At 45.1% G+C, this 57671-nt stretch carries 53 protein-coding genes and 1 tRNA gene (2 of these 54 cut by a window edge); 30 read left to right on the forward strand and 24 right to left on the reverse strand.

What is annotated here, in order from left to right; translation table 11 throughout:
* Positions 1 to 170, reverse strand: partial view of an alpha/beta fold hydrolase gene (locus R7F64_RS15555; RefSeq protein ID WP_017819953.1) — the start only. Its footprint begins 598 nt before the window's first position; the window shows 170 of its 768 coding nt (coding positions 1-170); it begins with the start codon at positions 168 to 170; the stop codon falls past the left edge of the window.
* A gap of 92 nt (positions 171 to 262) precedes the next feature.
* Here R7F64_RS15555 and seqA point away from each other — a divergent pair, with 92 nt between their 5' ends.
* Together seqA and pgm are read left to right on the forward strand one after the other, a co-directional pair.
* Positions 263 to 805, forward strand: coding sequence for a replication initiation negative regulator SeqA (seqA, locus tag R7F64_RS15560; RefSeq protein WP_005382149.1), 543 nt, complete (start codon positions 263 to 265; stop codon positions 803 to 805).
* A 92-nt stretch (positions 806 to 897) separates the two neighbouring features.
* A complete protein-coding gene (gene pgm, locus R7F64_RS15565) occupies positions 898 to 2544 on the forward strand; it encodes a phosphoglucomutase (alpha-D-glucose-1,6-bisphosphate-dependent) (protein ID WP_065274259.1) in 1647 nt (548 codons plus the stop codon).
* 61 nt (positions 2545 to 2605) lie between these two features.
* Here pgm and R7F64_RS15570 read toward each other — a convergent pair whose 3' ends face one another.
* Positions 2606 to 3379, reverse strand: a complete 774-nt coding sequence (locus R7F64_RS15570) for a DUF1853 family protein (protein WP_213915115.1) — start codon at positions 3377 to 3379, stop codon at positions 2606 to 2608.
* A 232-nt stretch (positions 3380 to 3611) separates the two neighbouring features.
* Here R7F64_RS15570 and R7F64_RS15575 point away from each other — a divergent pair, with 232 nt between their 5' ends.
* A complete protein-coding gene (locus R7F64_RS15575; protein WP_025766984.1) occupies positions 3612 to 4370 on the forward strand; it encodes a Nif3-like dinuclear metal center hexameric protein in 759 nt (252 codons plus the stop codon).
* A 92-nt stretch (positions 4371 to 4462) separates the two neighbouring features.
* Here R7F64_RS15575 and R7F64_RS15580 read toward each other — a convergent pair whose 3' ends face one another.
* The gene (locus tag R7F64_RS15580) at positions 4463 to 5752 is read right to left on the reverse strand and encodes a citrate synthase (RefSeq protein WP_005382163.1); all 1290 of its coding nucleotides are present in this window, start codon (positions 5750 to 5752) and stop codon (positions 4463 to 4465) included.
* Positions 5753 to 6148: 396 nt separating this feature from the next.
* Between R7F64_RS15580 and sdhC the strand changes: the two genes are divergently transcribed.
* The 8 genes from sdhC (at position 6149) to sucD (ending at position 15858) form a co-directional block, all read left to right on the forward strand.
* Positions 6149 to 6541: a succinate dehydrogenase cytochrome b556 subunit gene (sdhC, locus tag R7F64_RS15585; protein WP_017634811.1), complete on the forward strand. Its 393-nt coding sequence runs from the start codon at positions 6149 to 6151 to the stop codon at positions 6539 to 6541.
* Entirely contained in the window at positions 6535 to 6879 is a 345-nt protein-coding gene (gene sdhD / locus R7F64_RS15590) for a succinate dehydrogenase, hydrophobic membrane anchor protein (RefSeq protein ID WP_005382169.1), read from the forward strand. The genes sdhC and sdhD overlap by 7 nt, the downstream gene beginning before the upstream one ends.
* Positions 6880 to 8646 carry a succinate dehydrogenase flavoprotein subunit gene (sdhA, locus tag R7F64_RS15595; RefSeq protein WP_318057852.1) on the forward strand — a complete coding sequence of 589 codons (1767 nt, stop codon included), beginning with the start codon at positions 6880 to 6882 and terminating at the stop codon, positions 8644 to 8646.
* A 15-nt stretch (positions 8647 to 8661) separates the two neighbouring features.
* A complete protein-coding gene (locus tag R7F64_RS15600) occupies positions 8662 to 9372 on the forward strand; it encodes a succinate dehydrogenase iron-sulfur subunit (protein ID WP_005382174.1) in 711 nt (236 codons plus the stop codon).
* A 171-nt stretch (positions 9373 to 9543) separates the two neighbouring features.
* Positions 9544 to 12369 carry a 2-oxoglutarate dehydrogenase E1 component gene (sucA, locus tag R7F64_RS15605; protein WP_005382176.1) on the forward strand — a complete coding sequence of 942 codons (2826 nt, stop codon included), beginning with the start codon at positions 9544 to 9546 and terminating at the stop codon, positions 12367 to 12369.
* 28 nt (positions 12370 to 12397) lie between these two features.
* A complete protein-coding gene (odhB, locus tag R7F64_RS15610; RefSeq protein WP_005382177.1) occupies positions 12398 to 13606 on the forward strand; it encodes a 2-oxoglutarate dehydrogenase complex dihydrolipoyllysine-residue succinyltransferase in 1209 nt (402 codons plus the stop codon).
* A 213-nt stretch (positions 13607 to 13819) separates the two neighbouring features.
* Positions 13820 to 14986, forward strand: a complete 1167-nt coding sequence (sucC, locus tag R7F64_RS15615; protein ID WP_318071879.1) for an ADP-forming succinate--CoA ligase subunit beta — start codon at positions 13820 to 13822, stop codon at positions 14984 to 14986.
* Positions 14986 to 15858, forward strand: coding sequence for a succinate--CoA ligase subunit alpha (sucD, locus tag R7F64_RS15620; RefSeq protein WP_005382181.1), 873 nt, complete (start codon positions 14986 to 14988; stop codon positions 15856 to 15858). The genes sucC and sucD overlap by 1 nt, the downstream gene beginning before the upstream one ends.
* A 119-nt stretch (positions 15859 to 15977) precedes the next feature.
* Here the strand turns inward: sucD and znuB are convergent, their stop codons facing one another.
* Positions 15978 to 16763, reverse strand: coding sequence for a zinc ABC transporter permease subunit ZnuB (znuB, locus tag R7F64_RS15625; RefSeq protein ID WP_005382183.1), 786 nt, complete (start codon positions 16761 to 16763; stop codon positions 15978 to 15980).
* Positions 16756 to 17544 (reverse strand): zinc ABC transporter ATP-binding protein ZnuC, encoded by a 789-nt coding sequence (gene znuC / locus R7F64_RS15630; RefSeq protein WP_005382185.1) that lies wholly within the window; start codon positions 17542 to 17544, stop codon positions 16756 to 16758. Before znuC ends, znuB begins: the two co-directional genes overlap by 8 nt.
* A gap of 78 nt (positions 17545 to 17622) precedes the next feature.
* Between znuC and znuA the strand changes: the two genes are divergently transcribed.
* The 5 genes from znuA to R7F64_RS15655 all read left to right on the forward strand — a co-directional run bounded on the left by znuA (position 17623) and on the right by R7F64_RS15655 (position 25653).
* Positions 17623 to 18510, forward strand: a complete 888-nt coding sequence (gene znuA / locus R7F64_RS15635; protein WP_025766983.1) for a zinc ABC transporter substrate-binding protein ZnuA — start codon at positions 17623 to 17625, stop codon at positions 18508 to 18510.
* A 202-nt stretch (positions 18511 to 18712) separates the two neighbouring features.
* The gene (locus R7F64_RS15640) at positions 18713 to 22090 is read left to right on the forward strand and encodes an AraC family transcriptional regulator (RefSeq protein WP_025766982.1); all 3378 of its coding nucleotides are present in this window, start codon (positions 18713 to 18715) and stop codon (positions 22088 to 22090) included.
* Between the two features lie 832 nt (positions 22091 to 22922).
* Positions 22923 to 23150 carry a FeoA family protein gene (locus tag R7F64_RS15645; RefSeq protein WP_005382190.1) on the forward strand — a complete coding sequence of 76 codons (228 nt, stop codon included), beginning with the start codon at positions 22923 to 22925 and terminating at the stop codon, positions 23148 to 23150.
* Positions 23150 to 25426 (forward strand): Fe(2+) transporter permease subunit FeoB, encoded by a 2277-nt coding sequence (gene feoB / locus R7F64_RS15650; RefSeq protein ID WP_025766981.1) that lies wholly within the window; start codon positions 23150 to 23152, stop codon positions 25424 to 25426. Before R7F64_RS15645 ends, feoB begins: the two co-directional genes overlap by 1 nt.
* On the forward strand, positions 25423 to 25653 hold the full coding sequence (locus R7F64_RS15655; RefSeq protein WP_005382192.1) for a FeoC-like transcriptional regulator: 231 nt from the start codon (positions 25423 to 25425) through the stop codon (positions 25651 to 25653). The genes feoB and R7F64_RS15655 overlap by 4 nt, the downstream gene beginning before the upstream one ends.
* A gap of 108 nt (positions 25654 to 25761) precedes the next feature.
* Here the strand turns inward: R7F64_RS15655 and R7F64_RS15660 are convergent, their stop codons facing one another.
* From R7F64_RS15660 to argS, 3 genes are all read right to left on the reverse strand, one after another.
* Positions 25762 to 26283: a YqhA family protein gene (locus R7F64_RS15660; RefSeq protein ID WP_005382193.1), complete on the reverse strand. Its 522-nt coding sequence runs from the start codon at positions 26281 to 26283 to the stop codon at positions 25762 to 25764.
* 150 nt (positions 26284 to 26433) lie between these two features.
* Entirely contained in the window at positions 26434 to 26862 is a 429-nt protein-coding gene (locus tag R7F64_RS15665) for an HIT family protein (protein ID WP_005382194.1), read from the reverse strand.
* Positions 26863 to 26986: 124 nt separating this feature from the next.
* Positions 26987 to 28720 (reverse strand): arginine--tRNA ligase, encoded by a 1734-nt coding sequence (argS, locus tag R7F64_RS15670; protein WP_054576704.1) that lies wholly within the window; start codon positions 28718 to 28720, stop codon positions 26987 to 26989.
* 220 nt (positions 28721 to 28940) lie between these two features.
* On the opposite strand from argS, the gene R7F64_RS15675 reads away from it, so the two are divergent.
* Positions 28941 to 29537 carry a VOC family protein gene (locus tag R7F64_RS15675; RefSeq protein WP_167415073.1) on the forward strand — a complete coding sequence of 199 codons (597 nt, stop codon included), beginning with the start codon at positions 28941 to 28943 and terminating at the stop codon, positions 29535 to 29537.
* A gap of 72 nt (positions 29538 to 29609) precedes the next feature.
* On the opposite strand, the gene R7F64_RS15680 is transcribed toward R7F64_RS15675, so the two are convergent.
* The 3 genes from R7F64_RS15680 to purU all read right to left on the reverse strand — a co-directional run bounded on the left by R7F64_RS15680 (position 29610) and on the right by purU (position 32642).
* Positions 29610 to 29978: a hypothetical protein gene (locus tag R7F64_RS15680; RefSeq protein ID WP_005382200.1), complete on the reverse strand. Its 369-nt coding sequence runs from the start codon at positions 29976 to 29978 to the stop codon at positions 29610 to 29612.
* Positions 29979 to 29982: 4 nt separating this feature from the next.
* Positions 29983 to 31602: a S1 family peptidase gene (locus R7F64_RS15685; RefSeq protein WP_005382202.1), complete on the reverse strand. Its 1620-nt coding sequence runs from the start codon at positions 31600 to 31602 to the stop codon at positions 29983 to 29985.
* Positions 31603 to 31808: 206 nt separating this feature from the next.
* Positions 31809 to 32642: a formyltetrahydrofolate deformylase gene (gene purU, locus R7F64_RS15690; protein WP_005382206.1), complete on the reverse strand. Its 834-nt coding sequence runs from the start codon at positions 32640 to 32642 to the stop codon at positions 31809 to 31811.
* A 218-nt stretch (positions 32643 to 32860) separates the two neighbouring features.
* On the opposite strand from purU, the gene R7F64_RS15695 reads away from it, so the two are divergent.
* The 7 genes from R7F64_RS15695 to rnd all read left to right on the forward strand — a co-directional run bounded on the left by R7F64_RS15695 (position 32861) and on the right by rnd (position 40353).
* The gene (locus R7F64_RS15695; RefSeq protein WP_005382210.1) at positions 32861 to 34801 is read left to right on the forward strand and encodes an ATP-dependent DNA helicase; all 1941 of its coding nucleotides are present in this window, start codon (positions 32861 to 32863) and stop codon (positions 34799 to 34801) included.
* Between the two features lie 29 nt (positions 34802 to 34830).
* Complete coding sequence (gene tsaB / locus R7F64_RS15700; RefSeq protein WP_017819943.1) at positions 34831 to 35532, forward strand: tRNA (adenosine(37)-N6)-threonylcarbamoyltransferase complex dimerization subunit type 1 TsaB; 702 nt, start codon at positions 34831 to 34833, stop codon at positions 35530 to 35532.
* Positions 35533 to 35592: 60 nt separating this feature from the next.
* A complete protein-coding gene (locus tag R7F64_RS15705) occupies positions 35593 to 35898 on the forward strand; it encodes a hypothetical protein (protein ID WP_017819942.1) in 306 nt (101 codons plus the stop codon).
* A gap of 41 nt (positions 35899 to 35939) precedes the next feature.
* Positions 35940 to 36497: a Slp family lipoprotein gene (locus R7F64_RS15710; RefSeq protein ID WP_005382214.1), complete on the forward strand. Its 558-nt coding sequence runs from the start codon at positions 35940 to 35942 to the stop codon at positions 36495 to 36497.
* Positions 36498 to 36503: 6 nt separating this feature from the next.
* Positions 36504 to 37358 carry an alpha/beta fold hydrolase gene (locus R7F64_RS15715; protein WP_005382215.1) on the forward strand — a complete coding sequence of 285 codons (855 nt, stop codon included), beginning with the start codon at positions 36504 to 36506 and terminating at the stop codon, positions 37356 to 37358.
* Between the two features lie 106 nt (positions 37359 to 37464).
* Positions 37465 to 39156 carry a long-chain-fatty-acid--CoA ligase FadD gene (gene fadD, locus R7F64_RS15720; RefSeq protein WP_005382216.1) on the forward strand — a complete coding sequence of 564 codons (1692 nt, stop codon included), beginning with the start codon at positions 37465 to 37467 and terminating at the stop codon, positions 39154 to 39156.
* A gap of 78 nt (positions 39157 to 39234) precedes the next feature.
* Positions 39235 to 40353 (forward strand): ribonuclease D, encoded by a 1119-nt coding sequence (gene rnd, locus R7F64_RS15725; protein ID WP_031777213.1) that lies wholly within the window; start codon positions 39235 to 39237, stop codon positions 40351 to 40353.
* 77 nt (positions 40354 to 40430) lie between these two features.
* Here the strand turns inward: rnd and minE are convergent, their stop codons facing one another.
* Genes minE through minC form a run of 3 tightly spaced genes read right to left on the reverse strand, consistent with a single transcriptional unit; the run spans position 40431 to position 42189 of the window.
* Complete coding sequence (gene minE, locus R7F64_RS15730; protein WP_005388332.1) at positions 40431 to 40694, reverse strand: cell division topological specificity factor MinE; 264 nt, start codon at positions 40692 to 40694, stop codon at positions 40431 to 40433.
* Positions 40695 to 40696: 2 nt separating this feature from the next.
* Complete coding sequence (minD, locus tag R7F64_RS15735) at positions 40697 to 41509, reverse strand: septum site-determining protein MinD (RefSeq protein WP_005388331.1); 813 nt, start codon at positions 41507 to 41509, stop codon at positions 40697 to 40699.
* A gap of 17 nt (positions 41510 to 41526) precedes the next feature.
* Positions 41527 to 42189 (reverse strand): septum site-determining protein MinC, encoded by a 663-nt coding sequence (minC, locus tag R7F64_RS15740; protein ID WP_005382304.1) that lies wholly within the window; start codon positions 42187 to 42189, stop codon positions 41527 to 41529.
* 197 nt (positions 42190 to 42386) lie between these two features.
* Between minC and R7F64_RS15745 the strand changes: the two genes are divergently transcribed.
* From R7F64_RS15745 to R7F64_RS15760, 4 genes are all read left to right on the forward strand, one after another.
* Positions 42387 to 42668 (forward strand): YcgL domain-containing protein, encoded by a 282-nt coding sequence (locus R7F64_RS15745; RefSeq protein ID WP_005382303.1) that lies wholly within the window; start codon positions 42387 to 42389, stop codon positions 42666 to 42668.
* Between the two features lie 48 nt (positions 42669 to 42716).
* Positions 42717 to 43688 carry a lytic transglycosylase domain-containing protein gene (locus R7F64_RS15750; RefSeq protein ID WP_005388330.1) on the forward strand — a complete coding sequence of 324 codons (972 nt, stop codon included), beginning with the start codon at positions 42717 to 42719 and terminating at the stop codon, positions 43686 to 43688.
* An 87-nt stretch (positions 43689 to 43775) separates the two neighbouring features.
* Positions 43776 to 44720 (forward strand): LysR family transcriptional regulator, encoded by a 945-nt coding sequence (locus R7F64_RS15755; RefSeq protein WP_017634801.1) that lies wholly within the window; start codon positions 43776 to 43778, stop codon positions 44718 to 44720.
* Positions 44721 to 44977: 257 nt separating this feature from the next.
* Entirely contained in the window at positions 44978 to 46177 is a 1200-nt protein-coding gene (locus R7F64_RS15760; protein WP_318071880.1) for a NupC/NupG family nucleoside CNT transporter, read from the forward strand.
* A 68-nt stretch (positions 46178 to 46245) separates the two neighbouring features.
* Here R7F64_RS15760 and folD read toward each other — a convergent pair whose 3' ends face one another.
* Positions 46246 to 47106, reverse strand: coding sequence for a bifunctional methylenetetrahydrofolate dehydrogenase/methenyltetrahydrofolate cyclohydrolase FolD (gene folD / locus R7F64_RS15765; protein ID WP_005382297.1), 861 nt, complete (start codon positions 47104 to 47106; stop codon positions 46246 to 46248).
* A 203-nt stretch (positions 47107 to 47309) separates the two neighbouring features.
* Here folD and R7F64_RS15770 point away from each other — a divergent pair.
* Both R7F64_RS15770 and R7F64_RS15775 read left to right on the forward strand, forming a co-directional pair.
* A tRNA-Arg gene (locus R7F64_RS15770) sits at positions 47310 to 47386 on the forward strand.
* A gap of 163 nt (positions 47387 to 47549) precedes the next feature.
* Positions 47550 to 49241: a class I SAM-dependent methyltransferase gene (locus R7F64_RS15775; RefSeq protein ID WP_005382296.1), complete on the forward strand. Its 1692-nt coding sequence runs from the start codon at positions 47550 to 47552 to the stop codon at positions 49239 to 49241.
* A 94-nt stretch (positions 49242 to 49335) separates the two neighbouring features.
* Here the strand turns inward: R7F64_RS15775 and R7F64_RS15780 are convergent, their stop codons facing one another.
* The 9 genes in view from R7F64_RS15780 to R7F64_RS15820 are tightly spaced (at most 20 nt apart) and all read right to left on the reverse strand, a layout consistent with a single transcriptional unit that may run on beyond the window.
* On the reverse strand, positions 49336 to 50559 hold the full coding sequence (locus tag R7F64_RS15780) for a beta-ketoacyl-ACP synthase (protein ID WP_042523982.1): 1224 nt from the start codon (positions 50557 to 50559) through the stop codon (positions 49336 to 49338).
* On the reverse strand, positions 50556 to 51281 hold the full coding sequence (gene fabG / locus R7F64_RS15785; RefSeq protein WP_005388326.1) for a 3-oxoacyl-ACP reductase FabG: 726 nt from the start codon (positions 51279 to 51281) through the stop codon (positions 50556 to 50558). Before fabG ends, R7F64_RS15780 begins: the two co-directional genes overlap by 4 nt.
* Positions 51278 to 51742 (reverse strand): hotdog family protein, encoded by a 465-nt coding sequence (locus tag R7F64_RS15790; protein ID WP_054578012.1) that lies wholly within the window; start codon positions 51740 to 51742, stop codon positions 51278 to 51280. The genes fabG and R7F64_RS15790 overlap by 4 nt, the downstream gene beginning before the upstream one ends.
* Positions 51735 to 52922: a beta-ketoacyl-[acyl-carrier-protein] synthase family protein gene (locus R7F64_RS15795; RefSeq protein ID WP_318071881.1), complete on the reverse strand. Its 1188-nt coding sequence runs from the start codon at positions 52920 to 52922 to the stop codon at positions 51735 to 51737. Before R7F64_RS15795 ends, R7F64_RS15790 begins: the two co-directional genes overlap by 8 nt.
* Before the next feature lie 20 nt (positions 52923 to 52942).
* Complete coding sequence (locus R7F64_RS15800) at positions 52943 to 53554, reverse strand: DUF3261 domain-containing protein (RefSeq protein WP_318071882.1); 612 nt, start codon at positions 53552 to 53554, stop codon at positions 52943 to 52945.
* A complete protein-coding gene (locus R7F64_RS15805; RefSeq protein ID WP_054578009.1) occupies positions 53551 to 55893 on the reverse strand; it encodes an MMPL family transporter in 2343 nt (780 codons plus the stop codon). Before R7F64_RS15805 ends, R7F64_RS15800 begins: the two co-directional genes overlap by 4 nt.
* Positions 55865 to 56485 (reverse strand): LolA family protein, encoded by a 621-nt coding sequence (locus R7F64_RS15810; RefSeq protein ID WP_054578008.1) that lies wholly within the window; start codon positions 56483 to 56485, stop codon positions 55865 to 55867. Before R7F64_RS15810 ends, R7F64_RS15805 begins: the two co-directional genes overlap by 29 nt.
* Positions 56485 to 56931, reverse strand: coding sequence for an acyl-CoA thioesterase (locus R7F64_RS15815; RefSeq protein ID WP_054578007.1), 447 nt, complete (start codon positions 56929 to 56931; stop codon positions 56485 to 56487). The genes R7F64_RS15810 and R7F64_RS15815 overlap by 1 nt, the downstream gene beginning before the upstream one ends.
* A protein-coding gene (locus R7F64_RS15820; RefSeq protein ID WP_047102876.1) for an HAL/PAL/TAL family ammonia-lyase crosses the window boundary here: on the reverse strand, positions 56931 to 57671 show its 3' end. The gene runs 813 nt beyond the window's last position; the window shows 741 of its 1554 coding nt (coding positions 814-1554); the start codon falls outside the window, past its right edge — the gene reads right to left on this strand; its stop codon occupies positions 56931 to 56933. Before R7F64_RS15820 ends, R7F64_RS15815 begins: the two co-directional genes overlap by 1 nt.

Raw genomic sequence — 57671 nt, forward strand, 5'->3', positions numbered from 1 at the left:
TCGGAGTGGAAAGAGAGGCCGTGATTTCTCAGATCAATACTGATCACCGTGTGATCTTTAATAAGATCGCGGGCGAGTAGACCCAGATTACTTAAACTACCAAACAATCCGTGAATCAAAACAACTGTTTGGCCTTGGCCTTCCTGCTTATAGTTGAGTAATGCTGACATTTTATCTTATTCGTGATGGGTTTAACGTGGAGTATCCGCGTGGATCTCGTTATAATCCCCCAGAGTTTAAACATTGAGAATGTGAAAAGCGAATGAAAACAATTGAGGTTGATGAGGATCTATACCGTTATATAGCTAGTCAAACTAAGCATATCGGTGAAAGCGCCTCGGATATTTTGCGACGCCTTTTAAACCTTGATGGTCAGTTGCAGGAAGCTAAAGCCGCGCCTGTAGTAGAGAAGCCACAAGGGATTGTAGTAAGTAAAGATGCGGGTAAAACGGAATCTGTTGATGTAGTGAAAGAAATGCGTTCGCTGCTTATTTCTGATGAGTTTGCCGGTCTAAAAAAAGCGATTGATCGCTTTATGTTGGTATTATCGACCTTACATAAATTGAATCCAGAAGGTTTCGCCCAGGCTACGAATGTAAAAGGACGCAAACGCGTGTACTTTGCAGATAATGAAGAAACCTTGCTAGCAAACGGTAATACGACCAAGCCAAAAGCCATTCCTGGCACACCGTTTTGGGTTATCACGAATAACAATACAAGTCGTAAAAGACAGATGGTTGAACAAGTTATGGCACACATGGGGTTCCAACCTGACTTAATAGAAAAAGTAACAGGTTCAATCTAAGAAACCTGATAGAAGCCTCATAATGCGTCGCAGTGAGCGGATATTATGAGGCTTTTTTAATTTTATTTGTATTGAAAGAAAGGATGTCAAACATGGCTATGCACCCTCGTGCTGGGCAAAAAGCGCAGCAGGAAGATCTTCACAATATCCCAGCACTCGTCGCTAACTACTTCTTACTTCAACCAGACGCGGCAAACGCAGAACACAAAGTTCAATTTGGTACTTCTGGCCACCGCGGTACTGCAGACAAGCACACTTTTAACGAAAACCACATTTTAGCGATCGCTCAAGCGGTAGCAGAAGTTCGTGCTGAGCAAGGCACAACTGGCCCGTTGTTTGTGGGTAAAGACACGCATGCGCTATCTGAGCCTGCTTTCTCAAGTGTGATTGAAGTACTGATTGCAAACGGTGTGAAAGTGATTGTCCAACAAGACAACGGTTACACGCCAACACCGGGTATTTCACACGCGATTCTGACTTACAACATCAAACACGATGAAAAAGCAGACGGTATCGTTATTACCCCATCACATAACCCACCACAAGACGGCGGTATCAAATACAATCCGACACATGGTGGTCCTGCAGAAGCTGAGTTGACTCAAGCTATCGAAGATCGTGCGAACGAATTGATTGCTGGAGGTTTACAAGGTGTTAAACGCCTACCACTAGCAGAAGCAAAAGCATCGGATCTGTTTGTAGAGATGGACTTGGTGAAGCCATACATCGATGACCTGGTGAACGTTATTGATATGGAAGCAATCCAAAAAGCGAACCTGAAGATTGGTGTAGATCCATTGGGTGGCAGCGGTATCGATTACTGGCGTCAAATTGGTCAGGCATACAACCTAGACCTAACGCTAGTAAGTGAATCGATCGATCCTTCTTTCCAATTCATGTCGCTAGATAAAGACGGCGTTGTGCGTATGGACTGTTCTTCTCCTTACGCAATGGCGGGTCTATTGGCACTGAAAGACGAATACGATTTAGCATTTGGTAACGATCCTGACTACGACCGTCACGGTATCGTTACGCCAAAAGGTTTGATGAACCCGAACCACTTCTTAGCCGTTTGTATTGACTACTTGTACCGTCATCGTGACGCGTGGGGTAAAGATGTCGCTGTTGGTAAAACACTAGTTTCAAGTGCGCTGATTGACCGTGTTGTTGCGGATCTAGGTCGTGAGCTATGTGAAGTGCCTGTTGGTTTCAAATGGTTTGTAGACGGTCTGTACACTGGTAAGTTTGGTTTCGGTGGCGAAGAAAGTGCTGGTGCGTCTTTCCTTCGTAAAGATGGCACGCCTTGGTCAACAGACAAAGATGGCATCTTGCTATGCCTTCTAGCAGCAGAGATCACTGCGGTAACGGGTAAGAACCCACAAGATTACTATGAAGAGCTAGCGGCGAAGCACGGTGAGTCGAAGTACAACCGTATTCAAGCTGTAGCAAATGGCCCACAAAAAGACGTATTGAAGAAGTTGTCACCAGAAATGGTTGCGGCTGAAACTCTAGCAGGTGATGAGATCACTGCTCGTCTAACGCATGCACCAGGCAATGGTGCTGCGATTGGTGGCCTTAAAGTAACGACAGCTAACGGTTGGTTCGCTGCTCGTCCATCAGGCACAGAGGACATCTACAAGATTTACTGTGAAAGCTTCAAAGGTGAAGAGCACCTAAAACAAATCGAAGCAGAAGCACAAGAGATCGTTAATCAAGTGTTTGCAGCCGCTGGTTTGTAAAACATCCAATGGTCAATGTATCTAGCAAAGGGTTGATGTGAAAACATCAACCCTTTCATGTTTAAGTGCCCCGAACAGCTTTATCTCCGGGCCATGAATCTGGTACCACAAACCAGAATTGACCGTCTTCCGTTTGTGCGTGTATGAATCGATCTAAAGGCTTTTCAATAGGTTGAGAGAAATCGTCTGTACCGGTCGCCCAGCATGGTTTATGTAAATGATAAAGGGGTTTACTAATTAAATCCCATTGACTTTGATAGCACCAGTAACCACTAATCTGACTTGGATTTAATTCATAACCCAAGCACTCCTTAGGAGTTGGCTCTGGAGTAAATGGATTAATATAGAGTCGTCCTTGCATCATTAGGCGCTCTTCTGGAGAGTCGTTTAAAGGAATTATTTTTTGAAATTCCGGGCGATCGCTCATTTTCAGTTGATGCGTGAGCATTCTATCCAATTTCGCATGTAACTGGTCGTGAGCATTCGGGCCATACCAAATGCCGTTGTAAAGAAGATAAAACTTAATCGCCACTTCCCAATGTTCTATCTGATTTGATTCTGTATTCCTCAACACCAAATCGACAGCACCAATGGTCTTACCTTCAGCGTCGTTTAACTGAATTTCTTCGGCAATAATCTGATATCGTTCTGAATTAGAAAGAGCCGCAGTGCATAGGTGCTGATATAAAAAACCCAGTCTCGGATTACCATTGTATTGTTCTGAGCTATTCAAAGGTTTGACCGAGACATCTTCTAAGGTTGCAAACGGAGGGCGTAACTTGAAAAGCGGAGGTGAAGTGGCGATCCATTGGTAAAAGCGTTGCAGTTGGTTCATCCGTATCCCTAAATGTATGGTGAGGCGACAAGCTTTGTTATTGTAACTAAATTTGCTTTTGAGGGTAGGGTGGCTAGCATCGATATTAGGGTTCGAGATACACTTTAAATACCTAAATGATATCAAGGTGCCAGATGTCAAAACGTTGTTGTATCAACTAGGTTGCACACTCTCGGTCTGATTTCATCGAGAGGTTATTTAGGTTTACATGCGCTAGAAATTGGAAGTAATAATGAATAACTTAAAGCTAGAACAGATTCTTAATGACAAACTGTCACCGCAGTTAATTAAAGATTACGCACCAAACGGGTTACAGGTAGAAGGGACGCCAGCCGTAAAGCGTATTATCACTGGCGTAACCGCCTCTCAAGCCTTAATCGATAAAGCGATTGAGCTTAATGCAGACGCATTGCTTGTTCATCATGGCTATTTTTGGAAAGGTGAGCCTGAGCCAATTCGTGGCATGAAAGGTAAACGAATTCGTAGCCTGATCAAAAATGATATCAACTTATATGGTTATCACCTTCCTCTAGATATTCATCCAGAGCTAGGCAACAACGCTGAATTAGCTCGCTTACTTGAAATCGAAGTAGAAGGTGGGCTTGAAGGGCACCCTCAGTCAGTTGCTATGTTTGGGCGCTTGAAAAAGCCGATGTCTGGTGTTGAATTTGCGAGTAAGATCAACCAAGTTCTTGAAAGAGAGCCTCTGCATATCGCTCCAGAGAATACTGATAAGATGATTGAGACAGTCGGCTGGTGTACTGGTGGAGGGCAGGATTTCATTGAACTTGCTGTACAGCACGGGCTGGATGCATTTATCTCTGGAGAAATTTCAGAGCGCACCACTTATACTGCTCGTGAAATGGACATTCATTACTTTGCTGCAGGTCATCATGCTACTGAGCGTTATGGTGTTCAGGCCTTAGGCAAATGGCTAGCGGATGAATATGGCCTACATGTGGAGTTTATCGATATTGATAATCCGGTTTAGCGTTCTCCATTAATAACGTTAAACGCAAAAAAGAAAAAAGGGTTGAGACGAAAATCTCAACCCTTTTGTTTGTCTATCTTCGTACTAAAAGATCATTCACGTTCGTGAAGTGGAGAAAACTCACGTTGTGTTTCGCCAGTGTATAGCTGACGAGGACGACCGATGCGGTTCAGTGGATCGCTGTGCATTTCGTTCCAGTGAGCAATCCAGCCGATGGTACGAGAAATCGCGAAGATAACCGTAAACATAGAAACTGGAATACCAATCGCTTTAAGAATGATACCTGAGTAGAAGTCTACGTTCGGGTACAGCTTCTTAGACACGAAGTACTCATCAGAAAGTGCAATGCGCTCAAGTTCCATTGCAACGTCTAGCAGAGGGTCTTGAATGTTTAGCTCTTTGAGAACTTCATGACACGTTTCGCGCATTACTGTCGCACGTGGGTCGTAGTTCTTGTAAACGCGGTGACCAAAGCCCATTAAGCGGAATGGGTCATCTTTGTCTTTCGCGCGGTCTACATATTCAGGGATGTTATCGACGCTGCCAATCTCTTCTAGCATTCTCAAGCAGGCTTCGTTTGCACCACCGTGAGCAGGTCCCCAAAGGGATGCAATACCAGCGGCAATACATGCAAATGGGTTCGCACCAGAAGAGCCAGCTAGGCGTACAGTTGATGTCGACGCATTCTGTTCGTGATCCGCGTGTAGAGTGAAAATCTTATCCATCGCACGGGCAACCACAGGATTTACTTCATACTCTTCGCAAGGGTTTGCGAACATCATATGCAAGAAGTTCTCAGCGTAGCTAAGGTCGTTACGAGGGTAAATAAATGGCTGACCGATAGAGTATTTGTAACACATCGCCGCCAGTGTTGGCATTTTTGACAGCAGACGGTACGCTGCAATTTCGCGGTGTTCGTCGTTGTTAATGTCAAGAGAGTCGTGATAGAAGGCTGCAAGTGCTCCAACTACACCACACATTACCGCCATTGGGTGAGCATCGCGTCTGAAGCCATGGAAAAAGCTTGCGATTTGCTCGTGTACCATTGTGTGACGAGTAACGGTCGTTTTGAATTGCTCGTATTGTTCTCGGGTAGGGGCTTCACCATAAAGAAGGATGTAACATACTTCTAAGTAATCTGCGTTATTGGCTAATTGATCAATCGGGAAACCGCGGTGCAAAAGAATACCTTTGCCGCCATCGATGTACGTGATTGATGATTCACAAGATGCAGTGGCAAGAAAACCTGGGTCAAAAGTAAAGTAACCATTGGCTCCCAGCTTACGAACGTCAATTACAGGTGTACCTAGCGTACCGTCCATAATTGGCAGTTCGATTGGCGCTTGACCTTCAACATGAAGGGTCGCTTTCTTATCCGCCATAACAATCTCCTTTGTTTATTATTTAATCCGTCCAGGATGTTTATGTGCCATTTTTGTACTGTTGTTAAAGCTTAAAGTCAATTTTTCTCCATCTTTGTGTGCACTTGTTATGATTTTTCTCATGAAAATCGTTAAAAATCTGTTCTATGTAGCATAATTTGTTACACCAATTGTATTAGAATGTTGCTCGCCGTATATTGGCAAAGAAAATTTTAGTTAAATCCTTATAAATTCGGGGCTAGAAACAAAGAGTGAGGTTTGTTGCTGGATTCCGTTTGTTAACAACTTGTTTACAATTATCTGAGTGGTTACTCGCGATATTTGTTAAATAGATGTTAACTTTTGTACGTTTGGAAGCTGAAATTGGTTATAACAATAAATGCTCAATGGAGCTGAGTGAGCAAGCCCGTGAAAGAAAGAAAGTCAAGACCTGTTAATTTAGATTTACAGACCATCCACTTTCCTATCACAGCAATCGCATCCATCCTACACCGTGTGTCTGGGGTAATTACGTTTGTTGCGGTGGGTATATTACTGTGGTTACTATCCATTTCTCTGTCATCCCCAATGGGTTTTATGGAAGCCGCTGACATCGTCGATAGCTTCTTCGTAAAATTCATCCTGTGGGGAATTCTTACTGCACTTGCCTACCACATCGCAGGTGGTATCCGTCACTTATTGATGGATCTAGGTCACTTTGAAGAACTAGATTCAGGCACGATGAGCGCTAAAGTCGCGTTTGGTGCAACAGCAGTATTATCATTATTGGCGGGGATCTTGGTATGGTAAAACACGTATCTTCATTTGGTCGTAATGGTGTACACGATTTCCTACTAATTCGTGCAACTGCAATCATTATGACGCTATACACGATTTATCTGATTAGCTTCTGTGCATTTTCAGATATCTCTTACGCATCTTGGACCCAATTCTTTGGTGGTACCTTCACTAAAGTATTCACCATGTTGGCACTTGTCTCGATCCTGATTCACGCTTGGGTTGGTTTGTGGCAAGTATTAACTGATTACATTAAGTGCGCGAAACTACGTGGCGCACTACAACTTGGTGTTATTGCCGTGCTATTCGGCTATGTCTTCTCTGGTCTATTTATTCTGTGGGGTGCGTAAGTGTCTATTCCAGTTCGTGAGTTTGATGCCGTAGTAATCGGCGCTGGTGGTGCAGGTATGCGCGCTGCACTACAAATTTCAGAACAAGGCCTATCATGTGCTTTGTTGTCAAAAGTATTTCCAACACGTTCTCATACTGTGTCTGCACAGGGTGGCATTACTGTTGCTCTGGGTAACTCGCACAAAGACGATTGGCAATGGCACATGTACGATACCGTTAAAGGTTCCGACTACATCGGTGACCAGAACGCGATTGAATACATGTGTAAAAATGGTCCTGAGTCAGTTATCGAGCTTGAAAAAATGGGTCTGCCATTCTCTCGTTTCGATAACGGTACCATCTACCAACGTCCATTCGGTGGTCAATCTAAAGAGTTTGGTGGTGAGCAAGCTGCTCGTACAGCCGCAGCTGCAGACCGTACTGGCCACGCACTTCTTCACACGCTTTACCAGCAAAACGTAAAACACAAAACAACCATCTTCTCGGAGTGGTACGCTTTGGATCTTGTGAAAAACCAAGACGGCGCAATCATGGGTTGTACTGCGATTTGTATGGAAACGGGTGAAATCTGTTACTTCAAATCGAAAGCAACCATTCTAGCTACAGGTGGTGCAGGTCGTATTTACGCATCGACCACTAACGCGCACATCAACACGGGTGATGGCGTTGGTATGGCACTTCGCGCAGGCGTTCCAATGCAAGACATGGAAATGTGGCAGTTCCACCCAACAGGTATTGCTGGCGCGGGTGTTCTAGTGACGGAAGGTTGTCGTGGTGAAGGTGGTTACCTTCTAAATAAAGATGGTGAACGCTTCATGGAGCGCTACGCACCAAACGCGAAAGACCTCGCTGGTCGTGACGTGGTTGCTCGTTCAATGATGATTGAAATCCGTGAAGGCCGCGGCTGTGATGGTCCTTGGGGTCCACATATCAAGTTGAAACTTGATCACCTTGGTAAAGAAGTACTTGAATCACGTCTACCAGGTATCTGTGAACTGTCTCGTACATTTGCACACGTTGACCCTGTGAAAGAGCCAATTCCAGTAATTCCAACTTGTCACTACATGATGGGTGGTGTACCTACTCAAGTCTCTGGCCAAGCAATTAAGCAGAAGGCCGACGGTAGCGAGATGGAAGTACAAGGCCTTTACGCATGTGGTGAGATTGCTTCTGTATCGGTACACGGTGCTAACCGTCTGGGCGGCAACTCATTACTAGACTTGGTCGTATTTGGTCGTGCTACTGGCTTGCACCTTGGCGAAACGCTAGCAGCGCAAGCAGAAGCTCGTCCTGCAACAGAATCTGATATTGAAGCGTCTCTATCGCGTACTATGCGTTGGGAAAACAGCACTGGTGGTGAAGATCCAGTTCAGATTCGTAAAGACCTACAAGCATGCATGCAAAACAGCTTCTCGGTATTCCGTGAAGGCGATGCGATGGCAACCGGTCTAGAAGAGTTGAAAGTGATTCGCGAACGTTTGAAAGATGCGCATCTAGCGGACAAGTCTTCAGAGTTCAACACGCAGCGTATTGAGTGTCTAGAACTTGATAACCTGATGGAAACCGCGTTTTCAACTGCCGTTGCAGCAAACTACCGTACAGAGAGTCGTGGCGCACATGCTCGTTTCGATTTCCCTGAGCGTGATGATGAGAACTGGCTATGCCACTCTATCTACAATCCGGAAACAGAAGCGATGACTAAGCGTGATGTGAACATGACGCCAACGCATCGTGAAGCTTTCCCGCCGAAAGTACGTACATACTAAAGGGAGGATACGACTATGAAATTAAACTTCTCTTTATACCGTTACAATCCGGATGTGGATACCAAGCCTTACATGAAAGAGTATACCCTTGAGGTAGACGAAGGCTCAGACATGATGGTGCTTGATGCATTGATTCTGCTAAAAGAGCAAGATCCAAGCATCGCGTTCCGTCGCTCATGCCGTGAAGGGGTATGTGGTTCTGATGGTTTGAATATGAATGGTAAAAACGGCCTAGCGTGTATCACACCGTTATCTGCTCTACAAGGCGATAAGATAGTTATTCGTCCACTACCAGGGTTACCTGTCGTGCGCGATCTTATCGTTGACATGACGCAGTTCTATGATAACTATGCGAAAGTTAAACCATTCTTGATTGATGATGGTGCATTACCACCATCACGTGAGAACCTACAATCGCCTGATGATCGTGCGCATTTAGATGGATTGTACGAATGTATCATGTGTGCATGTTGTACAACGTCTTGCCCATCATTCTGGTGGAACCCTGATAAATTCATCGGCCCAGCTGGTCTTCTCGCAGCGTACCGTTGGCTAATTGATAGCCGCGATACGGCAACAGATGAACGTTTGTCTGATCTTGATGATGCATTTAGCGTTTTTCGTTGCCATGGCATCATGAATTGTGTAAGTGTTTGTCCTAAGGGATTAAATCCGACGAAAGCCATCGGTCACATTAAGTCGATGTTGGTTAATCGTTCGGTTTAATTTACTCGCTCTTAGGAATGTCGCAGTGTTGCGGATCACCCGATATGACCGCTTCACTGCTTCAGTAATATTCGAGTAAAGAATACAAAAATTGCCGACCGTATTTTTAGTCGGCTCTTATAGCTCGGCAAAGACCGAAGCAAACGTGAAAACTACTGGTTAAGGGAAAATATGCACAACGGCGTGATGAAGGCATGGCTCGAGTCTTCACACTTGGCTGGCGCCAATGCAACGTATGTAGAGGACCTCTACGAACTGTATCTAAGTGATCCCGATCTGGTAAGTGAGGAGTGGAAACGTGTTTTTGAAGGCTTGCCTAAGCCATCAGAAGAAGTGGCAGAACAACCACATTCACGTGTCCGTGACTACTTCCGACGACTCGCTAGAGAAACAAAGCATTACAATGTCCAAGTTAGTGACCCAGATGTCGATGCAAAACAAGTAAAAGTTCTACAGCTAATCAACGCATACCGTTTCCGCGGGCATGAAGCTGCAGAATTAGACCCACTAGGTCTATGGCAACGCCCAACAGTGGCGGAGTTAGACCCTGCTTTTCATAATCTTACCGAAGATGACTTCGAAGAAACTTTCAACGTAGGTTCTTTTGCTGTTGGGCAAGAAACCATGAAGTTGAAAGATATCTATGAAGCCCTCAACAAAACTTATTGCGGTTCCATCGGTGCTGAATACATGCACATGACTGACACAGAGCAAAAGCGTTGGATTCAGCAACGCCTTGAGTCTGTCGTAGGCCAGCCATCATTCAACAAAGATGAGAAGCGCACATTCCTAGAAGAGCTAACAGCCGCTGAAGGTTTGGAGCGTTACCTCGGGGCGAAATTCCCAGGTGCAAAACGTTTCTCTTTAGAAGGTGGTGATGCGCTGATTCCGATGACGAAAGAGTTGATCCGTCATGCGGGTACAAGTGGAATGCGTGAAGTGGTTATCGGTATGGCTCACCGCGGTCGTTTGAACATGCTGGTGAACGTACTTGGTAAGAAACCTCAAGACCTGTTTGATGAGTTCGCCGGTAAACACGACGAAACTTGGGGTACGGGTGATGTGAAATATCACCAAGGTTTCTCTGCTGATTTTGCGACTCCTGGCGGTGATGTTCACTTAGCACTTGCATTTAACCCGTCGCACCTAGAAATCGTAAACCCAGTAGTCATGGGCTCAGTTCGAGCACGTCAAGATCGCTTGGGTGATAATCAAGGTAGCAAAGTGCTTCCTATCACCATCCACGGTGATTCTGCAATCGCTGGTCAGGGTGTGGTTGCCGAAACGTTCAACATGTCTCTTGCTCGTGGGTTCCAAGTTGGTGGTACGGTACGTATCGTCATCAACAACCAAGTAGGCTTTACGACGTCTAATCCTCGTGACACGCGTTCTACGATGTACTGTACCGATATCGCGAAGATGGTGCAGGCGCCAATTTTCCATGTAAATGCAGATGACCCAGAAGCAGTTGCTTTTGTTACTCGCATTGCATTGGATTACCGTAACGAGTTCAAGCGCGATGTCGTGATCGATCTTGTATGTTACCGTCGCCACGGCCACAATGAGGCGGATGAGCCAAATGCGACTCAGCCTTTGATGTACCAGAAAATCAAAAAGCATCCTACACCACGCAAATTGTATGCAGATGTTCTGATCGATAAAAATGAATCAGATATCGAGACAGCGACTCAGTTAGTCAATGAGTATCGCGATGCATTAGATCGCGGTGAAGTGGTTGTTAAAGAATGGCGTCCAATGGCGTTGCACTCTGTAGACTGGTCCCCTTACTTAGGGCACGAATGGGATATGGAGTGGGATTCAAAATACGACAAGACACGCCTTATTGAGCTAGGCAATCGTCTGTGTCAGTACCCAGAAAGCCATAAACTGCAAAGCCGTGTTAATAAGCTATACAACGATCGTCTAGCAATGATGACCGGTGAAAAAGCCATTGACTGGGGTATGGCTGAAACATTGGCGTATGCTACATTGGTTGACGATGGCAAGCGTATTCGTCTTTCTGGTCAGGACTCGGGTCGTGGTACTTTCTTCCACCGTCACTCGGTTCTTCATAACCAAACCGATGCAAGCACTTACATTCCATTAGCGAATATTCATGACAACCAAGGGCCATTCCAAGTCTTTGACTCAGTATTGTCAGAAGAAGCTGTGTTGGCGTTTGAATACGGTTACGCAACAGCCGAACCAGGTGGTTTAACTATCTGGGAAGCACAGTTTGGTGATTTTGCCAACGGTGCACAAGTTGTTATCGACCAGTTTATCTCGTCAGGCGAGCAAAAGTGGGCGCGTTTGTGCGGTCTTACTATGCTTCTACCTCATGGTTATGAAGGTCAAGGCCCTGAGCACTCATCTGCACGTTTAGAGCGTTACCTTCAGCTTTGTGCTGAGCAAAATATGCAGGTTGTGGTTCCTTCAACACCGGCTCAGGTGTACCACATGATTCGTCGTCAGGTTGTACGCCCAATGCGTCGACCTCTCATTGTTATGTCGCCGAAATCTTTGCTGCGCCACCCTCTATGTACTTCAACGATTGAAGACTTGGCGGATGGTACATTCCAATCTGCAATTCCAGAAGTAGATGATTTAGAACCAAGCAAAGTGAAACGTGTCGTGTTCTGTGCTGGTAAGGTTTACTTTGACCTACTAGAGCAGCGCCGTAACAACGAGCAAGACGATGTTGCTATCGTGCGTATTGAACAGCTTTACCCATTCCCAATGGAAGAAGTACAAGCAGCAATTGCTCAATACACTAACGTTGAAGACTTCGTGTGGTGTCAGGAAGAACCTCAGAACCAAGGTGCTTGGTACTGTAGCCAACATAACTTCCGTGCCGCTATTCCTGCAGGTGCAAATCTTAAATACGCAGGTCGCCCAGCTTCTGCTTCGCCAGCAGTTGGCTACATGTCGGTGCACTTGAAACAACAAAAAGCGTTGGTTGAAGACGCTCTGAACGTGAACTCAAAAACTTCGAATTAAGAATTAGAAGTTAAAGGAAGAAACAGATATGACAATTGAAATTCTGGTTCCAGATTTACCTGAATCAGTTGCTGATGCAACCGTAGCGACATGGCACAAACAACCAGGCGACGCAGTAGAGCGTGACGAGGTTTTGGTTGACATCGAAACAGACAAAGTTGTGCTAGAAGTTCCAGCTCCGGAAGCTGGCGTTTTAGAAGCTATTGTTGAAGCAGAAGGTGCGACAGTACTTTCTAAACAAATCATTGCTAAATTGAAGCCAGGCGCAGTTGCAGGTGAACCAACTGCAGACAAAACAGAAGGTACTGAAGCATCTCCTGATAAGCGTCACAAAGCTGCGCTTAGCGAAGAAAGTAATGACGCATTAAGCCCAGCAGTGCGCCGTTTGTTGGCTGAACATGGCTTAGAAGCAAGCCAAGTGAAAGGCACTGGTGTTGGTGGTCGTATTACGCGTGAAGATATTGAAGCGCATCTTGCGAACGCTAAATCTGCGTCAAAAGAAGACTCGCCAGCAGTGGTTGACGTGCCGGCAGCGGCTCGCAGTCAGAAGCGTGTTCCAATGACTCGCCTTCGTAAGACAGTCGCTAACCGTCTGCTAGAAGCGAAGAACAACACGGCAATGCTAACGACGTTTAACGAAGTGAACATGAAACCAATCATGGACCTTCGTAAGCAGTACAAAGATCAGTTCGAAGAGCGTCACGGTATTCGTTTGGGCTTCATGTCTTTCTACGTGAAAGCAGTAACAGAAGCGCTTAAGCGTTACCCAGAAGTAAATGCTTCGATTGATGGCGATGACATTGTTTACCACAACTACTTCGACATTAGCATGGCGGTATCAACTCCACGTGGTCTAGTTACACCTGTCCTAAAAGACTGTGACAAGCTTGGTTTCGCTGATGTTGAAAAAGGCATCAAAGAGCTGGCTATTAAAGGTCGTGATGGCAAGCTAACGGTAGACGAGCTAATGGGCGGTAACTTCACTATCACAAACGGTGGTGTGTTCGGTTCACTAATGTCTACACCAATCATCAACCCACCTCAATCAGCGATTCTTGGTATGCATAAGATCCAAGAGCGTCCGATGGCAGTGGATGGCAAAGTTGAAATCTTGCCGATGATGTACCTAGCGTTATCTTACGATCACCGCCTAATTGATGGTCGTGAATCAGTTGGCTTCCTAGTAACGATTAAAGAGTTACTAGAGGACCCAGCACGTCTCCTATTAGACGTTTAATATCGCTAAAACGTCTAGTTATCGTAGGTAGCTAGACGTTAAAAATTTCAATGGCTAGACTAGCTCAACGTTTGGCCTTCATTTGAATCCTTCAGTATGAGAACTCATGATGAAGGATTGATTTGAGAAGACCCTACAGACGTACAAGCAGCCAAGACTGCAGCGTTATGGAAATAATAAATCCCTTAAGGGAAAAACAAACGGAATATCGAAATGAATTTGCATGAATACCAAGCCAAACAGCTGTTTGCAGAATTCGGTTTGCCTGTGCCAGAAGGCTACGCGTGTGATACACCACAAGAAGCTTTTGAAGCCGCAGGCCGTATTAGTACAGCCAAGAAAGTAGTTAAATGTCAGGTTCACGCTGGTGGCCGTGGTAAAGCGGGTGGCGTAGAGCTACACGATACAAAAGAAGGCGTTAAAGAGTTTGCACAGAAGTGGTTAGGTAAAAACCTAGTGACTTACCAAACTGACGCTAACGGTCAGCCAGTAACAAAAATCCTTGTTGAAGAAGCTTCAAATATTGCGAACGAACTATACCTAGGTGCGGTAGTTGACCGTGCTAGCCGTAAGATCGTTTTCATGGCTTCTACCGAAGGTGGTGTGGAAATTGAAAAAGTTGCGGAAGAAACGCCAGAACTCATCCACAAAGCAGCAATTGACCCACTAGTAGGTCCACAAGCTTACCAAGGTCGTGAGCTAGCGTTCAAACTTGGTCTTGAAGGCGACCAAATCAAACAATTCGTTAAGATCTTTATGGGTCTTGGCACTATGTTCTCTCAGTACGATCTTGCTCTGCTAGAGATCAACCCACTTGTGATTACTGGCGAAGGCAACTTGCTATGTCTTGACGGTAAGATCAACATCGACTCAAACGCACTGTATCGTCAGCCTAAGCTTCGTGAAATGCACGATCCTTCACAAGAAGATGAGCGTGAAGCACACGCAGCTCAGTGGGAGCTGAACTACGTAGCACTAGACGGTAACGTTGGCTGTATGGTTAACGGTGCAGGCCTAGCAATGGGTACGATGGATATCGTAAACCTACACGGCGGCAAACCAGCTAACTTCTTAGATGTAGGTGGCGGCGCGACGAAAGAGCGTGTTGCTGAAGCATTCAAGATCATCCTATCTGATGACAATGTGAAAGCGGTACTTGTTAACATCTTTGGTGGTATTGTACGTTGTGACATGATCGCAGAAGGTATTATCGGTGCGGTTAAAGAGGTAGGCGTAAGCGTACCTGTTGTTGTTCGTCTTGAAGGTACTAACGCTGACCTAGGTCGCGAAGTTCTTGCTAATTCTGATGTTGATATCATTGCTGCTGAGTCGCTAACTGATGCTGCTCAGAAAGTTGTTGATGCTGCGGAGGCTAAATAATGTCTGTATTAATTAACAAAGACACTAAAGTAATCTGTCAGGGGTTCACTGGTGGTCAAGGTACTTTCCACTCAGAGCAAGCTATCGCATACGGTACGCAAATGGTTGGTGGTGTGTCTCCAGGTAAAGGCGGCCAAACTCACCTAGGTCTTCCTGTATTCAACACAGTTCGCGAAGCAGTAGAAGCGACTGGTGCAACAGCGACAGTCATCTACGTACCAGCTCCTTTCTGTAAAGATGCAATCCTAGAAGCGATTGACGCGGGTATCGAGCTAATCGTAACGATTACTGAAGGTATCCCTACTACAGATATGATCGACGTGAAAGTGAAGCTAGAAGAAACTGGCGTTCGCATGATTGGTCCTAACTGTCCGGGCGTTATCACTCCTGATGAGTGTAAGATCGGTATCATGCCTGGTCACATCCACAAGAAAGGCAAAGTAGGTATTGTATCTCGTAGCGGTACTCTAACTTACGAAGCAGTTAAACAAACCACTGACGAAGGTTTCGGCCAGTCTACTTGTGTTGGTATCGGTGGTGACCCAATCCCGGGTTCAAACTTCATTGATATCCTAAAACTGTTCCAAGAAGACCCTGAGACAGAAGCGATCGTTATGATCGGTGAGATCGGTGGTACTGCAGAAGAAGAAGCAGCAGCATACATTAAAGAAAATGTAACGAAGCCAGTGGTTTCTTACATTGCTGGTGTAACTGCGCCTCCTGGTAAGCGTATGGGCCATGCTGGTGCGATTATCTCTGGTGGTAAAGGTACTGCTGAAGACAAGTTCGCTGCACTAGAAGCGGCTGGCGTTAAAACTGTGAAATCTCTAGCAGAGATTGGCCAAGGTCTACGTGAAGTGACGGGTTGGTAATCGACCACACTACTTAATAAGTATTAAAAAGCCTGCGACTTCGCAGGCTTTTCTTTTTCCGTTTCCGTGGGTTTATGTTTGTTGTTAGCAAGGTCTTTCGCGTTTAATGCTCAATGCGATTATGCTTTGCTTTTAATCAGCTGGCTCAGCATAAATAAGGATGTTGCGCTGATCACTACAGAAGGGCCGGCCGGTGTATCGAAGTGCCATGATAGGCTAAGCCCCATCAGTACTGCCACTGAGCCAATAATAGATGCGAACAATGCCATTTGCTCTGGTGATGAAGAGACTTTACGTGCTGTTGCTGCTGGGATAATTAGGAGCGAAGTCATGATCAACGCGCCAACGAACTTCATACCTACTGCGATTACTACACCCACCATTAGCATTAACACCAATCGAACTAAGTCTGTATTCACGCCCTCAACAGCGGCAAGTTCTTCACTAACAGTGCTAGAAAGCAGTGGGCGCCAGAAGACGTACAAACACGCACTCACCGCAACAACACCTGCGTAAATAAACATCAGATCTTGTGGAGAGACGGCAAGTAAGTCCCCAAATAGGTAGCTCATTAAATCGACGCGCACGTTTTCCAAAAAGCTAACCGATACTAAACCGATAGAGAGTGCACTGTGTGCCAAGATACCTAACAACGTGTCTGTAGCCACAAGTTGTTGCTTTTGCAGAGTGACAAGCAAAACGGCCAGAGCTAAACAGCAGACGAGTAGCGCAAGGTAGAGATTTACGTTGAGCAAGAAGCCCAGCGCTAGGCCCATTAACGATGCATGAGCTAGGGTATCTCCGAAGTAAGCCATTTTACGCCAAACGACAAATGACCCAAGTGGACCGGCAATGATCGCGATACCAATACCAGCAAGAATAGAAGGTAGGAGAAACTCAATCATGATGGTGATGTCCGTGTTTATGGTGGGAGCATGATGTCGCATCACCGCTTACTGGCGTTCCGGATAAATCGTGATGATGGTGCTCATGGTCGTGATGATAAAACGCGAGAGATTCTCTCGCTGCATTGCCAAATAGCGCGATGTAAGAAGGGTGCTGAGTAATAGTGGCAGGTGAACCTGAGCAGCAAACATGGTGATGCAGACAAATAACATCGTCCGTTTTCGCCATCACTAAATGTAAGTCATGCGATACCATAAATACGCCACAATCAAAGCGGTGACGAATGCTCTCAATTAAGTCATAGAGATCGATTTGACCTTGGATATCCACACCCTGAGCTGGTTCGTCTAATACTAATAGCTGAGGACGCTGAAGCAGAGCGCGCGCCAGTAACACTCGTTGGTTTTCACCACCGGATAAGCGATGCATATTACTATTAAGTAAATGTTCAGCGCCAACAAGCCTTAATGCATCAATGCACTCCTGCTTACTGTATTTTCCTGCTAAATTTAGGAAGCGGGTTACATTCAATGGAAGGGAGTCATTGAGCTTCAACTTTTGAGGAACGTAACCAATTTTCAGTTTTCTTTGTCGGTTCAACTTGCCGCTAGTCGGCTTTTGAAGACCTAAGATAACTTTGACTAACGTTGATTTTCCCGCTCCATTGGGACCAATTAGGGTAGTTATTTTGCCCTTTTCTAATTCCATACTAATGTTATCGAGAACTCTGCGGCCATCGAACTCGACGCATAACTGCTCAAGATGGACTAAGGAAGACATGAATGAAACTCATTTGCAAATCAATAATGTTATAATGTAACATTATCTCACTTTCCACGCCATATCCCAAGTAAAACTATGAAAAGAGCATTAATTCTTGCTGCCTCAGCAATGTTAACACTGCCAGCACAGGCGGTAACGGTACTGACGAGTATCAAACCTATTCAGCTGTTAGTAACAGAGCTTACTCAAGGAGTAACTTCACCAGACGTGCTATTGCAGTCTAACACATCACCCCATGACTATGCTTTGCGTCCATCGGATGTTAAAAAGGTCGCTTCGGCTGATTTGGTTATCTGGTACGGACATGATCTTGAACCGTTTCTAGAGAAAGTTGTTTCGGATAGATCGAATACTTTGACTATTAGTCAAATTCCAAATCTAGAATTGCGTGAATTTGATAGTGAGCACAACCATGACCATGATGGGCACGATCATGGCTCACATGATCCGCACTTTTGGCTAGGTGTAAGCCAAGCACAACAAGTGGCCAAGGCTGTTGTGAATCAACTTGTATCACTTGATCCGGAAAATGCAGCTCAATATCAAGCGAACCTCAAAAAGTTTGAACTCGAGCTAAAAGACACTGACCAACAGATAAAGCAGAAGCTGGCACCAGTAAAAAACAAAGGTTACTTTGTATTCCATGATGCTTACGGTTATTTCGAAGATCGTTATGAACTAAATCAAATGGGGCATTTTACTGTGAGCCCAGAACGCAAGCCAGGAGCGAAGACCTTAATTCAAATTCGTCAAAAGCTAAGTGGTGGAGATGTGGCTTGTGTATTTTCTGAACCTCAGTTTACCCCGGCTGTCGTTCAGAGCGTAATGAGAGGCAATGATGTCGCTAAAGGCGAGCTTGACCCGTTAGGGAGTACAATTGAAGCAAAACCTGGCAGTTACTTTACTTTTCTCAACAATATGGCGAATAGTTTTGAGCAATGCTTGAACAAAAAGTCAGATTAAGTGCTGTCGTAATGTAGGAGTAGTCTTTTTAACGTGATCCAGTAGTAAGAATTACAACCTTTGGTAAGGCGAGCCTTTTCTCAGAAAGTAATTGAGATATCATTACCAATAATTATCAGCTCAAAATAACCGTATCAATCCATGTTTTACAAACGATGAACGGTCACTTTCAGAGCACAAATTGATACAAAAGGTTTTCGTCTTGCTACGCCAATTAGCCCTTGCTCTGTTGGGCTTTGTCTTATCCTACCAAGCATTTGCGCTTCATAATGCAAATGCAATCTTTTACCCTTTGCCAACTCAGGCAAAGGGTACTTTTATCGCGGCTAAAAAGTTGTTCTTGGGTGAAAAGGGCGGTTTGTGGATTCATGACGTACACGGGAGAGTCCTGTTTTACGATGGTCAAACTATATTGCCTAAATCAGGTAGCTTCCTACAAACGTCGGCCAAGCAGTTGGCCTATCATAAAGGTGCTTTTTGGACCTTTATTGAAAATGAGGTCTATCGAACTTATCCAAATCAGGAGCGACGTTTAGTCTTTAGTTTAAATCCAGGCTCACAAATAAGAAAAATAGGGTCTTCAAAGAACTATATTTGGGTGAGTGATGGCGCGCATTTCTATACCTACAATATCGACACTAGCGAGTTAAACTCTTTCTCTCTATTGCAGCTCTATCAACATAGTAATAATAGCTACGTTTACATTAATGATGCGGTGCTAGTTGAAACGAAGTGGGCACTAGCAACGACTTCCGGCTTCTATCTTTCTGAAGGTGATAAGTTTGACCATGTCGCTGCCTCAGGTCAAAACTACATTGAGAAAGTCTATTATTCACACACGCGAAGAGAAATTTTGATAGGTACATTGCGTGGCGCTTTAATTTTCAACATTTACCAGCCTGATAAAGAAGTGATTAGAATTGGCGGCTCACATGTTTTGACATTCGCAGAGACAAATCAAGAGTATTGGGTGGGGACAGAGCATGGCCTTTATTTGTACTCATTTTTTTCAGGTGAGGTCACCGAAGTCGCGCCTGCAAGTTTTCTTGAGTTAGAGTTAGATAACACGAAGATTTATTCGTTGTTGAGCGACAATATGGGAGGGATGTGGATTGCGACTAACCAAGGTATTCGTTATTACTCGCTATTTAGTAAAAAATTTGAACGAGTGACCTTTAGTAGTTATGACTCACACACCCTGTCAGGACGAATTCGGCAAACTATTGAAGGTCCTGATGGTGCGCTTTGGTTTGCTGATGACCGAAAGATTTATCGTTCAGGAAAGAGTGGGATTAACCAAGTCTTAGAGTTGGAGTCGCAGATCAATGAATTTGCGTTTCAAAACGGCATGCTGTGGCTTGCAACCTCAAAAGGGCTGGAAATATTTGAGCTAAATGGTCTCAACAAGATTACATTTCCTTATTTACAGGTTATGGCTGGACATGCAGTAGAGCATGTGACCGTTGATGGTGATGACCGTCTTTGGGTATCAAGCGGATACCATCTTTACAATGTTGATACTGCTGCACAAAGCGTACGAAACTTTGGAAGTGAGTGGCTAGTAAGTCAGTATTTGCCTGCTAAGGTTACGCGCCTATATGATACTGAAGATGCCCTATTAATAGGCACCGATCATGGCGTATACCAATACAGTAATGACAACATCCAGTTTATCCGTTTTTCAGAAAAGTTTGGTGAATCATTAGACATGACCACGGCGGTTGATGGCAGCCAGTGGTTTGCTTCATCTTATGGTGTGTTTAAAACAGATACACGAAGCGATGAAAAACGTGTTGTTGAAATGAGTGAGCCCAACGCCAGACCTGCTTGCTTGATCAGAGACAGGCAAGGTGTATGGTTAGCTTCCTCTGTTGGTTTAAGCTATTACCACCTTTCGGGTGAGTTAGTGAAACATTACTCATCGTCATCAGGCTTAATGAACAATGAGTTCCTCCCTGGTATTTGTAGCGTTATACAGCAGACAGAAATTGGTGAGCGAGAGCTTGTTCTGGGGTCGAAGTACGGACTCGTAAAAGCAGAAGCATCCAAGCTGCTTGTATCTAATCCCCCAGAGTCTAAGTTTATTGTTAGCCAAGTTGTGCTTGAAAATGAAGTTCTGCAAGTTGGTAGTGCCGATCTGAATGGGATCACACTGCCATATGGATCTTCGCTGAGTTTTTTATTCGGTGTGATGCCAAAACCAGACAGTCAAAATTTGTACTATCGATTGAACAACGATGACCCATGGCAAACGTTAGAGGGGGGCCAACTGACACTCGAGCACCTTAGTTCCGGTGAATATCACTTGCAGGTCAGTAATGAGTCTCAAGTTGCCACTGGAGTCGTTGGTTTAGAATCTCACTTTATCGTCCTTCATCCTTGGTATCTATCGCGATTTGCTATTTTAGGCTTTGTCGTAGCTAGTATTGCGGTCGTCGCATTACTTGTTTTCTGGCGCTCTCGCTACGTTGTACAGGCTAACCGTGATCTAGCAGCTCAAGTGACTCTCAAAACGAATCAGTTAAGACATCAAAGTAGAGTGTTGCTTACGAGCAACCAGCAATTACGTAAACAGATTCAAGTTAGAAACCTACTCGTAGACCATGTAGCTCTATCCATAAAATCAAGCGTCGACTTTATTGTGGCGAAACTACCTATGCCTCTCGATACTGCGACGGAGGATCATTTGGCTAAAACGAATTGGCAGTTAAATGAACTCAAAAGCGTTCCAAGTGATGTAAGTGGTGGGAGTCAGAACTACAACTTGAGTCAGATAACTCAGTCAGTGGTTGATGTATGGCAAGATGACTTTGCAAAAGCGGGTATTTTGGTAGAGCTAGAAGATGAGAGTAAGCAGAGCCGGGTTGCTCTGGAAAGCTTTAATCTTGATGTTATTTTCAATAGCATTTTTGCCAATATCATCAAGCGCTCTTTCCGGGGTCAAACGGTTAGAATTATGCTAGAAAAGGGGCATGATATTGTGTCATTGAGCTTTCTTGATTACGGGACGCAATTACCTAATAAAGTCGCGACTGGGCTTCCATCTAACTTAAATCACTCTGAGTTGAGTATTGACCACCTTGCCCAACTAGTGACAACGAGTGGTGGTTATTTGGCTGTCTTCTCTTCTGATGCTCAAAACAAAGTCGAGATTACATGGCCATCTGCGAAGGAAAGGAGTTATCTGGATGAACCGCAGCAAGAACTCAATCCTGTAACTATTGCAGAAGATCAAGTCACACCAGAGAAAGAGTGGTTGCAAAAAGTCTATCAATTAGTGGCAGAGCATTACCATGATCCTGAATTTGGCACTGCGTCAGCCGCTAAAATGCTGTATATGTCTGAACGCTCTTTGCAGAGACGTTTTAAATCTGCCTCGTCAAGAACGTTAAAAGACTATGTCACAGAGGTTCGTTTGGAAACGGCGTGTGAAAAGTTATTGGCGGGTGAGAAAATCAGTGAAGTCGCCTTTAACTGTGGCTTTAATGATCCATCTTACTTTAGCCAAAAGTTTAAGCTGCATTTTGGTTTGCCCCCTTCCAAGTTTGCTTTGACTCAAGAAAGCCAAGAAATTAACTAGAAAACCTTCATTATACGCTCCCTAGTTAATAGTTAAGATGCTGGGGAGCTGCATACAGTGCTCTATTATTGCTGCAGTTGCTAACGCAGTAAGTTTCATTGTTTCTTCATCACATCTAGCCTACAAATCCATTCTCAACACGTAAGCACGATCACGTTCTATCTGTTAGTCGCGATGTTCATAGCAATAAGCATAAATGGCTTCAAGAGAATGATTTACTGATAGTTGCAACAAATAAATGACAGTTGTATTGCTGTATCAAAAGAGCGTTGTTCATTTGGGGGAGTGATGGTATGCGACATTCGTGAAAACGAAAACTGTGTTGAAAAGATGGATAAGGTAAAGAAGTTTTGAAAGAGGTGAAAAAAATATCGTGGTATAGCCGGGGGGACTATACCACGGGTGCCAAGGACACCTTCGCTTGCTGCCGGAGTGACATGTTGCCATGCCACCTCTGGAATTTATTAGAGAGGTTGCCCTCTCGATGGAGTAACTATACGAGAGGTTACTTATTTTTCTTATAAAAATAACGCCATATTTATATGAGAAAAGCGACAACGTTTGGCTTTTTACTTAACCCATTGTTTTAATTTGAATTTTTTGTTTTCTGTCTTGGTTTGTGACATTTTTGTTTCGTTAGGTGTCATTTTTAATTGTTAATTTTGACGTAAATAACGAGAGGAAATTTACGAAGTTAACGTTTGAAAGCGTGAAAACATTTACGGAATCTTTGATTTCACACAAGGATTGAAGGGGTATAGGGGAGTAATATTGGCAACCTAAACTTATTAAATAATAATATTTCTCATTAGCAATACTCTTAAGGGCCACTATGAAGTTATCAGAGATTAATCCTGGCGATACGGTGACGATTCGGTTGTTAGATGGTCTTTCATCAGATATCAGAAAGAAACTCATGGTAATGGGGCTGCTTCCCAATACAGAAGTCAAAGTGATTCGACGTGCGCCAATGGGCGATCCTTTACAAGTCGAAGTCCGTGGTGTGTCTGTCGCATTGCGAGAAACAATTGCTCAGAAAATTGAAGTGGAGCGAGTGTAATGCAATATCAAGTGCTAACCGTAGGTAACCCTAATAGTGGTAAAACGACGCTATTTAATGGTTTAACTGGCGCAAAACAGCAAGTTGGTAACTGGGCAGGCGTCACGGTTGAAAAGAAAACGGGACAATTCAAGCATGCTGGGGATGAGTTTTTGCTCACTGACCTTCCGGGTATTTACTCATTAGACAGTGGTAATGATAGTAATAGTATTGATGAATCCATCGCATCGCGTGCGGTCCTAACTCATCCTGCTGATCTCATTATTAACGTGGTGGATGCTACAAGTTTAGAGCGCAGCTTATATATGACGCTGCAACTTCGCGAACTTGGTCGCCCTATGATTGTTGTCCTCAACAAGATGGATGCGCTAAAGCGTGAACGTCAGATGATTAACGTTGCAGAGCTTGAGAAAACGTTAGGTTGTCCGGTTGTCTGTTTATCTGCAACCGATAAAACTCAAGTGGCAGAGTTTAAAGAAAAGCTCCATAAATCCATCGTTCAAGGAGTGCCACTTAAGGAATTGTCTTTGCATTACGGTGAGAAGATGGAGTCGGCAATTCAAACGGTTTCCGCACTTTTTAACGACCAAACCGTCGCTCATCGTGCACTAGCGATTCGTGCGCTTGAAAAAGACACAATGGTGCTCAATAGTCTTTCTGATATTGATAGAAGCAAAGTCTTGGAAGTCATTACGACGTTAGATTTGGATATCGATTTGCATGTCGCGGATACTAAGTACACGCATCTGCATGAACAGTGTAAAAAAGTTCGCCGAAGCGAAGGCAAGTTAAGTCGTAGTGTGACTGAAAGACTCGACCAGTTTATTTTGAACAAGTGGATTGGAATTCCTTTCTTCTTTGTTGTTATGTACCTGATGTTTATGTTCTCGATTAACATCGGTAGTGCATTTATCGACTTTTTTGACATTGGTGTGGGCGCATTGTTGGTTGATGGTGGTCACCACTTGTTAGACGGTCATTTGCCTGTGTGGTTAGTGACGGTTCTTGCTGATGGTATCGGTGGTGGTATCCAGACGGTTGCAACCTTCATTCCGGTTATCGCGTGTTTGTACCTGTTCCTAGCGGTACTTGAGAGCTCAGGTTACATGGCTCGCGCAGCATTCGTACTAGATAAAGTGATGCAGAAGATCGGTCTACCGGGCAAAGCATTTGTACCGTTGGTTCTTGGTTTTGGCTGTAACGTACCGTCAATCATGGCAACTCGTACTCTAGACCAAGAACGTGAGCGTAAACTGGCTGCCTCTATGGCACCATTTATGTCATGTGGTGCTCGTCTGCCTGTATACGCGCTATTCGCTGCGGCATTCTTCCCAGGTTCTGGCCAGAACATTGTATTCGCACTTTACCTACTTGGTATTGTGGCAGCGATCTTCACAGGTCTTTTCCTTAAGCACACGCTTTACCCAGGTAGCAGCGATAGCCTATTGATGGAAATGCCAGATTACGAGCTTCCGACGCTACAAAACGTGGTGATCAAAACTTGGCAAAAGCTAAAGCGCTTTGTACTTGGTGCAGGTAAAACCATCGTTATCGTTGTTGCTATTCTGAGTTTCTTCAACTCATTGGGGACTGATGGCAGTTTTGGTAACGAAGACAGCGAAAACTCTGTGCTTTCTAAAGCAGCGCAAGTTGTGACTCCAGTATTCTCACCAATCGGTGTTCAAGAAGACAACTGGCCAGCGACCGTAGGTATCATTACTGGTATCTTCGCAAAAGAGGCGGTAGTTGGTACGCTGAACAGTCTATACACTACGCCAAGCGACGGTGAAGACGCAGAATTTGATCTAATGGGCAGCCTAGAAGAGGCAGTAATGAGTATCCCTGAAAACCTAGCCGGTTTGAGCTACTCAGATCCACTAGGTATTGAAGTGGGTGACTTAACTGACTCAAATGCCGTTGCAGAAGAGCAAGAAGTCGATGCTTCTATCTTCGGTAACATCAAATCGCAGTTTGCTTCTGGTAATGCCGCATTTGCTTACCTAATCTTTATCCTACTGTACACTCCTTGTGTGGCGGCGATGGGTGCTTACGTACGTGAGTTTGGTCATAAGTTCGCACGCTTTATCGCGGTTTGGACAATGGGCTTGGCTTACCTATGTGCGACGTTCTACAACCAATTGACGCATTTCGCAGATAGCCCAGTAACAAGTGGTATTTGGATGGCTGTGATCGTAGCTATCTTCTTTGGCACATACCGTGTGTTCAAACAAGTTGGTAAGAAACAAAACGGTGCATTAGAGGCGCAAGTAGCATGATTTTAAAAGAGCTTTATCAATACATTGCAGACAAAGGAACCGTCTCCCAGTCAGATCTGGCTAAACAGTTTGGGATGAGTGAAGATGGCGCCGACGCGATGTTAAACGTGTGGATTAAGAAGGGCAAAATTAGCCGCCTAGTCGACACTAATAAAGCTCATGACGTGACTCGTGTTCGCTACTCAGTGACTAAACAAGATGGTTTGTCTCTGACAGTCACCATGTAGCGACTATCAAAATTAGTCACCTAAAAATTATCACGTAAAAACGACAAAGCCGCATCAGCAATGATGCGGCTTTTATTTTGCTGGTTATTGTTTGTGAATACAGCGAAATTAATGTTCTTCAGAGTGTTTAGTCGCGCCTAACTCTAGGAACTTTAAACCAAGACTTAAAACTAAAATCGAAATAGGTAATGTTAAGATCGTCCAATCTAAGCTGTCGAAGTTAATCAGCACGAGCTCTAAGAACTTCACAAACAAGATCACGATGATGACTTCAGCCAAAATGTTTTTTAGATGGCCGATGTTTGGGGTTCTGATCCAATGCAAAACCGACTGCTCTTGTGTTTTCGCTTTAGCTTTATTGGAAATAAATAGTGTGTAGATGCCGTGAGCAAAGATGAACAAAACTAGTGCGACAAGAAACGTATCCAGTGACTTGATCAAATAAGCGATCGCGATGTCTGCTTTATCTAAATGTGCGAGTGCTTCTGGAGGTGTTTGATTGAGAATGAAGACCGCAAATGCCGAATAGGTTTTTGCTGCACCCATAAGAAAAAGCAAGAATGAAGCAGCCATAGAACAGATAATGGCGATCCAGCTGACGTATCGGAATGTGTTGAAGACTTGTTTCATGATGACCCTCTCTAACTGAGCTGGTAGTCTAAACAAGTTTTATTTTAGTGATAATCCCAGAAAAATGAGAAAGATTGTTACAAATACGTATTAATCTTTCTCTGTCTATTTCAGCCGTATTCAAAGGCGAATTATTTTCGCTAGCAGTGCTTATGCTTTTTGGAAAATAGAACTCAGTGACAGCACATTTTTAATGCGACCAAGCAATTCGTTTTGCTCTTCTTCTGTACGGAATTCACCTTTGGTGTTACCCCAAACCGGTCCCGGCCATGCTACGTCATCTTTGAAGCGAGCAATATGGTGAATGTGCAGCTGTGGCACCATATTACCTAGCGCACCAAGGTTTAGCTTGTCTGGACGGAATGTTGCTTCCAGTGCTTGGCTTACCGCTTGAGACTCTAGCAAAAACTGTTGCTGTTCTTGCATTGGCAAGTGGTGAAGCTCTTTTAGGTTTGCACGTTTAGGGACCAAGATAACCCATGGCACGGCGTTATCTTTATGCAGAAGCGCCACACACAGTGGGAAGTGGCCGATAACGGTGGTGTCTTTTGCCAGTTGAGGGTGCAGTTCAAAACTCATTATGTTGTCCGATTTGAATTGAATGACATCAGTATACGCCAGATAAAACAAAAGGTTGACGCTTTCACGTCAACCTTTGTCATCATTTAGCTTGTGCTACTTAAGCTACCTACGTAAAAGCGGATTACATACGCTCTAGAGTATCAATACCTAGTAGAGACAGACCTTGCTTGATGGTCTTCGCTGTTAGCGCAGCTAGTTTCAGACGGCTTTGTTTCACAGCTTCGTCTTCAGCAACTAGGATAGGGCACGCTTCGTAGAAACTAGAGAACTGACCTGCTAGTTCGAATAGGTAGCTACACATGATGTGCGGTTGGCCTTCGCGAGCGACAGATTGAACCGCTTCTTCGAACTGCATAAGTTTAGCAATAAGTGCTTTCTCTTTCTCATCAGTGATTTTGATGTCGCCTTGGAGAGCGTCCATAGCAACACCAGCTTTAGCGAAAATAGAAGCTACGCGAGTGTATGCATATTGCATGTATGGTGCTGTGTTACCTTCAAACGCTAACATGTTGTCCCAATCGAACACGTAGTCAGTCGTACGGTGTTTAGATAAGTCAGAGTATTTAACCGCTGCCATTGCAACTGTTTTAGAGATCTTCTCTTTTTCTTCCGCATCTAGCTCAGGGTTTTTAGATTCGATCAGTTGTGCTGCACGAACTTCTGCTTCATCTAGAAGGTCGGCAAGGCGAACGGTACCACCCGCACGAGTCTTGAATGGCTTACCATCTTTACCAAGCATCATGCCGAACGCGTGGTGCTCAAGAGATACTGACTCTGGCACGTAGCCTGCTTTACGAACAATTGTCCAAGCTTGCATTAGGTGCTGGTGTTGACGTGAGTCGATGAAGTAAAGCACACGGTCTGCGCTTAGCTCTTCATAACGATATTTTGCACATGCGATGTCTGTTGTTGTGTATAGGAAACCGCCATCGCGTTTTTGAACGATAACGCCCATTGGTTCGCCATCTTTGTTCTTGTATTCATCTAGGAATACAACTTGCGCGCCATCATCTTCAACGGCAAGACCTTGTTCTTTTAGGTCTGCAACGATCTTAGGAAGCATGTCGTTGTACATGCTCTCGCCCATCACGTCGTCACGAGTCAGTGACACGTTTAGACGGTCGTAGTTGCGCTGGTTTTGGATCATGGTTACATCAACGAGTTTTTTCCACATTTCTGCACAGTACTCGTCACCGCTTTGCAGTTTCACAACGTAGTTTCGCGCCTTTACTGCGAAGTCTTCATCTTCGTCGTACAGCTTTTTCGATTCGCGGTAGAAGCCTTCAAGGTCCGCAAGTTCCATAGAAACTTCGCCAGACTCTTGTTGTACACGCTCAAGGTTTGCGATAAGCATACCGAACTGAGTACCCCAGTCGCCGATGTGGTTCGCACGGATCACTTTGTGACCTAGGAACTCAAGAGTACGTACTACCGCATCACCGATGATGGTTGAACGTAGGTGACCAACGTGCATTTCTTTAGCAACGTTTGGTGCAGAGTAGTCAGCAACGATAGTTTGAGCTTCGTCTTCTGCAACGCCAAGACGTGAGTCAGCCAGTGCTGCTTCCGCTTGTTTTGCTAGGAACTCTTCGCTTAGGAAAATGTTGATGAAACCAGGGCCAGCGATTTCTGTCTTGCTCGCAATACCATCTAGGTCTAGAACATCCAGTACTTTCTGTGCAAATTCTCGTGGGTTAGTACCCAGTTTTTTAGCAACGCCCATTACGCCGTTTGCTTGGTAGTCACCAAATTGTGGCTTTGCTGATTGGCGTACTGCCGCAGGACTGCCTGCAGGTGCGCCAGCGGCTTCTAGAGCCTGAGATACTTTGTCATTAATAAGTGCTTGGATATTCACACGCGTTTCCTTCAATTCAAGGACGAAGAACTCGGCGAAGTAAGTGCCGAGTTCTGTTGGAGTTCACAAAAATGGGGCTAATGATAACAACTTTATTGCTTTTCATACAGAGAGGAATTGGGGAAATTTATACTTTTTCGATTGAATGGAAATGTGGTTTGGTTTGCGTTTACTATTGCGCTCAGAGTAATGAGATAAATCGCCCCAAAAGAGAACCACAATGACGACTCAACTAGTTGAAAAACGCCTAGCGCCTAAATTGATGATCCAAGATCTGGATGCATTTATGGCGAAGATTGAAGAGCTTGCATCCCTGTTAAAACTGGATCTGAGCTTTGCTCAAGCTGACCATATTGCGCTGCGAATTAATGATACTGAAACAGCAAAAGCCGCGCATGAAGCATGGAATCAATACGGTAAGGTGATTTCACAAGCGAAAATCAACGGTCGCCCGATTATTGTTATTGAATTCGACAAAGCGTTAGAAAGCCGTGGCTGGAAGATAGAGTGTCTGGAACTGCCATACCCTGCGGAAGGCAAAATCTACCCAACTGAAAGCTGGGAACATGTGGAGTTTGTTATTCCGTCTCATACCGAAACTGCAGACGAGTTTCTTGCTGATTTGAAACATACTTACCCAGCGTTTGGGGCGCGTTTTAATGAGTTGGAAGAGCTGGGTGTGAAGATCAAACTGTCGAGCCCGAAAGGGGATGGCGAACGCTTGAACAACCCAACGGTGGCGTTTAAGTACCAAGGCATTTGTATCAAGCTGCACCCGCATTCACTTAAGCGTATTGTGGAGTCTGAGCAGGCGTAAAACGCTAGGGTGAGAATTGCTGAGTTGCGATAGGCAAAAAGGGAGCCGAGGCTCCCTTTCGTAAGCGAATCACTATTTAGCCAGTGACTTGCTTTTTGGGTTGGTAATGGAAAGTTTTTTGCCTTTCAACTCTTCATCTAAAGGCAGTGTAAAAGTTTTGGCAAACGGCATTCGTTTACAATGATCCGCCTTGTCTCTAACGATAGTAATAAGAGCTTCTGTCTGTGAGCTTTGCTCTATTTTTAGGCTAAAATCATCGTTCTTACTGCAGCCGTTAGACTCTGTGATAAATGAAATTTGACTCTCACTTGTCCTATAAGTCTCTACCATCATTGCTTGGTGCTCAGACGTCTGGTTTGTTTGCAGTCCTGCGTTTGCTGAACATGCAGTTAAACTGATAGTGCCCAAACCAAGTAGGAATATCTTGAGTCTATGTTTCATCTCGTTACCTTTTTTTGCGTCGTACGAATGAACCTGCAGCCATTAACACCAGTAGGCCAATAGATAAACTGCCGCCTGAACTAGACTTTTTATTAACGTCGTTACCAGCATCGCCCGTATTATCTGTGCTGACTGACATATTTATGTTGCGAACAAATGCTTGCGCGCTGTAAATGCCACTTGAAAACGGGTGTTGGACGTATTCAAACGTTATCGTATTAGATGCTTTGTAAAGATCGATCTGGATCTCTTTATAATCGAGGAGTTGGTTGGTGCTATCGTAAATTTCACCATTAACTAAGATGAACAAGTAATCAAAACCATCGGACATTACTTTGAGATCCATGGTAAGTTTGCCCTTCGGAAGATCGGTCAAAACCAGCTCAGATACACCAGGATAAGCTCCCATATCCGCTGATTGCAGTTCACCATTTTCAGCCGTCCAAGCGTTTTGACCGGTATAAACATTTGCGTCTGCTAGCGGAATGGCATTACGCACTGATCTGCTTGCTTTATCTACACCTGAATACTCGAAAGTTGTTGTGAGTCTGGACAGTTTCGGATGATCGGTAAAGAGCTCTATCGTTGTTTCTGATCCCGAATAGCTAGGTTGGTAGCCGACGGTAATTTGACAGCTTTGCGAAGGCTTTAAGGTACCAGTACAAGTGCTTTTCTCGATGGTACTTCCGTATGATATTGTGCTTTGGTAGATGTTGAATGGGATAGTATCGTCATTACGAATAGTAAAGGTCTCTTGCTGCGCTTTTCGCTCAACGAAACGAAGATCTCGGTACTTAGTGAAGCTGATAGTATTGCGATGGCTATCTATCCATCCATTGTGTTGAAAATGAGCGACGTTGGCGTAAACACCATAAGCGTTTGGTTGAGCACATCCATCCCCCCAGCTGACCACGCCTAGCAATTTGTTGATACCGTTATCATCAACGATGAGTGGACCGCCGCTATCTCCTTGGCAGCTATCTTTACCTCCCCAATAGTATCCGGCGCAAATACCGTCATCTGATACATTAGAGTAGTTTCCTGGTAGGTTTTGGCAGGTAGCTCGATCTACGTATTCCAAATCTACTTGTTGTAAAACGGTTGGGTATATTCGGTCTGTCGTGGACGTATTTCCCCATCCAGCCACGTGCAACTTGTCTCCTACGCGTACGCTATCTAAAAGTTCTGGCGTTGCCAGGTCAATAGTTGCGCTATCGATATTGCGTTCTAATTCAATAAGAGCGATGTCATTGTTCGTTGTTATGTTGTTATATTCATCATGTGAATAGATATTTTTAATGGCGATGCGCTGTGCTTGAGACTCTCTGTTTTTGTCATAAAGACCAAGAACGATATCCAGATCGTCCGCATTAAGACCTTCCACACAGTGCGCAGCAGTTAATACGTATTTTCCACCTAGGAAACTGCCACCACAAAAGTGACCAATAGATGTAGGTTGTCCTTTACGTACCAGTGAAGCAATAAATTTCCAGTCGGAAGTGTTGGCAGGTTCGCCGCCGATAATGCGAGTGGATACATCATTCTGAACAGGCTCAAGAGTATCTGCGATTGTGGTTGCTGGTAAAGTCAGCCCAATCAGAAAAGCCACTAACGTTTTTTTCATTTTAATTCCGTAATATTAACGTGGTTTATTATAAGGAGGGCAAATGATAAACGGAATCATTCTCTCAGTAAATAGTTGTGGAGAAATGAAAAATTATAACGTATCGGTTTAACTTTGATGGTTAGAATTGGAGGGGGGATCTTCTGAAAAGATGAAACCCGCCAAGTTGGACGGGTTTCACTATCGTTGTAACTAGTACGGAGGGATTACAGGATCACTGTCTTATTCCCATAAACAAAGACGTGGTCATTGATCACTTTATTCAAAGCCTTACTCAATACGTTCTTCTCTACATCGCGTCCCGCTTGCGCCATATCTTGGGCATTGAATGTATGGTCGACAGGAATTACGTCTTGCTTGATGATCGGCCCTTCATCTAAATCATTAGTCACGAAGTGTGCTGTTGCACCGATGATTTTCACACCGCGATCGTAAGCTTGTTGATATGGCTTCGCGCCAATAAAAGCAGGTAAGAAGCTGTGATGAATATTAATGATTTTGTGGTGATATTTCTCAACAAACGTCGGCGTTAATACGCGCATGTATTTAGCTAGCACCAAAAAGTCAGCATCGTATTGATCGATCACTTCTAGCATCTTCTGCTCGTGTTCTTCACGGCTAAGGTTTTCATGGGTCACATGGTGGTAAGGAATGTCGAAGCGTTCAGTGAGAGTTTGCAGTTTGTCGTAATTCCCCACCACAGCGGCGATCTCAACATCTAGGCTTCCATCGTAGGTTTTCATCAGAATATCGCCTAAACAATGCGCTTCTTTTGTGACGAGAATGACGATGCGCTTACGGCGAGAGCCAACCAATTTACGCTTAGCACCTTGCGGGAGAGCTTGGTCCAAGTCGGCAAGAAACGTTTGATCGTTGAAGTACCCCTCCAACTCCGTTCTCATGAAAAAGTGGCCACTGGTATTATCAACAAATTCGTTATTGTGAACGATGTTGAGTTGGTGCTTGTAACAGATATTAGTAATTTTCGAGATGAGACCCGGGGCGTCAGAACAGTGGGTCAACAGTGTTTTCTTTTCCATAAATCAGGTACTTCCATGCATTAATATTTTAGCGTACGAATTTGTTATTATTCCCTGGCGGGTGTAACTGTACTGCCATGTTTCACCATAAATAATCTATTCTTACGTTGGTTTCAACAAAATATCCGCGTGTCGCCGCAAGCTGGTCAGATTGTGGGCTGATGTCACTCCTATTCCTCTGATATACTCTCGATAATTTTTCAAACTCAATACCAAGCATGATCGCAAAAACTTTTTCCTCTGATGGCGCGTTAGGTAAGGCCATTCCTGGCTTTCAAGCTCGTCAGCCACAAATCGATATGGCGGAAGCCGTCAGCAGTGCGATCAAAGATCAAACCCAGTTGGTGGTGGAGGCAGGAACCGGAACCGGTAAGACCTTCGCCTACTTAGTCCCTGCGCTGTTAAGCGGTAAAAAAGTGATCATCAGTACAGGCTCGAAAAACTTGCAAGAGCAGTTGTACCATCGTGACTTACCGCTCATGGTCAATGCGCTTGGTTTTTATGGCCAAGTGGCGTTATTAAAAGGGCGTTCTAATTATCTGTGTTTGGATCGTTTGAGCCGCCAAATGGTCGAAAGCCACACTAATGAATCTGACCCGACGTTATTAACTCAACTGGTTAAAGTGCGTGCTTGGTCATCAGAAACCAAAACAGGTGACCTTGGTGATTGTGATGATCTGCCAGAAGACAGCATGATCATTCCGACTATCACCTCAACCAATGATAACTGTTTAGGTAAAGAATGTCCGAGCTACACTGATTGCTTTGTATTGAAAGCGCGTAAGCGAGCCATGGATTCCGACATTGTTGTAGTGAACCATCACTTGTTTCTTGCTGATTTAGCGATCAAAGAAACAGGATTCGGTGAACTGATTCCAGAAGCCGATGTGTTTATTTTTGATGAAGCTCATCAGTTGCCAGATATTGCGAGCGAATATTTCGGCCAGTCAGTTTCAAGCCGCCAAATTCACGATCTTGCCAAAGACATTGAAATAGCCTATCGCACCGAAGCCAAAGATATGCGTCAATTGCAAAAAGTGGGCGACAAACTCATGCAAAGCGCAATGGACATGCGGATTGTATTGGGTGAGCCAGGCTTTCGTGGCAACTGGCGTGAGGCGTTGCAATCAGGTTCTATTAAGCGAGAATTATTGCGCTTAACTGACAGCCTCGAATTGGCGATTGATGTACTCAAAATAGCCTTAGGGCGCAGTCAATTACTGGATACCGCCTTTGAACGAGCCAATTTGATCAAAGGCCGTATCGACCGGGTATGTGATGTCGATATTACCGGTTACTCATACTGGTACGATACCTCGCCTCGTCATTTCGCTCTGCACATTACGCCTCTTTCTGTCGCGGACAAGTTCCATGAGCAAATAGAGATTAAACAAGGCGCTTGGATTTTCACGTCAGCAACCCTAGCCGTATCGGGCGATTTCAAGCACTTTACTGAGCGCCTTGGCCTCAAGCCTACAAAGCAATTTTCTCTGCCGTCCCCCTTTGATTATCAAAAGCAAGCGCGCCTTTGTGTGCCAAGGTATTTGCCAGAGCCAAACAGTAACGGCTTAGCGGATAAGTTAGTCCGAATGCTTGCTCCGGTGATTGAAGAAAATGATGGTCGCTGCTTCTTTTTATGTACCTCGCACAGCATGATGCGTGAACTAGGTGAGAAGTTCCGAGAAGTACTTGAGCTGCCTGTGTTAATGCAAGGGGAGATGAGTAAGCAGAAAACCTTGGCGGAGTTTATGGAACTGGGTAACGCTTTACTCGTGGCGACGGGCGCTTTCTGGGAAGGGATTGATGTTAGAGGTGATGCGCTGAGCTGTGTTATTATCGACAAATTACCGTTTACCGCCCCTGACGATCCGTTACTCAAAGCCCGTATCGAGGATTGTCGATTACGTGGCGGTGAACCATTTGCTGAAGTACAAATCCCGGATGCAGTGATTACGTTAAAGCAGGGAGTCGGGCGATTAATTCGAGATCAGAAGGATCACGGTGCGTTGATCATTTGTGATAATCGCCTCGTCACGCGAGACTATGGTGGTATTTTCCTCGGAAGTCTACCACCTATCCCAAGGACGCGAGACTTAGATGGAATCAAAGCATTCCTGAAAGCAGAACAATCTGTCACAGACGCAAGTGCTGAGGCATAACCCAATAAATGAGAGTTGTAGAGAGTTAAATGAGCGCAAAAATTCTTGCTATCGATACAGCGACTGAAAACTGTTCAGTTGCGTTGTTGGCTAATGATCAAGTGATTTCACGTAGCGCGGTTGCACCACGCGATCACACCAAAAAAGTACTGCCAATGGTTGATGAAGTACTCAAAGAAGCTGGCCTGACTCTACAAGAGCTGGATGCGTTAGCGTTTGGACGTGGTCCAGGTAGCTTTACTGGCGTTCGTATCGGTATTGGTATCGCACAAGGTTTGGCGTTCGGTGCTGACTTACCTATGATCGGCGTTTCAACGCTGGCTGCAATGGCTCAAGGTAGCTATCGCTTACATGGTGTGACCGATGTCGCTGTGGCTATTGACGCACGTATGGGTGAAGTTTACTGGGCACGTTACACTCGCCAAGCAAACGGTGAGTGGGCAGAGATGGATGCAGAGTGCGTAATTCCACCAGCACGTCTCGTTGAAGAAGCACAAGCAGACGACAAAACGTGGACGACAGCAGGTACTGGTTGGGATGCTTACCAAGAAGTATTAGCAGACCTACCGTTTAATTTGACGCATAGTGACGTTCTGTACCCTGATTCACAAGACATCGTGATTCTTGCTGAACAAGAATTTAAAAAGGGTAATACCGTGCCGGTCGAAGATTCGAGCCCTGTTTATTTACGTGATAATGTGACATGGAAAAAACTTCCTGGTCGCGAATAGTCCGTTTTTCATTAACCTGACAAAAAGCAGGGCGTTTGCCCTGTATTTTTATGGAGTGCTATGGCGTCGATTAATGGCTTGCCTCCTTCTTTGATTCCCGGTGCAAATCGCACTCATAAAGCCAGTCAAAAGAAGCAGGTAAATAAATCACAAACAAAGCAGCCTGTAGGTCAGCCTTCAAAGGTTGCTAACGCCGTGGCGCACTCCATAAAACACGTGGATGAGTCCCAAATTCACCGAGCTCAAGTGCAATATGACCTTCCTGAAGGGGGCGCACGTAAAGCAATGGAGCAGTACATGGATGTCATGAATCGAGCTAAAAAAGAGGAACTGGCTCAATTACTTGGTGTCGATATTTACGTGTGAGATCTCCCCAGCTTGGGGTTACTAATATTGAAAGGTGGTTTATGAAGGTTTTTGGACGGTTTTTTCTCGCATTATTTGCTACGGTTGGTTTGTCTGCGTGTAGCTCTTTGCCAGAGGAGCTAAATGCAAGCACAGAATTGGTCGTTACAGACTATAAAGCGTTTGCTGAGTCTCAGGGGCAAGTGAGTGAAGATGTTCGCCTTGGTGGAATCATCGCTAAAGTGGATAACTTTAAAGATAAAACGCGTCTAGAGATTGTAAACCTTCCTATCAGTAAGTCTGGTAAACCTGATATTGATGAAGAGCCTACGGGGCGTTTTGTCGCCTATTTTGATGGCTATTTAGAGCCTGTCGCCTTTAGTGAAGGCCGTTTGGTGACGGTTGTAGGCAAAGGAGCAGGGGAAGAAGAAGGAAAGATCGGTGAGCACGGTTACATCTTCCCAGTAATTAAGGGGGAAGGGTACCGTTTATGGAAAATTGAAGAACGTGTACGCATGTATGACTCGCCAACCTACTTTTACCCATGTTACTCGATTAACTGCCGCATGTGGCGTAATGATTTCCCGCAAGACGGTAAAGTGATAAAACAGGTCAAATAATCTGCGATGCATGAGCGTCAATTCGAGCTTCCTGCCGGCAAAATGGCAGCCCTTGAGATAGGGAACGAGAAAACGGCTGACTTGTCAGTCGTTTTTCTTCATGGGTGGTTAGATAATGCGGGCAGCTTTAAAGCGCTCATGGAGCAGTTGAATCAACTTAATCCTCACTTACACCTCCTCGCCATCGATCATTTTGGTCACGGTTTATCGAGTCATAAATCTCACGATAATTATTACCCCTTTCACGACTATATTGCCGATTTGTATCAGTTTTTGGACGAATTATCACCAAACAGACTGATATTAGTAGGGCATTCACTTGGTGCTTTAATCGCAAGTTGCTATAGTGCAGCGTTTCCAGAGCAGGTCGAAGCTCTTGTGCAAATTGAGGGAGCAGGACCTCTTCATGAGGATCCTACTAACAGTTTGCCTCGTCTTCGCGATGGCGTTTTAAGTCGAATAAGACAGCAAAACAAGCCAGAGCGAGCCATTGCCTCCTTCGATCTGGCGTTAAAATTACGCATGCAAGCCAACCAATTAACCGCTGAGCAACTTCTACCGATAGTCGAGCGTGGAACAGAGCAGCGAGGAGATAAATGGTATTGGCGGCATGACGCCAAGTTAAAATGTGCGTCGCTTTACCGAATGGCGCAAGCGCATGCTAACTCGATTACCAGCCAAATACGTTGTCCTCATTTGATTGTATTAGGCGATCAAGGATTTCAGAATTTACCATCTAACCAAGCTGATTGGGGAGAGAACCCACCGCAAGTGGTTTCTGTCAAGGGTGGTCATCACTGTCATTTAGAGCAAATACTCGAGGTCGCAACGCGAATTCTTGGTGTAGTTAACAAAATTTAAACAAGTGTTTGAGAGTTGCGTGCTCAAGCACGTTCGCTGTGCTGTAATAGCTTTCAAAATAAAAAGGACGCTATTTTTTAGCCAGTTATAAACGAGGAGTAACATCGTGGATAAACCATGGCTTTCACGTTATCCAAGTGACGTACCTGAAACCATTAATCCAGAGCAATATGAGTCTTTGGTAGAAATGTTTGAACAGTCTGTACAAAAATATGCAGACCAACCAGCATTCATGAACATGGGCTCGGTTATGACCTTCCGTAAATTGGAAGAGCGTAGTCGCGCATTCGCAGCGTATCTGCAAAACGAGTTAAAACTGCAAAAGGGTGACCGTGTTGCTCTGATGATGCCAAACCTACTGCAATACCCAGTGGCGTTGTTTGGTATTTTGCGTGCAGGTTGTATCGCCGTAAACGTTAACCCACTTTACACTCCTCGTGAACTTGAACACCAATTGAATGACTCAGGTGCGACGACGATTGTGATTGTGTCTAACTTTGCGAATACGTTAGAACAAATTGTCGATAAAACACCAGTCAAACACGTAGTGTTAACCAGTCTTGGTCAAATGCTGCCACGAGCGAAAGGTACGATTGTCGATTTTGTCGTGAAGTACGTTAAGGGCATGGTGCCTAAGTACGATTTACCTGGTGCAATCTCAATGCGTCAGGCTCTACGTAAAGGTCGTCGTCTACAATACGTTAAACCGTTTATGTCTGGGGATGACATTGCATTCCTGCAATATACGGGGGGGACGACAGGTGTCGCGAAAGGCGCGATTCTGACTCACCGCAACATGATTGCGAACGTTCTACAGGCAAAAGGCGCGTACGGACCGGTTTTATCTCCGGGGCGTGAATTAGTCGTAACAGCATTACCGCTGTATCACGTATTTGCTCTTACCGTAAACTGTCTGCTGTTTGTCGAAATGGGTGGTCGTAACTTACTTATTACCAACCCTAGAGATATTCCAGGGTTCGTGAAAGAGCTACAAAAGCATCCGTTTACTGCGATTACGGGCGTGAATACCTTATTTAATGCATTGGTCAACAATGAAGATTTCCACGAGTTGGATTTCAGTAATCTACGTTTAGCCGTTGGCGGCGGCATGGCAGTGCAGCGCTCAGTGGCAGAAAGATGGCAAAAGACCACGGGTTGCTATTTGCTCGAAGGTTACGGTCTAACAGAGTGTTCTCCGTTGGTGGCGGCATATCCGCATGATCTTGTTGAATACAATGGCTCTATTGGTCTGCCGGTACCATCAACAGAAGTTCGTATCGTGGACGAAGAAGGCAACGCTCTTGCGAATACTGAAACTGGTGAACTTCAAGTTCGTGGTCCTCAGGTTATGCAAGGTTACTGGCAACGACCTGAAGCAACGAAAGATACGATTAACGAAGACGGCTGGCTATCAACTGGCGACATCGTTAAGTTCGATGACGAAGGCTTCCTGCATATCGTTGACCGTAAGAAAGACATGATCTTAGTATCAGGCTTTAATGTTTACCCGAACGAAATTGAAGACGTTGTAGCACTACACGGCAAAGTACTTGAAGTTGCTGCTATTGGTCAGCCGCATGAAGTGTCTGGTGAATTAGTGAAGATTTATGTCGTGAAACGTGATCCGAGCTTGACCAAAGACGAAGTGATCGCGCATTGTCGAGAACACTTAACTGGCTACAAAGTTCCGAAGTTGGTTGAGTTCCGCGAAGACTTACCTAAAACCAATGTCGGTAAGATCTTGCGTCGTGTTTTACGCGAAGAGAATGACGCTGAACTTGCGAAGAAAAGCGCATAAGCCGATTTCGTCGAGTCGAGAGATTTAAAAAATGATAGAATGCCAGCGTTTTGCTGGCATTTTTATAGCGAGAAGTATGTGAACTATCAAATTATTACTAAAAACAAAGACCTAGAAGAGGTTTGCACTCATGCCCGAGAGGCAGACGTAGTGATGCTGGATACCGAATTCGTTCGTATTCGCACTTTCTACCCGCAGTTAGGTCTGATTCAGCTTTTCGATGGTAATCGCCTCTCGCTGATTGATCCGACTGAATTAACGGATATGACGCCGTTTGTAGCGCTATTAAAAGATACTTCTGTGCTAAAAGTGCTGCACGCATGTGGTGAAGATTTAGAAGTTTTCCAAAACGCTTTTGGTTGTACACCATTCCCTATGGTGGATACGCAGCTGATGGCCGCTTTTCTCGGTCACGGCCTATCGACAGGCTTCGCATCGCTGGTGGAAGAATATTTAGGCGTAGAGCTCGACAAAAGTGAATCACGTACCGACTGGATGGCTCGTCCACTGACACAAAAGCAATTAGATTATGCTGCCGCAGATGTTCATTACTTGTTACCGTTATACGAAAAGCTGTTCGATAAGGTGACGCAAGCAGGTTGGTGGGAAGCTGTACAGCAAGAAAGTGATTTACTCGTTTCGAAACGTATTCGCGTAACCAATGAAGAGAATGCCTACCTTGATATTAAGGGCGCTTGGCAATTAAAACCTTCTGAGCTGGCGATTTTAAAGCCATTGGCGACGTGGCGTTATCGTGAAGCAATCAAACGAGATTTAGCGCTGAACTTTATCTTCAAAGAAGGTGATCTATTAACGGTCGCTCGTCTTGGTTTAACGAACTTTAAGAAGATGGAAGCAGAAGATATTGATATCCGAGCGATTAACCGCCATGGCGCGAAGATTGCCGCGATTGTTAAACAAGCGAAGCAAACACCTTCTGAAGAGTATCCTGCGAAAATTGAGCGTTTAATGGACTATCCGGGTTACAAGCAGGTCTTCAAAAATATGAAAGACTTGGTGAAATCGGCTTCGCAGAAGTCTGGTTTAGCCACGGAGTTCCTTGCCTCTAAAAAGCAGATCAATCAGTTGATCAGTTGGGTTTGGAAAAAAGATCGTGACCCAGAAGTGTTGCCTGATTTGATGCAAGGGTGGCGTTTGGATTTACTCGGCGACAAGATGAACAAAGCATTAAAGTAATGAAAGATGAAAAAGGTTGGCCTCGATGCCAACCTTTTTCGTTCTAATTAGAGCATTCGTCTGGCGAGAGAAACTGATTACTTTTCTTCGTCTGGTAGCTTCACATTTAGCTCAAGAACTGAGATATCGTCGTCTTTGTGCTCAAATGTTAAGTCAACCATATTTGGATCAATTGCCACGTACTTGCTGATCACCTTCAAGATGTCTTCTTTTAATTGAGGCAAGTAAGACGGCGCAGGATCATTTTGGCTGCGGCGCTCTGCGACAATGATTTGCAAACGCTCTTTAGCTAGATTCGCAGAAGTTTTCTTCTGTGGACGGAAAAATTCTAATAATGACATGTCTAGCCTCCAAAGAGTCGTTTAAAGAGTCCTTTCTTCTCCTCAGTAAGGAAACGAAATTCAACCTGATTGCCTAATAAGCGATCAACGGTGTCAGAATAAGCCATACCCGCATCGGTGTTATCGTCAAAAGTGACTGGCACACCTTTGTTTGACGCGTTAAGCACGGCTTGGCTTTCTGGAATCACGCCCAGTAGTGGAATATGTAAGATCTCCTCAACGTCTTCAACGCTTAGCATTTCGCCTTGAGTGACGCGAGATGGGTTGTAGCGAGTCAGTAACAGATGCTGTTTTACTGGCTCTAGCCCTTGTTCTGCACGCAGTGACTTAGAATCTAAAATACCGAGAATGCGGTCAGAGTCACGCACAGAAGAGACTTCTGGGTTCGTTGTGACAATGGCTTCATCGGCATAGTACAAGGCCATTAACGCGCCTTGCTCGATACCTGCTGGTGAATCACAAATAATGAAATCAAAGCCCATTTCATCAAGTTCGCCGAATACGCGCTGAACACCATCTTTTGTCAGTGCGTCTTTATCACGAGTTTGAGAAGCAGGAAGAATAAATAGGTTGTCCGTGCGCTTATCTTTGATCAGCGCTTGGTTTAATGTCGCTTCGCCGTTAATGACGTTTACAAAGTCATACACGACGCGGCGCTCACAGCCCATGATTAGATCGAGGTTACGCAAACCGATGTCAAAATCGATCACCGCGGTCTTTTTTCCCTTAAGAGCTAGACCAGAGGCGATGGCTGCGCTTGAAGTGGTTTTACCAACGCCACCTTTACCAGACGTTACTACAATAATGCGTGCCATTTTTTTTCCTTTTTAGATTAAATCGCGAGAACTTCTAAATGTAATGATTCATCGGCTTTACTGATCATTACTTTCTTTTGCCAGTACTCGCTTTCAATTTGATCGCTTAACCAGTAGTCACCCGCAATGGATACCAGTTCTGCTTGTAAATCGTGGCAAATAATACGCGCTTCCTGCTGACCACTTGCTCCTGCAATCGCACGACCTCGAAGTGTGCCATGGATATGAATAGAGCCGTCAGCAATGACTTCAGCACCTGCACTTACGTGCGCTAGCACCACCAAATCACCATCTTTTGCGTAGATCTGTTGTCCTGAGCGGACAGGCGTACGAACTACTTTCGTTGGTGCCATTTTGGCAGGTGCTTGGCTTGGCGATTTGCTCGCCGACATAATGGCGAAGCCAGCTTCGGAAGCAAGGTTTTGTACACGCTTGTCTTTACAGCCCGTTACACCGACCGGAATAAAACCGGCATCTGAGATGCCTTGTTTAAGCTTAGGGAAATCAATGTCGCCTTGTACTTTTGCTATATTGATTACCAAAGGCGCGGATGCAAAAAAAGAAGGTGCTTGAGAAACTTTTTCTTGCAAAAATTCGACAGTCTTTGCGATCTCATTGTCAGAAAGGTGTAAAACTGACAATGTAAAACTGCTACCTTTAAGGTCTGGTGAATGGGTCATCGTGGACTTCTTGCCTTTATTGAAAGAGCGTTGCCTTAAACTAGGTATGTCATGTTATATTTCATCCTTTGACGCAGCAAGTTCTCTCGTGGGCAAATAGGTGAATTAATCTCAAATTTGCTATTAAGTTTGCGAGAATTTGACGTTTTCAACCTAATCCGCACTCAACGCGGCTAAATCAGCATAAAAGGCGTGTCATGCTTTGTTCTATTTATAAAAGCTCGAAAAAAGAAGGTACTTATCTCTATATTCCGAAAAAGGATGATTTTTCACAGGTTCCTGACACCTTAATGCAGATGTTCGGTAAGCCTATCGCTGTCATGACGATTAAACTTGATGGCCGTAAATTGGCACAAGTTGATATCGAAAAAGTGAAGGCTTCATTACAAAATGATGGCTTCTTTCTTCAGGTTCCACCGCCGCCGGAGAACCTATTAGAAAAGTACAAAGAACAAAAAGCCCAGCAGAAAGGCGAATAACGTCATCGTTTTTCATCTGGGATTTCTGCCTTGCTCAAGGAGGGCAATATGAAAAAGATACTGGCTACCATGCTTAGCGTTGGTATGTGTACCTCGGCTTTTGCAAGTAGCGAGGGTTTTGATGAATACTTGAATAAGCTGCGTGCTGAAGCTCGTGATAAAGGTATCTCAGAGCAGGTCATTAGTGCTGCTTTTGCTAATGTTGAGTACAAGCCGCGAGCAGTAAAAGCGGACCGAAACCAACCAGAAAAGAAACTGACATTGGATGAGTACATTCCTCGCGCGGTGCCTGAATGGAAGGTGAAGCAAGCCAGACAACTCTACAAAGAGCATTACACTGAGCTAAAGCGTATAGGCGATGAGTACGGTGTCCACCCGCGCTTTATTGTGGCACTTTGGGGAGTTGAAAGTAACTTTGGTAAGTTTACCGGCAACTTTAAAGTGATTGATGCACTATCCACAATGGCATTTGAAGGCCGTCGTGAAGAGTTTTTCCGTAAAGAGACCATGTCGGCACTGCAGATCCTCGATCAAGGCCATATTGAGCTAGAGAACTTTAAAGGCTCATGGGCTGGTGCGATGGGTCAATGCCAGTTTATGCCAAGCTCTTTCCTTCGTTTTGCTGCTGACGGCAACGGTGATGGTAAAAAAGACATATGGCAATCTGAAGCGGACGTGTTTGCATCAACCGCTAACTATTTGAGCAAGTCTGGTTGGGATGATAAATATACTTGGGGTCGCCAAGTTAAGGTTCCTAAAAATATTGATCGCAGCCTGGAAGGGCGCACGGCTGAAAAAGGCAAATACCTTCAAGAGTGGAGCCAATTAGGTATCACAAAATATGACGGTAGCCCGTTGCCAAAACTGGATGAAGACATCAAAGCATGGTTGATCATGCCGGACGACGAGAATGGTCGTACGTATCTGGTTTACAATAACTACAACGTATTGATGAAGTGGAACCGCTCTTACTACTTCGCACTTGCTGTGAGCCACTTGGCTGACCGCATTAAATACTGATCTGCCACAAACAATTCGGCATCCAGTCTTCAATACAAGGGCTCTTCGGAGCCCTTTGTTTTTTCTATAACCAAATCGAGGTAAAGCGTGTTATCTGAACGTGCCGCACAAATGGTGATTTTCTCCGCTCTTCTTAAACACAAAAGCTTCACAGCTGCTGCAAAGAGCTTAGGCGTGTCGGTGTCTCATGTGAGTAAACAGTTGAGTCAGTTAGAAGCGTCTCTTGGTATCAAGCTTGTTCAACGCACTACGCGAAGCTTTACGCCGACAGAGGCAGGGAAAACCTTTTTTCATCACTGTGAGCAAGTGGTACAAGCGGTGAGCAGCGCCACATTAGAGATGGAAACCCAGCGGGATGAAGTAGCAGGTTTGGTACGTCTTGGGTTGTCGCAATCATTTGGTACCTTACACATTATTCCAGCGATTCAAGAGTTACGCGAACTGTATCCTCAACTTCAAGTGGAAGTACATCTGTTTGACTATAAGGTCGATATGTTAGCCGAAGGGCTCGATTTATGGGTAACCAACAACGAGCATTTGCCTGAAGGTTACATTGCGCAGCGTTTGACGGATTGCCAGTTTGTTGTTGCGGCATCGCCAGATTACTTATTGAAACATGACACGCCAACAGAACCGGATGACCTATCTGCTCACAACTGCCTCATATACAGAAGCTGGGAGCGTGACTATACGGGGTGGGCGTTTACCAAAGATCAGCAAGAATTGAACGTAAAAGTCTCGGGTAACTATTCAGTAGATCTGGCAGAAGCCGTTCGGGATGCGGCTATTGCAGGTTGGGGTATTGCCTACCTTGCCACTTACTTGCTGGGGGATGAGTTTAGAACGGGTAAGTTAATACAGCTGTTACCTGACTGGAAAGCCAGCCAGTCGATGCCGTTTTATGCGGTATACCCAAGCCGCCAGCATATGCCAAAAAAAATATCCGCAGTGATTAACTTTATCAAACAGAAGATCGGCAACCCTTGTCATTGGGACCAACGTTTGGCACCTTACATCTCTATTCCTAAATAACAGGATCAATGACGTTGTAGAACGACACATAAGGTGATTCACTTCACAAAAATTTTTCCTGAACCAGAAACATATTTTCTATATGGAAATAATTAAAATAAGCAAACGTTTATCTTCAATAAATTCAATTGGTTATTTTGTTGGTCAGTTATTGGTCGCTTAAACTTTTCACACTGTTAACATCCTCAACTTGCAGCATTTTGAGTCCGCTATACAATCCGGTGCCTTCCATATCCCCCTTCTGTCGGATTCATTTTATGAACTCAATTATTGGTATCGTAGCCATACTATTCCTAGCATGGCTACTTTCTACAAATAGAAAAAATATAAAGCTGAGAACGGTGTCGTTTGCGTTTGCTTTGCAGGTACTGTTTGCGTTGTTGGTTTTATATGTACCAGCAGGAAGAGATGCGCTGAATTCAGTGAGCAGTGTTGTGTCGAATTTGATCAACTATGGTCAAGAGGGCATTGCGTTTTTATTCGGTAATTTGGCGACAGGGGGCTTCACCTTTGCGATCAATGTTCTGGGTATCATCGTTTTCTTCTCCTCTCTTATCTCAGGTCTTTATCACATTGGTGTGATGCCAAAAATCATTAACTTTATCGGTGGTGGTATTCAAAAGCTGCTGGGTATCGGTCGTGCTGAGTCTTTGTCTGCTACGGCGAATATCTTTGTTGGCACCATTGAAGCACCATTAATGGTAAAGCCTTACCTAAAACACATGACTGACTCGCAGTTCTTTGCAGTTATGACAGGTGGTTTAGCGTCAGTTGCTGGCGGAACGTTGGTTGGTTACGCATCACTGGGTGTCGACCTCAACTATCTTATTGCTGCTGCATTTATGTCAGCACCTGCCGGCTTGTTGATGGCAAAAATTTTAATGCCAGAAGATACGGATAAAGCAGCAGATATCGACATTAGCCAAGTTGAAATTCCACGTGCAACCAACGTAGTAGAAGCATTAGCCGATGGTGCCATGGCGGGTGTACGCATTGCTGTATCGGTCGGTGGTACGTTACTGGCGTTTATTAGTGTCATTGCAATGCTAAACGGCATGTTAGGCTGGATAGGTGATCTTATTGGGACACCATTAAGTTTTGAGCTCATCCTAGGTTTTGTGTTTGCGCCAGTCGCTTGGTTGTTGGGTATACCATGGCAAGAAGCAACCACAGCAGGCTCGCTGATTGGTAACAAGATTGTGGTGAATGAGTTCGTCGCTTTCATCCAGCTTGCAGAAGTGAATTCTCAACTTAGTGAACACTCACAAGCAATCGTGACGTTTGCTTTGTGTGGCTTTGCAAACATCTCAAGCATGGCGATGCTGATTGGTGGGTTGGGCTCATTGGTACCAGAAAAGCGTGCATTTGTTTCTAAGCATGGTTTCCGTGCGATTATCGCTGGTGTCATGGCGAACTTAATGAGCGCTTCGATTGCGGGCGTGATTTTAAGTCTGTAATTGAAATAGATATCAACAATTAGCAAAAAGGCTCCTTGCGGAGCCTTTTTCGTATCTGAAGTTTTACGTTATTTGTCTGTGTGGAACTGTTCGCAAGCGAGCATCGTGTTCTCAATTAAACTTGCGACGGTCATTGGGCCAACGCCACCAGGAACAGGAGTAATAAAGCTCGCACTTTCACGTGCTTTGTCGTATTCCACGTCGCCAACTAGTTTGCCTGAATCAAGACGGTTAATACCGACATCGACCACCACTGCGCCTTTTTTAATCCACTCACCAGGGATGAAGTTAGGCTTACCAACCGCCACCACGACAACGTCAGCTTGACGCACATGACTCTCTAGGTCTTTGGTAAAACGGTGACATGTTGTTGTTGTGCAGCCCGCAAGCAGCAGCTCAAGTGTCATTGGACGACCAACAATGTTTGATGCACCAACCACAACCGCATGTTTACCACGTAGCTCAATGTTGTAACGGTCGAGTAGGGTAATTATGCCCTTTGGCGTGCAAGAGCGAAGCTTTGGAATACGCTGCGCAAGACGACCAACGTTGTAAGGATGGAAGCCATCCACGTCCTTCTCTGGGTGAATGCGCTCTAAAACATGTGTTGTGTCTATGCCCGCAGGAAGGGGTAATTGCACTAGAATGCCGTCAATTTCATCATCGTTGTTTAATTCATCAATCAGAGCTAGTAACTCTTCTTCTGAGCTAGACGCAGGAAGGTCAAAAGACTTAGAAACAAACCCAACTTCTTCACATGCGCGGCGTTTGCTACCAACATAAACCTGAGAAGCAGGATCTTCACCAACTAGAACCACTGCTAAACCAGGAGCACGTAGCCCAGCTTCAACACGTGCTTTAACACGTGCAGCCACTTCGGATCGAACAGTTTGGGAAATGAGAGTTCCGTCTATATTTTGAGCAGTCATGACTTTCCTTATAAATTAAGAAGGCAGATTATCTGCGGCGCATTGTCGCAGAATTTCTTATTAACATCCATACGCAAACGTTTGCTTTGTGGTGTTTTTGAACATTAAGCGTTTTAATGGACTTTTTTTAGGCATTCAGATCAGAATGTTATGAAAACCCGTTGATTTACCCGTTTGAACTCGTATAATCCTGTCCCTGTAGCGCGCCCTTAGCTCAGCTGGATAGAGCACGTCCCTTCTAAGGATGTGGTCATTGGTTCGAATCCAATAGGGCGTGCCATTTATTCAAAAGCCTCGATAACTCTTTGAGTTGTCGGGGCTTTGTCGTTTTTAGGTTTTTGGCTGTAATTGCCACTCTATCTACAACTTTTGAATGGCATTCTAGCCATTGCAATTTCTAGCAATTAATATGGACGCATATTAATTACCTTTCGTTAACCTTTATGCCTGCCACTTCTAACTTTTATGACCGACACGCCGACTCTTTCGCGAAGCAATACACATCGATCCAGTTTGAGGATGTCCACGCGAGTTGGAGAGTCTTCTGGCCCCAGGCTGGAGATCGTGTGTTAGATGTTGGCGCGGGCTCTGGTCGAGACGCGAAATGGATGGCTGAGCATGGGTGTGAAGTTGTTGCGATCGAGCCTGCTCAAGCACTTCTAAGGCTTGGTAAGTCTTACTGTGGCGATTCCGTTACTTGGCTTGAAGATGCATTACCTAAGCTTGAGAAAACCATTAATCTTGGCTTTCGCTTCGATTTAATTCTTGTCAGTGCGGTATGGATGCATCTTGCGCCTACGCACCGTGAACGTGCATTTCGCAAACTTGCAAATTTGTTAGCGCCTAATGGTCGATTGGTGATTAGCCTTCGTCACGGTGACTTTTCTGACGGTCGTAAAGCTTATCCCGTATCGGTTGAAGAGCTCGAAAAGTTTGCAAAGAATAGCGCTTTAATGGTGAGAAACGTATCTCTCGATGACGATCAGTTAAAGCGAACGGGTGTATCTTGGCAAACTGTAGTGATGTCTTTGCCTGATGATGGTTCCGGTGATCTGAATAAGGTTCGCCACATTATCGTCAATGATTCCAAATCGGCTACCTATAAGCTCGCACTACTACGTACTTTACTACGTATTGCAGACGCTCATTCTGGTGCAGTGGTTGATCGCAGCGAAGGTAAAGTTGCAATCCCATTAGGATTAGTTGGCTTATATTGGATTCGTCAATTTAAGCGTTTAATCGATAAAGAGAACATCCAGCAAAGCTCGAACTCGTCTAAAGGGCTAGGTTTTATAAAGCCCGATGGCTGGGGCAGACTTTCCCATTTAAGTCCTGATGATCTTGCTATAGGCACGACATTTTTTGGTGAAGATGCAGTGGCGCTTGATAAAGCGATAAAAGACAGCTTAAAAACCATAAAAGATGGTCCCGTCACTTTTACCTATCAAGGTGATAAATCAAACCCTTACTTTGAAATGATTCGTTCAGCTAAGAAGCCAAAACGTTCAATTGTTGTGGATAGCGAGTTCCTCGAAGGTTATGGGCTGTTTGTGTTGGATGAAAGCCTTTGGGATTGTTTTCGATTGTATAACTCTTGGATTGAGCCGCTGGTGGTCAACCAATGGATTATGGAAATGCAACGATTTCGGTCTAATCAAGAGCGGGGTATTCCACTGCAAACGTATCATGATTGTTTGGTCTGGATTGATAAAGACCATGATACGCGAGTCGTGCGAAAGAGAATTGAACAGTTGAAGCTCAGCCATTGCGACATTGTCAGTGTATGGAGTGGAAGCAAATTACGAAATGAGTATCACGTTGATCACTGTTTGCCATTTGCTTATTGGCCCAACAATGATAAGTGGAACTTACTACCAACATCTAAGGTTGAAAACCTAAACAAGCGTGATCGTATTCCTGCTAGCTATCGATTAAACGCATCCAAGCCGCGAATTTTGGATTGGTGGCAGTTAGCTTGGGGAGAGACGGATAATTTGAGTCGGACGTTTTTTACCGAGGCTTCATTGTCGCTACCTAATGTGCCTGCATCTTGTCAAGATTTTGAGCATGTCTTTGAAGCGATGGGATTACAAATTCGTGGTGTTAAAAGTCGCCTTTGTATCGCGGAATGGTAATGTCTTGTTTGCCGTTACAGCGTGATATATGAACCTGATAGGCAACCAACAAAAAAGCGCTGGTTAACCAGCGCTTTTGCATTTACTAAGGGCATTACATCTTTTTAAAGATGATGGAGGTGTTGATGCCGCCAAAGGCGAAGTTGTTACTCATCAAATATTTCACGTCCAGCTCTCGGCCTTGTCCGGCGATGTAGTCTAAATCACCACATTGCTCGTCGAGGTTTTTTAGGTTGAGCGTTGGGTTGAACCAGCCTGTGTGCATCATTTCTAAACCTAGCCACGCTTCAATCGCGCCACAGGCGCCTAGTGTGTGGCCAAAGTAGCTCTTGAGTGAACTGATTGGCACTTTGCCCAGAGCATTCGCTGTTGCGTTGCTTTCCGCAATATCGCCGCGGTCGGTGGCAGTGCCGTGAGCAGATACATAGTCGATCTTCTCAGCAGGAATGCCCGCATTTTGCAAAGCCATTTCCATACAGATTTGCATGGTTTCCATCTGTGGTTGAGTGACGTGTGCGGCATCACAGTTGCTGGCAAAACCGATGATTTCTGCATAGATTTTCGCGCCACGAGCGACGGCGTGTTCGTACTCTTCCAGAACTAGCGTTCCCGCACCTTCACCAATCACCAAACCATCGCGATCGGAGTCATAAGGTCTTGGTGTGCTTTTCGGGTCTTCATTCTTCAGACTGGTGGCAAAAAGGGTATCGAAGACAGCGGATTCCGTTGGGCACAATTCTTCAGCGCCACCAGCAACCATTACCGTTTGGTAGCCATGTTTGATCGCTTCGTAGGCGTAGCCGATTGCTTGGCTGCCAGAGGTACATGCACTGCTGGTTGGGATCACTCGGCCTTTCAAACCGAAAAATAGACCAACGTTCACTGCTGTGGTATGCGGCATCATCTGCACGTAAGTCGTTGCGGTGATCGCTTTGGTGGTTTTCTCATTCAGCATGACACCAAATGCACCGATTGCATCAGTACTGCCTGTTGATGAGCCGTATGCGATACCCGTTTGACCATTGGTGAGTACGTCGTTACCAATCAAACCTGCTTGGCTCAGTGCGTTTTCTGTTGCGACGGTCGCCAATTTGGAAACACGCCCCATGCCGCGTACTTGCTTGCGCTTGTAGTGCTTTGGCAGTTCAAAATCTAAAATTGGTGCCGCGAGCTTGGTGTTCAAACCATCATACTGTTCGTAAGAAGGCATGTATTGCGTCGCGTTCTGGCAGTCACGCAGTTTTGGTTCGACAGATTGCCAATCGTTACCAAACGCAGTCACGCCTGACATTCCGGTTACAACAACTCGATGGCTCATACTAGGCCTCCGTTTACCGAAATGACTTGGCGAGTTACATAGCCTGCGATGTCAGACATAAGGTAACTGACTAAACCAGCAACTTCTTCTGGCTCTCCCATGCGGCGCAAAGGAATTTGCGGCATCGCATGTTCTTTCACGTGTTCGTCTACCATGCCTGTGTCGATAAGCCCTGGAGCAACGCAGTTGACGGTGATTTTGCGTTTTGCCAGTTCAAGCGCGAGTGATTTTGTTGCACCAATTACGCCCGCTTTCGCTGCGCTGTAGTTAGTTTGACCACGATTCCCCATTAGGCCAGAGACTGATGCAAGCGTAACAATTCGGCCGCCTTTGCGCTTTTGCACCATTGGCATAACACAAGGGTGAAGAACGTTGTAGAAGCTGTCTAAGTTGGTATGAATCACACCATCCCATTCTTCTTCGGTCATCGCAGGGAAAGCGGTATCTTTTGTGATGCCAGCGTTGTTTACTACGCCATAGTAAGCGCCGTGTTCGGCGATATCGGCTTCTAGCTTCTCACGACAATCTGCACGGTCACTGATGTCGAATTGGATAAGACGACCGCTACCACCATGCTGTTCGATGGTGTTTAGGGTGTCTTGCGCGCCTTGTTGATCGCCCATGTAATGGACAATGACTTGGAAACCATCTTTGGCTAATTGAACGGCAATGGCTTTACCGATGCCTTTGCTGGCACCTGTAACGAGGACTTGTCGGGTCATTGTTGACTCCTGATTTTCATTTCTTGTAATTTTTCTTCTGATGGAACGTAAACGTTCAATTGGCAAGTCGCTACAACAGTTCCTTGTAGCTCAATACGGGCTGAAAAAACCGCCATACCGTTATCTTCCATAACTTTTTCAGCATACACATCGAGCACCTGTCCGCGAGAAAACGTATCGCATTCAGACGTGTATCGACGGCTACCAAGCAAAAAGCCAATCGGTGGCGCTTGTTCTTTCATTAATGCGTGGTAACCAGACCACGCCGCGACAGATTGCGCCATAAACTCAATGCCAACGTAAGCTGGCACAGTTTGAGAGGCCGAGTCGAAGAACGGGTTGTGTTCTGCGATATCAACCTGGCAGTGAGTCGTATCTTGTTGAACATCCAAAGCACGATCGACCAAGATCATTGGTTTGTCGTGTGGCAAAAGTTGTTCGATGGGAGGAAGTTTAGTCATGAGCGTAACCAAAAATAAGACTAATATTATTGCCACCAAAAGCAAAAGAGTTGCTGAGAATCGCTTTGTTACCCAGTTTGGTTGGCGTCTCAACTAACGATATATGGATATCGTCTGCTTTGGTTTCGCAGTGTTGTATTGGCAAATCAAGGTTGTACTTGAGAATATGCCAAGCGATCGCGGCTTCCGTTGCACTTGCTGCGCCTAATGTGTGTCCGGTAAGTGGCTTTGTCGAGCTTACGGGAACGGAGTCACCAAAGCAGCGATGAATGGCTTTGCTTTCCATCGCATCGTTTAACGGCGTTGCTGTGCCATGCGCGTTGATGTAACCAATGTCTTGCGCTGTAAGTCCTGCATTGGCCAACGCTTTTTTCATCGCTTCTTCTGCGCCTAACCCTTCTGGATGTGGTGCGGAAATATGGTGTGCGTCTGAGCTGTCGCCAGCTCCGAGAAGAGCAACGGGCGCAGGTGTTTTGCTTAGAAACATTAATGCTGCGGTTTCACCGATATTGATGCCGTTGCGATGTTGGTCAAACGGCTTACAAAGGGTATCGGATAGAGCTTCTAAACCGTTAAAGCCGTTTAGTGTGAGGCGACAAATGGTATCCACACCACCCACAATAACTGCATCAACAATGCCAGAGCGAATCAGGCGTTGCGCGGTTAAAAAGACACGACCACTAGAAGAACAGGCGGTTGAAACTGAGTAATGTGGGCCGCTCAAATCAAAGTAGGCGGCAATAAAATCGCTGCAGTTGCCAAGCTCTTGTTTGGTGTAATGGTAGTCGGCAGGAAAATTACCCTTTGCCAGCTTTTCACCAAATGCGATTTCGCCATCTGAAATGCCAGATGTGCTGGTGCCGATCACGACTGCGATACGGTCACGACCATATTTAGCAATGGCGTCACGCACGTCGCCTTCGATTTGCTGCAAAGCCGAAAGTGCGAGGCGGTTGTTTCTCGTATCAAACTGGCTGAGTGCGGGTGGTAATTGCGGTAACGTCTGTGCGATTCGACCGATTACTGTTTGGCGGCCTGAATTTAAAATATCTCGGTCAACCACCATGTTGGATGGCTTCGCTCCCGATAAACACTGGTGGATGAGCGCATCATCTTGTCCCATGGCAGAGTGAAAGCCACAGGCCTGAATATACAAAGGTTGAGAAGAGCGAATAGGCATATTGTTATTCTAAATTGTTCTTAATTAATCTGATGTTGCAGTGTTTGAATAGAAATTGAAAACTGATGTTTGAGGTGATGAAAATCAATCTTACCCTCTAACTTGTTAGAAGAGCTGTATTGAATCTCAATGATCTTTTCACCGTCGCTATCAAAGATGGCGCGAGAATTATTTTTATCAATAACTCGCCACCTTACCTCATTTAACGATCCTTCCCAAGCGGAACTCGGCCAGAGCGTGATCATCAGGTTAAATAATACCTGTTCTGGCTGCGGTAGCGAACCTTGTAAACCGTTGAGCACTTCGGTTTGAATTTGTTCTCCATCGTAAGACAGTGAGAGTACTCTTGTCCCCCAGGATGAAAAGCCTGCCAACACCACTTCGTTGTTGGTCACTTGCAGTTGTACCGGAAGTTGCTCAGATGTGGTTTTACCATCTATTGCCCAAGAAGCCGTAATTAACTGACTGGCAGACAACTGATAGCCCAAGCTTGCGGGAGTGGGCAAGCTAACTTGGGTGTGCTCGGCAATGTCGACCAGAGGCGTCGATTGGTGAGGGACCAAGCTGCATGCACTTAAAAACAGACTCAGTACGATTAACGTCGCGCAGCGAAAAGCATGGTTAAAAATCATGACGTCGTTTCCTCTGTTTTAATCGCAATCGGAGAGAGCAGCCAAGCAACAAAAATACCACTTAACACCGTAATGCCGAAACTGTGAATCGCGTGAGTTTGGCTGAGTGATAGCAACCCAAATGACAGCACAGTGGTTATTGCCGAAAGGGTGATCGCCAATAGTGTGCTCACGCTGCGGGCTTTCTCGGCAAAGAACAGAGTGTAATCGATCCCGATACCAAGAATGAGCACCAAGCCAAGCAAGTTGAATAGGTTTAATGTTGTTCCCATCGCGACTGCCGTTGCCAGACCGCAGGCGCAAGCAATCAATGATGGCAGTAAAACTCGCCAACTGTGTTGCAGACCGTACCGCTTGATTAATACCAGAAAGATCACAGCACTGGCGGCTGCCAATAGTTCCATGATTTTGATTCGGTATTCACCAAATAGGGCGGATATTTCCTCAGCTTTGTTTAGATAAACAACATCAGACTGCGATTTGGCAAATGCCTTAACAACGGCGGAGTCTTGCAATTGGTTTAACACCACTACCGTTGCAGATTTTCCTTTGATCTTACCCAAATGGAGAAAACGCACAGGCGCTGATACTGGGTTTTGCAAGTACTGATCAACCGTGACAGGGATAAAGTCGGCGTCCATTTTAGGCTTTTTACTTAAGCTCAGTCCGGAAGCTAGTGGGCTGGATTGTGTCGCGTAAAGATCGCGAATCAATTGATAGTCTTGTTGCTGACGCTCCACCGAGCTCAAGTAGCGGCTCAGACTTTGGTAGCTTTCGATGGTGCTGTCCGCTTTCCACGCTTCTAATGTTGGCGTCAAAGACTCCAGCTTTTTCATTAGGTTTTCGTCATCGTCGGCGGTAACGACCAACATTTGCTGCGAAGATTGCATGCCACTAAGCGTCGTAATCAAGGTTTCTTGCTGCTTGAGATCGTTCGGCATCGTTTGCAGTAGACGAATGTCGTCATCGTAGTTCAATTGCAGCAAGAAAAAGCCACTCGCAACCACACATAACATCGGCAATCCGACTTTAATTCGAGGTTGATTCCAAAGCGTTAACCATTTCGCCAACAGTGATTGTCCTGGTAAGTTCGAAATGGATCGCGATGGGTTACGAGCCAGTATCGGATACCAAGCCACCACGGTGATGTAAGCAGCAATCAGACCAATGGATGAAAACAGCGCAAGCTGCTGCAAACCTGGAAACGGTGCCACTAACATGCCCAAATAGCCGATCAAACTGGTGATTAAGCCAAGTGTGATAGCTATGAAAATATGCTTTAATCCTTGCTCGCTATCCCATTCATTTCCCGCCGCAAGACGTTCGGTTAGGTAGTGGAATGCGTAGTCGATAGACACGCCGATTAAACTTGCGCCAAACACTAAACTGAACAGATGGACTTTTCCAAAAATCCACGTCGTAACGGACAACGCAACGAGCAAGCCAATGGTGATTGAAAGCAGTGCGAGAGACAGTGGCACCACACTACGAAAGACCAATACGAACAATGCAATGATACCGAGCAGAGAGAACACACCGATGGTACTGATCTCCGATTTTGCACTTTGCGTACCAAAGTCGGCGTAAAATAGAACGCCAGTATGTGCGACTTCAGCGCCATATTTCTGCGCGACGCCTTGTTCTAGCGCTTGAATATCAGGGACTGCAAGCTGCCCAGTTAGGCTATAAGGCGAGTCTTTTAGCTCGGCAGTAATAAGCAAGTATTGAGCACCGTCTTTTTCGACGGACAGATAGCCGTTATCCAATCGGAAAGAGGACGATTGCTGGGTAACTTGGCTCAAATAATCACGAAATAGCAAGAAAGGATCATTTTGTAACTCTTGCCCGGTCACTCCAGAAAACGGGTTGTACAGCGACTGAATCACATGCTGCACTTGCTGTTCTGGATTTTGGCTTAAACGCTCTCGTTGTTCAGGCGTCAGCAATTGGAAGCGGTGCTTAAAGTAGTAACTCGCCCAAGCTTGCTGCTCTTGAGGTGAGATTTTTCCCACCACATCGCGAAAATGATTACTCTGACGCAAACCCTTATCAAATTCAGCGGCTGCTGCAAAAAGGGCATTTTTGTCCGGCGCTGTGATCACGAAAATGACTTTGTCGCTCATACTTGCCGAGACCGACTCAAAGGCTTGCTCAGCCACCGGGTTTTGTTGGTTCTTCGGCAACAGTTTTAAAATGTTGGTCTCAATCGGAGATTCTGCACTCCAAACCCATTGTTTGAGTAGCAACGCGCCCGCTAAAACAACGAGATTGAGCCAAACCAGAGCAAAGGTGTGAGTGCCAAGACTGAGTTTAGAAACGGAATTGAGCGTCTTCGGCATCCGTGAGTTCCTGAGGTAGAGAGGTCTGGTTCGTAAACGTGATTTCGGTCTTATCGCCACGCAGCTCTTGTAGGGTTAGGCGATCAATGTGCGTTTTACCGGAAAGAGTGATGGATTGAAACACCGCATTTAATGGTGACTGTTTTGGCACTAAAACGAGCTGCCACTGATTGTTCTCAACTGAAAAATCGAGTGTGAATTGTTCTCGCAGTGCAGAAGTATCCCCGTGGAACACGGATAAAAACACATGACTAAAGTAGAACGCCATTGGGTTTTCTTGTGCAGAGATCGTTTTCGGTGCTTGGTCGGCAAAAGTTTGACGAAGTTTGTTTTCCGTCAATACCAAATTGACTGCGAAAGGTTCTGTTTGTTGCCACAACAAGCCATGTGTTTTGCTCAGTGTGAACTGACCTTTAGAGGTTAGAGGTTGACTGAACATTTCCAGATGACGCTGCTGCGTAAAATCTCCGCGCACGATTTCATGCTGAGACAACTGCTGTTGAAGCGATGCCAAATCCGTTACGTTTGCTGTCGGTGTGGCCAGTGCTGAAACAGAAAATATCAGCAAAAAAGAGAGTAACCACTTTTGCATTAGTCCAGACTCCCATGGTTGTGCCATTGCTTTACTTTATCTAAAAAGATTGCTGGAGAAACAAAGCACATCTCTTGCTTTTCAATGGATACGGCGACTTGCGTTGTATGCGCTTTGCACATACGTTGATTCGTTTCGGCGTCGTAAATCACGTAATCCACACGCAAGCGGTTTTCCCATTCCGTGAGTTGCGCGGTAATGCGAATGGTGTGATTAAACGGAATCGCCTTGACGTATTTAACGCGCGTGTCGATGATCGGCCACATATACCCAGAGTCTTGCATATCGCGATAGCTGTATTGGATCTTCTCCATCAGCACACGACGCGCTTCTTCAAAATATCGAAAGAAGTTGCCGTGATAAATCACGCCCATCGGGTCAGCATCTTGGAATGAGGTGACCATAGTCACCTCCGCTTCTAATGGGTAGAGAACCTGCTCTTGCATTATACCTCCGCGTAGAGTGGCCAATGACGTTGCTGAATGCGTTCAATGAAATGACGCAAATCTTGTTCCAATGGGCGATCTTCAATCACAAATTCAAACTCGCTCAGTACGGCGTCACGAATTACTCGCAAACTCTGACTCATGTGGTGTTCGTCCAATTCGTTATGACGGCGACGAATCTCAACCGCTTGAACGCTTGCTAGGAGTGAAGCCGCAGCAACTTGCTCTGTTAACTCAAGTACGCGTAAGCAATCACGAGCCGCGATGGTGCCCATGCTCACTTTGTCTTGGTTGTGACATTCGGTTGAGCGAGAAAAAACGCTTGCTGGCATGGTGTTTTTCAACGCTTCTGCCGTCCAAGCTGAGATACCAATCTGAACCGCTTTAAAGCCGTGGTTGATCGGTTTACGCTCGCCTTCTGCACCGGTTAAGTTAAACGGCAGGCCGTTATTGAACTTGTAATCCATCAATTGCGCCATCTGACGATCCAGCAAATCAGCTAAGTTGGCAATGTTCACTTTCAACGTATCCATCGCCATTGCGATATGACCACCGTAGAAGTGACCGCCGTGCAGAACGCGCTCATTGTCGCCATCGATGATTGGATTGTCGTTGGCACTATTTAGTTCATTCTCAATCAATTGACGTAGCCAAGGCAGTGAGTCTTGCACCATGCCAATGACGTGTGGCGCACAACGCAGCGAGTAACGATCTTGCAGTCGGTCGCTATTGCGTGGCGG

Origin of the sequence: Vibrio sp. Vb1980, assembly GCF_033338615.1 — a bacterium.
Classification (GTDB): domain Bacteria; phylum Pseudomonadota; class Gammaproteobacteria; order Enterobacterales; family Vibrionaceae; genus Vibrio; species Vibrio alginolyticus.

Bases quoted from the DNA above. Each gene is read 5' to 3' on its own strand.
- seqA (WP_005382149.1), top strand. From the start codon at position 263: ATGAAAACAATTGAGGTTGATGAGGATCTATACCGTTATATAGCTAGT.
- pgm (WP_065274259.1), top strand. From the start codon at position 898: ATGGCTATGCACCCTCGTGCTGGGCAAAAAGCGCAGCAGGAAGATCTT.
- R7F64_RS15570 (WP_213915115.1), bottom strand. From the start codon at position 3,379: ATGAACCAACTGCAACGCTTTTACCAATGGATCGCCACTTCACCTCCG.
- R7F64_RS15575 (WP_025766984.1), top strand. From the start codon at position 3,612: ATGAATAACTTAAAGCTAGAACAGATTCTTAATGACAAACTGTCACCG.
- R7F64_RS15580 (WP_005382163.1), bottom strand. From the start codon at position 5,752: ATGGCGGATAAGAAAGCGACCCTTCATGTTGAAGGTCAAGCGCCAATC.
- sdhD (WP_005382169.1), top strand. From the start codon at position 6,535: ATGGTAAAACACGTATCTTCATTTGGTCGTAATGGTGTACACGATTTC.
- R7F64_RS15600 (WP_005382174.1), top strand. From the start codon at position 8,662: ATGAAATTAAACTTCTCTTTATACCGTTACAATCCGGATGTGGATACC.
- sucA (WP_005382176.1), top strand. From the start codon at position 9,544: ATGCACAACGGCGTGATGAAGGCATGGCTCGAGTCTTCACACTTGGCT.
- odhB (WP_005382177.1), top strand. From the start codon at position 12,398: ATGACAATTGAAATTCTGGTTCCAGATTTACCTGAATCAGTTGCTGAT.
- sucC (WP_318071879.1), top strand. From the start codon at position 13,820: ATGAATTTGCATGAATACCAAGCCAAACAGCTGTTTGCAGAATTCGGT.
- sucD (WP_005382181.1), top strand. From the start codon at position 14,986: ATGTCTGTATTAATTAACAAAGACACTAAAGTAATCTGTCAGGGGTTC.
- znuB (WP_005382183.1), bottom strand. From the start codon at position 16,763: ATGATTGAGTTTCTCCTACCTTCTATTCTTGCTGGTATTGGTATCGCG.
- znuC (WP_005382185.1), bottom strand. From the start codon at position 17,544: ATGTCTTCCTTAGTCCATCTTGAGCAGTTATGCGTCGAGTTCGATGGC.
- znuA (WP_025766983.1), top strand. From the start codon at position 17,623: ATGAAAAGAGCATTAATTCTTGCTGCCTCAGCAATGTTAACACTGCCA.
- R7F64_RS15645 (WP_005382190.1), top strand. From the start codon at position 22,923: ATGAAGTTATCAGAGATTAATCCTGGCGATACGGTGACGATTCGGTTG.
- feoB (WP_025766981.1), top strand. From the start codon at position 23,150: ATGCAATATCAAGTGCTAACCGTAGGTAACCCTAATAGTGGTAAAACG.
- R7F64_RS15655 (WP_005382192.1), top strand. From the start codon at position 25,423: ATGATTTTAAAAGAGCTTTATCAATACATTGCAGACAAAGGAACCGTC.
- R7F64_RS15660 (WP_005382193.1), bottom strand. From the start codon at position 26,283: ATGAAACAAGTCTTCAACACATTCCGATACGTCAGCTGGATCGCCATT.
- R7F64_RS15665 (WP_005382194.1), bottom strand. From the start codon at position 26,862: ATGAGTTTTGAACTGCACCCTCAACTGGCAAAAGACACCACCGTTATC.
- R7F64_RS15675 (WP_167415073.1), top strand. From the start codon at position 28,941: ATGACGACTCAACTAGTTGAAAAACGCCTAGCGCCTAAATTGATGATC.
- R7F64_RS15680 (WP_005382200.1), bottom strand. From the start codon at position 29,978: ATGAAACATAGACTCAAGATATTCCTACTTGGTTTGGGCACTATCAGT.
- R7F64_RS15685 (WP_005382202.1), bottom strand. From the start codon at position 31,602: ATGAAAAAAACGTTAGTGGCTTTTCTGATTGGGCTGACTTTACCAGCA.
- purU (WP_005382206.1), bottom strand. From the start codon at position 32,642: ATGGAAAAGAAAACACTGTTGACCCACTGTTCTGACGCCCCGGGTCTC.
- R7F64_RS15695 (WP_005382210.1), top strand. From the start codon at position 32,861: ATGATCGCAAAAACTTTTTCCTCTGATGGCGCGTTAGGTAAGGCCATT.
- tsaB (WP_017819943.1), top strand. From the start codon at position 34,831: ATGAGCGCAAAAATTCTTGCTATCGATACAGCGACTGAAAACTGTTCA.
- R7F64_RS15705 (WP_017819942.1), top strand. From the start codon at position 35,593: ATGGCGTCGATTAATGGCTTGCCTCCTTCTTTGATTCCCGGTGCAAAT.
- R7F64_RS15710 (WP_005382214.1), top strand. From the start codon at position 35,940: ATGAAGGTTTTTGGACGGTTTTTTCTCGCATTATTTGCTACGGTTGGT.
- R7F64_RS15715 (WP_005382215.1), top strand. From the start codon at position 36,504: ATGCATGAGCGTCAATTCGAGCTTCCTGCCGGCAAAATGGCAGCCCTT.
- minE (WP_005388332.1), bottom strand. From the start codon at position 40,694: ATGTCATTATTAGAATTTTTCCGTCCACAGAAGAAAACTTCTGCGAAT.
- minD (WP_005388331.1), bottom strand. From the start codon at position 41,509: ATGGCACGCATTATTGTAGTAACGTCTGGTAAAGGTGGCGTTGGTAAA.
- minC (WP_005382304.1), bottom strand. From the start codon at position 42,189: ATGACCCATTCACCAGACCTTAAAGGTAGCAGTTTTACATTGTCAGTT.
- R7F64_RS15745 (WP_005382303.1), top strand. From the start codon at position 42,387: ATGCTTTGTTCTATTTATAAAAGCTCGAAAAAAGAAGGTACTTATCTC.
- R7F64_RS15750 (WP_005388330.1), top strand. From the start codon at position 42,717: ATGAAAAAGATACTGGCTACCATGCTTAGCGTTGGTATGTGTACCTCG.
- R7F64_RS15760 (WP_318071880.1), top strand. From the start codon at position 44,978: ATGAACTCAATTATTGGTATCGTAGCCATACTATTCCTAGCATGGCTA.
- folD (WP_005382297.1), bottom strand. From the start codon at position 47,106: ATGACTGCTCAAAATATAGACGGAACTCTCATTTCCCAAACTGTTCGA.
- R7F64_RS15775 (WP_005382296.1), top strand. From the start codon at position 47,550: ATGCCTGCCACTTCTAACTTTTATGACCGACACGCCGACTCTTTCGCG.
- R7F64_RS15780 (WP_042523982.1), bottom strand. From the start codon at position 50,559: ATGAGCCATCGAGTTGTTGTAACCGGAATGTCAGGCGTGACTGCGTTT.
- fabG (WP_005388326.1), bottom strand. From the start codon at position 51,281: ATGACCCGACAAGTCCTCGTTACAGGTGCCAGCAAAGGCATCGGTAAA.
- R7F64_RS15790 (WP_054578012.1), bottom strand. From the start codon at position 51,742: ATGACTAAACTTCCTCCCATCGAACAACTTTTGCCACACGACAAACCA.
- R7F64_RS15795 (WP_318071881.1), bottom strand. From the start codon at position 52,922: ATGCCTATTCGCTCTTCTCAACCTTTGTATATTCAGGCCTGTGGCTTT.
- R7F64_RS15800 (WP_318071882.1), bottom strand. From the start codon at position 53,554: ATGATTTTTAACCATGCTTTTCGCTGCGCGACGTTAATCGTACTGAGT.
- R7F64_RS15805 (WP_054578009.1), bottom strand. From the start codon at position 55,893: ATGCCGAAGACGCTCAATTCCGTTTCTAAACTCAGTCTTGGCACTCAC.
- R7F64_RS15810 (WP_054578008.1), bottom strand. From the start codon at position 56,485: ATGCAAAAGTGGTTACTCTCTTTTTTGCTGATATTTTCTGTTTCAGCA.
- R7F64_RS15815 (WP_054578007.1), bottom strand. From the start codon at position 56,931: ATGCAAGAGCAGGTTCTCTACCCATTAGAAGCGGAGGTGACTATGGTC.